Raw genomic sequence first — 56226 nt, 5'->3', positions numbered from 1 at the left:
GAAGGCGAGCTTGACGGCGCTGGCGAGGGCCCCGGCCAGACCGAGGGCGCTCCCGTCGATCCGGCAGAAGCTGCCGGCGCGATGGGCTCCGAACAGCCTGTTTCGGAAGACACGACAGTGGTGAACACCGGCGATTGATCAAATCGCCGGTCGCCGGGTGACGCGTCTGCGCGTTACTCGCTGCGCCCCTTGAAATCCTGAGCCACGACGTACCACTCGCTGGAGCCCTTGCGGCTGGCGGGTGGCTTGGCGTGTTTGACAGTCTTGAAGTGCTTCTTCAGCAGGTCCAGCAGGTCCTTGTCGGTGCCCCCGGCAAACCCCTTGGCGACAAATGCGCCGCCCTTGTCCAGCACCTCCACCGCGAACCACGCCGCTGCCTCCACCAGCGCCATGGTGCGCAGATGGTCGGTCTGCTTGTGTCCCACGGTATTGGCCGCCATGTCCGACATGACGAGATCGGGCGCGCCGTCGAGCGCCTCCGTCAGCGCGGCGGGGGCGGCATCATCCATGAAGTCCATCTGGAAGATCGTCACGCCATCGATCGGTTCGGTTTCCAGCAGGTCGATACCGACAATGGCGGCCTTGGGCGCACGGCGGCGCACGACTTGCGCCCAGCCACCCGGCGCAATGCCCAGGTCGACCACGCGCCGGGCGCCCTTCACCAAGCCAAACCTGTCGTCCAGTTCGGTCAGCTTGAAGGCCGCGCGGCTGCGGTAATCCTCTTCCTTCGCGCGCTTCACATAAGGGTCGTTCAATTGCCGCTCCAGCCAGCGCTGCGAGCTGGCCTTGCGCTTCTTCCCGCTTTTGAGCCGTCGCTGCGAATCCTGCTGTCCTGCGCGTGCCATCAGTTTGCCGATCCTGCCTGCTTGAGACGGCGCAGTGCGGCCTGCGCTTCCATTCCTTCCGCATCGGCTGCCATCAGGCTGCGCAAGATGCCCTCGCGAATGCCGCGATCCGCAACGCCGAGCCGTTCTGCCGGCCAAATTTCCAGGATCGCTTCCAGAATGGCGCAGCCGGCCACCACCAGATCGGCCCGGTCCGAACCGATGCAGTCGAGCTGGCTGCGTTCTTGCGGGGACATGCCCGAGAGACGCTGCGAGATATCGCGCATCGAATCCGATGGGACGATCAGCCCGTCCACGGCCTTGCGATCGTATTGCGGCAGGCCAAGATGGACACTGGCCAGCGTCGTCACCGTGCCACTGGTGCCCAGCAGGCGTTGGTCGGGCGCCTTGTGCGCTTCGATACGTTCGGCAAACTCGGCGAAACTGTCGAGAACGAGCTGCTTCATCCTGGTATAGCGCGCCAGGCGGCCTTCGTCGTCGTCCGGTTCGTCTCCCACCGTCTCCGACAGGGAGACGACGCCCCAAGGCACACTCTGCCAGTCGAGAATGCGCGGTACCGGCGCGCCCGGCTCTATCAGCACCAGTTCGGTGGAGCCGCCGCCGATATCGAAAATGACTGCCGGGCCGATGCCGTCTTCCAGCAGGATATGGCAACCCAGCACGGCGAGGCGCGCTTCTTCCTGCGCGCTGATGATATCGAGCACGATGCCGGTTTCTTCGCGCACCCGGTCTATGAAGGCCTCTCCATTGGTGGCGCGGCGGCATGCCTCGGTCGCGACCGAGCGGGCCAGGTGGACGTTGCGACGGCGCAGCTTCTCCGCGCAGACCTTCAGCGCACCCAGCGCCCTGTCCATGGCCCGATCGGACAACTCTCCGGTCTGTGCCAGCCCTTCGCCCAGCCGCACCACGCGGCTGAACGCGTCGATCACCACGAAGTTTTCTTCATTGGGGCGGGCGATCAGCAGGCGGCAGTTGTTGGTGCCAAGATCGATAGCGGCATAGGCCTGCTTGTAGCTCTTGTGAGGAGGGCGGCGCCATTCGCGGGATTCCCGCTGCATCCTGCCGTTATGATCGCCGGAACTGCTGTTTTGGCCATTTGCTTGTCTGCGGCGCCCTGTTTCCCCCTTTGGCGCCCTGTTCGTGGCCTTTTCGCGTCGATCCGGCGGATTGATATCCGCCATAACTCGTAATCTTTCATCTATTCTATCAACCGCCCACGCAGGCGGAACCTGGTTACAGGCTATACCAAGCGGGCAGGGGGCACAAGTCGCGCGCCCTAGGGCGTCGCGGGGTCGGTGCGATGGGTGAGGCCCGTGAAAGGCGCTTCGAGCGCAGGGAGGAGGGCAATGTCGCGCTGCGCCGCAGGATCGTCCACGCCGATGCGAATGTTGTGCTGGGGCACATCGTCGCGGAACGTGCCGTGCAGCCGGTCCCAGATGCTGATGCCGCTGCTCCAGTTCGAATCCATCTCGTCCAGCTTCTGGCTGTGATGGATGCCGTGCATGCGGGGCGTTGTTAAGAGGGTGCTGAGCGCTTCGTCCACGCCTTTGGGCAGGCGCAGGTTGGAATGGTGGAACAGTACGGAGCCGAAAAAGAAGCCGCGCCAGATATTGTGCGTTTGCGGATCGGCACCGGAAAGGCGCACCTGGAGTATCCGCATGGGAGTGGACACTAGCATGTCTGCCGCGTGGAAACGCACAGCGGTGCTGGTGTCGAGATCGGGATCGACGTGGTGCACCCGGTGAAAGCGCCACAGGAACGGCACCTTGTGCGTGGCAACGTGCCACAGGTAATAGGTGTAATCCATCAGCAGGAAGGCCGCCACGCGCCCGGGCCAGCCGCCGATCAGGTGTTGCAGCCCGCGCCCCCGGCGCTTGTTTTCCTGCGCGATAGCCTGTGTGATCGGGGCCTCGCTGGCCATGATTACTGCCTGGCACGCCGCGCCCATCGCGGCATTGCGGATGATGCGCGGCACCTGCGCGCGGGTGCGCTGGCGCAGCGGGCGGGCGCGCTCTGCCAGCAGCAGCGTGCCCACGGCGGCGCCTGCCACGGTAAGGCCGGCAAGTCTGGCGAGTCGGGAAGCCATGCCCCGCACACTGACTGTTCGCTTCCTGCGCGTCCAGCGGTTAGAGGCGGGCGTCATGACCACGCCGACAATAGCCCTTTTCGCGAAATACCCGCGCGCTGGCGAGGCCAAGACGCGGCTCTCCCCATTGCTGGGTGACGAAGGCGCAGCGCTGGTGCACCGCCAACTGGTGGAGCGCACGCTGGCAACCATGCGGCAGAGCGGCCTGCCCTTCGCCGTCCATTACACGGGCGCCCCCGCGGCAGAATTTCGCACATGGCTTGGCGACGATGTGCCGCTGGTCGAGCAGGGCGATGGCGACCTTGGCGCGCGGCTGGCGCGGGTGGAGGCCCCGGCGATCCTGCTGGGTGCCGATATTCCGGGCCTTTCGGCCAAGCACCTGCGCGCAGCGGCGCAAGCGCTGGAGGACGTGCCGGTGGTGATCGGCCCGGCCAGCGACGGGGGCTATTACCTGCTCGGCTTCACGCAGCCTGTGCCTGCCCTGTTGAACGATATGCCATGGGGCACCGATGCCGTGCTTGGCGAAACGCAGCGGCGGCTGGACGGATTTGGCATCGCCTACCGATTGCTTGAAGAACTGGGCGATTGCGACCGGCCCGAGGACCTGGAGCGGTGGCCGGAACTTTTGCCATGAGCGACACCTGCCTGCTGGTGCCCACCCTTAACGAGGAAAAGGCGCTTCCCAAGCTGATCGCCGACATTGCGCGGCTCGATCCCCGGCCTGCCGAAGTCCTGCTGGTGGACGGCGGCAGCGAAGACGATACCGCCCGATTGGCACGAGAGGCTGGCTGGCGGGTGATCGAGACCGAACGCGGTCGCGGCGCGCAGATCAACGCAGGTGTGGCGGCGGCGAGCGCGACGAATGTCTGCGTGCTGCATGCGGACACCGTGCCGCCTGTCGACATGGTGAGCGTGATCGAGGCCGTGCTGGCGGACCGGAAGACCGCGCTGGCCGGCTTTACGCCGATTATAAGGGGCGAGAAAACCCACTGGGGCACCACCGCGCACAACTGGGCCAAGACGTGGTACGCACCGCTCCTTTTCCGGCCCTCGCTCTTCTTCAGGGGAGGGCGCCTGCTGTTCGGAGATCACGCGATGTTCTTCCGCCGCGAGGACTTTCTCGCCAGCGGGGGCTGCGACCCTGCGGCCAAGGTGATGGAGGAAGCGGACCTGTGCATCCGCATGACCGAGCTGGGCCGGGTGCGTCTGGTGCCGCGCATGATCGAGACATCGGACAGGCGCATTGCCGAGTGGGGCGGCCTGAAGGCAAACTGGATCTACCTGAAAGTGGGCTTCCTCTGGGCCATGGGCGCTAGGCAGAGGCTTGAGCGGCACTACCCCGACGTTCGCTAGTCCGACCTTTGCTGGGGAGGTATCCCCTGGCCATGCCGTAAGCGATCAGGCGATCCAGCCACGCGTCGTCCGTCGCCGGGCATTCCAGATCCGTCACGGCGCGGAACCTGTCATCCAGAAACCGCGGATCGCGAACGAAATAGGCGCCGAACGTCGCCATCATCCGCTCCAGCAAGAGCCGCTCTGCCGGGCGCAGTTCTTCTGGATCGAACCCGGCAGAATCGACGATGCGCGGATCGGGAAAATGATCGACCCGCGAGACACCACGCGCCAGTTCGGCAGCGGGCAGGGGGCTATTCGTCACAAGGTGGAAATAGCCGCCCTGCGCTTCCTCGAACCGCTCCGCCAGCCGCGCGATGCCCTCTGCCACGTGGCATAGGGGGACGAGGTTGAGCGTGGAATTCTCGAGCGCCGGGAATACGCCCACCTTTCCGCGCGCCATCAGGCGGAACACATTGCAGAGCGAGGGGAAGTCGCGGATCGCGCCGCTTTCGTAATCGCCTAGCACGATGGAGGGGCGCGCCACGGCGAACGGCACCCCGCTTTGCGCCACCACCGCTTCGGCCAGCGCCTTGCTTTCCTCGTAATTGTTGGTGAACTGCGTATCGGCAGGGACCGGCCCTTCGGCAATCGGCCCCTCGCGCGTACCGCACACGTAGGCGGTACTGACGTGAATGAAGCCCGCCCCGGTCGCATTGGCGAAGTCCAATGCGTTTCGCGTACCTTCGATATTCACTGCCGCCAGCACGTCACGCGGCGCATCGAATTCGAGGCTCGCGGCGCAGTGGATGACAAGGTCGATATCGTGCGCTGCCGGGTCCAGCCCGATCATGGGCGCGGTGACATCTCCGGGCACGATCTCCAGCCCATCAACCGGCTCGCCGTCGTTGCCGCGCACCTCGCGGGTCTTGCGCACGAGGGCAGTTACCTGCGCGCCTCGATTCACAAGGCGGGCGCAGACCTCTCCGCCGATCAGGCCGGCGGCACCGGTAACCAGAACCTTTAGCAACAGGCTGCATCCGACTTGGCCGGGTTCGCGTCCGATTGCCCGAACGGAACTGCGGTGCCGCAGCCCGGAAACACGCCGTAATGACGAGAGAAATTGCCGATGAAGTCGAAATGCGGCGCGAAGCGCGTGTCGCACAGCATCATCCACGTGTTGCCGCACACGGGGAAGACGCGGCCTGCCTCTATGGCGTGGTGGGCATCGAGATCGAACACCTTGCCATGTTCGGGAATGGTGCCCTGGTAGATCACCGCCTGGCCATAATCCTCGCACTGCGGTTCCAGCGCATCCAGCTTGAACAGACGATAGGTGGCGGAGACGAAACTGATGCCTGCCAGCTTCTCTGCCGCCTCGGCATCGTTGATGCCGAGTGGGCGATCGGTGACGAGGCGGGGATCGGCGAAACCTGCGGCCTTGGCGATCCTGTCGAAATCGCCCCAGTAAAGCGCGCCAGACAGGCATTCGCCGTGCAGGACCGGATCGTCCAGCAGGTGCCGGGGCACGCGCTTGTCGGCATAGACGTCGGAGAAATAGATTTCGCCGCCGGGTTTCAGCAGCTTGTGCGCCGCGCGGAACACGGCCTCCTTGTCGGCGACCAGGTTGATGACGCAATTGGAAACGATCACGTCAAAGCTTTCCGGCTCCAGCCCCAGCTGGTCCAACTTCTCGATATCGCCTTCCACGAAATCGACATTGGCATAGCCGAAGCGTTCGGCGTGCCAGTCCTTATGCTGGTTCGCCACGGCAAGCTGTTCTGGCGTGGCGTCTACGCCGGTGACGGAGCCTTTGGGCCCGACCAGTTGCGCCAGCAGGTAGGCATCCTGTCCGCTGCCCGATCCAAGGTCGAGCACCCGGCATCCTTCCAGCGCCTGCGGCACCACGAGACCGCAGCCGTAATAGCGGGCCTTCACCTCCTCGTGGACATTGCGCAGCGCTTCACGCACGCTGGGGGATGGCATTTCGAAAGTGCAGCACGCATCGGTGCGCAGGTCGGACGAACCTTCCAGAACCTTGCCGTAATAGTTCTGCGAATTTTCGAGGTTCATGAAACTGATTCTCCTTCGGGACCGAAAGGATGCATGGACGAGTTGGTGTTCGTCGGCCATCCTGAATTGGTTACGTGAAGGGAATTTCCTTGGATTACACGCATGACGTGATCGTGATCGGTGGCGGGGCCGCCGGTCTTACCGCGGCAGGTGGTTGCGGCCTGTTCGGACTGAAGGTGGCGCTGATCGAGGGCCACAAGATGGGCGGCGAATGCCTAAACAACGGCTGCGTCCCGTCCAAGGCGCTGATCGCTGCGGCAAAACGCGCCGCCGAAGCGCGCGAGGAAAAGCGCGCCGGTGTGCAGCTGGCCGCCCCGCGCGTCGAATGGAGCGGCGTTCACAGGCACATCCACGATGCCATCGCCCATATCGAGCCGCACGATTCCCCTGAACGGTTCGAGGAAATGGGATGCGAAGTCATCCTGGACTGGGCAAAGCTGACCGGGTCGAAAAGCGTCGAGGTCGGCGGCCGCACGCTCACCGCGCCGCGCATCGTGATCGCCACCGGCTCCGGCCCGCTGGTGCCCGATGTGGAGGGGCTGGCCGATGTGCCGTACCTCACCAACGAGAATTTGTTCGACCTGACCGAGCAGCCCGAACACCTCGTCATCATCGGGGGCGGGGTGATCGGCATGGAGATGGCGCAGGCCTTCCGCCGCCTCGGCAGCGAGGTGACCGTGATCGAGTCGGGCGAACTGATGCAGCGCGACGACCGTGACAGCGTGGCCGTGGTGAAAGCCATGATGGAAGCCGAGGGCGTGCGCTTCGTCGAAGGGAAGGCCGCGAAGGTTTCGGGCGGGGAGGGCGCAATCATCCTCACCACCGACGACGGGGAAGACATTACCGGCTCCCACCTGCTGCTGGCCGTGGGGCGCAAAGCGCGCACCACTGGCTATGGGCTGGAACAGCTCGGCATCGAATTGGCACGCAACGGTATCAAGGTCGACGAGCGCCGCCGCACCAGCCTCAAGCACATTTATGCCATCGGCGATTGTCGCGACGGGCCGCGCCTCACCCATGTCTCCGGTTACGAGGGATCGAACGTGGTGCTGGAAATCGCGCTCGGTCTGCCTGCAAAGGTGGACTGGCGGGCACTGCCCTGGTGCACCTACACAGAGCCTGAAGTGGCGCAGATCGGCATGACCGAAAGCGAGGCACGCGAGAAATTCGGCGACAAGCTGACCGTGGTGACCGAACATTTCGACCACAACGAACGCGCCATTGCGGAAGGGCTCGATAAGGGCCACCTCAAGGTGATGCTCAAAGGCAAGAAAGTGGTGGGCGCCTCCATCTGCGGGATTAATGCGGGCGAACTGCTGCTGCCGTTCACACAGATGATTACCGGCAAGAGCGGCACTTTCGACGTGGGCGGCGCGATCATCTCCTACCCCACCCGTGCAGAGATTGTGAAAGCGGCTGCATTCAAGGCGTGGGAGCCGACCGTGTTCGGCAAGTGGCCTAAGAAATGGGTTTCCCTGCTGGCAAGGCTGAGGCGCGCATTCTGATGGCATCGCGAGCGAAAACGAGAAACGCGCCAGCGGGCGCATCGCCCTTCACCGTGGCGGGAGAGCGCCTGCCGCCCGCCAAGTTCACCGATCCGCAGGTGACCGCCAAGGGAGAGCCGCGCGCCAGCGTTGGCCTGACGCAGCTCGATACCCTGTGGTTCGCCACCGGCACGCTGTGCAACCTCGCCTGCGCCAACTGTTATATTGAGAGCAGCCCGACCAACGATGCACTGATCTACATGGCGGCTGACCATGTCGCGCGCTTCCTCGACGAGGTTGCCGAGCGCGGCGTGCGCGAAATCGGCTTCACGGGCGGCGAGCCGTTCATGAACCCGGAGATCATCGCCATGATCGAACGCGCCCTGTCGCGCCGGCACGAGGTGCTGGTGCTGTCGAACGCGATGAAGCCCATGCGCCGTCACGAGGCGGAACTGCTGCGATTGCGCGAAACCTACGGCGACAAGCTGACCATCCGCGTCTCCATCGACCATCACACGAAGGCCGTTCACCAGGCGGAGCGCGGACCCGGCAGCTGGGCGCCGATGCTGGACGGGATGCGCTGGCTTTCCGACAATGGTTTCTCTCTCGCCGCTGCCGGGCGCAGCATGGCGGGCGAAACGCAGGAGCAGGCCCGCAACGCCTATCGCCTGCTGTTCGAGCGTGAAGGGATAGCCATCGACAGCCTCGATCCCTCGCGTCTGGTGCTGTTTCCCGAGATGGACGACGAGGCCGACATCGCCGAGATCACCACCGGCTGCTGGGACATTCTGGGCAAGTCGCCCGACGATGTGATGTGCGCCACGCAGCGCATGGTGGTGCATCGCAAGGGGGAGCCTGCCCCGCGCGTGGTTGCCTGCACCCTGCTGCCCTACGATCGCGGTTTCGACCTGGGAGATACGGTGGCAGAGGCGGACCGGGACGTGCCGCTGAACCATCCCCACTGCGCGCGCTTCTGCGTGCTGGGCGGGGCCAGCTGTTCGGCCTGAATTACACGGGACTCATGAGCCATTCACGCCGTTCGTGCGTATTGGTAAGCATGACCTTGAAAAAACTCGCTCCCTTCGCCGCCCCATTCGCCGCCATCGCGCTGTTCGCCACCCCCGCCGCCGCGCAGAGCAATATCGATGGCACCTACGTCGATTCGGGTGGCTATACGGAGATTACCGTTGGCCCCTGCGGCAGTGCGCGCTGCGGAGAGATCACCCGGATCATCAAGAACAAGCCGGGCGAATCGAACCGCGACAGGCATAACGACGATCCGGCCCTGCGGGACCGCCCCATCCTCGGCATCACGATCCTGCAGAACCTGCGCTGGGATGATGGCGCATGGCGCGGCGAGGTATACAATCCCGAAGACGGTGACACCTACCGCACCGAAGTGCGCCGCCGCGCCAACGGATCGCTGGAGGTAAAGGGTTGCGTCACCCTGTTCTGCCGCACCCGCGTCTGGCCTGAAGCCAACTAGATGAGCCGATACTTGAGCCGATACTGGGGTTGACCGAATCCGGAGGCAGCGTTAATGGCGCGCCTCTCTGATGCCCCGTCCTCTAACGGTAAGAGAGCGGACTCTGACTCCGTCAATCAAGGTTCGAATCCTTGCGGGGCATCCATTCCTTCCACATCGACTCGAACTGTGCGGCTGGCTGCCGAGGGCATGCCCACGGCCGCGTAGAGATCGACGAACGAGGCGGCCAGTGCCGCTTCGCTGTCGATCAGCGCCTGGCGGCTGCTGATGAGCTGGCGCTGCGAATCGAGGACATCGAACAGGCTTGCCAGCCCCTCGCGGTAAAGCGCGTTGGACTGTTCGAACGCGCGCTCGCTTTCGGTGATTGCCTGCTCCAGATCGGCGTTGCGGTTGGAATAGGCCTCGATCGCGACCAGCGCATTCTCCACCTCCCCCATCACGCCCAGCACACCCTGCCGGTATTCGAGGAAGCGGGCCTGCAATTCGTACTGCGCGGCATTAATCTCTGCGCGCCTACGCCCGCCATCGAACATCGGCAGATCCAGCGCCGCGCCCAGGCTGCCGAGAAAGTCGGACACGATCCCGCCGAAGCTGCCGTCTCCCAGCAGCACTTGGCCAGAGATAGTGAGGGAAGGCCGCAGGTCCGCGCGCTCTATGCCGACGTTCGCGGCCGCCTCCATCAGGTCGGCTTCCGCCACCAGCAGGTCGGGGCGACGACGCAGCAGGTCTGCGGGCACGCCGAGGGCGGGGCCGGCAGTAAAGGCGGGAACGCTGCCCGATTCCTGATCCACCGGCGGAGCCTGGCGCGGCACATCGCCGGTCAGCACCGCCAAGGCATGCGCGGCGCGCGCCCGTTGCAGTTCCAGCAGCCCGCTCTGCGCGCGCGTCTGCGCCAGGTCGGCGGCGGCGCGGCGCACGTCGAGATTGGCAGAAAGGCCTGCCTCGAATCGCAAGGTGACGATGCGCAGCGTCTGTTCCTGCAGCCGCGTGGATTCGCGCAGCAGCAGCAGGCGCTCTCCCGTGCGGCGCAGTTCGATATATTGCTGGGCAACTTCCGCTGCGACCAGTCGCTCGCGGTCTGCCACCAGGTATTCGGCGGCGGCAACACGCGCTGCTGCCGCCTCTATCTGCGCCGAAAGCCGTCCGGAGATATCCGGATCGAACAGCGCCACCGCGCCCGGTGAGAGCGTGACCCCGATATCGTTTGACGTAGCGTCGATACCGACATCGGCCACACCGTCGACAGAGGGCAGGCGATCACCGCGTGCTGCCCTCAGCAGCGCCCGGGAAGAGGCCAGACGTTCCCGGGTCGTGGCGATATCGAGATTGGCGGCAAGGGCCCGTTCCACCAGTTCGTCGAGCCGCGGGTCTCCGAAGCCTTCCCACCAGTTGCCATCGGTGTCGAGCGGCGGACGGTAATCTGCGGCAAATTGCCCCGGCATGGCGACATCGGCGGGGCCCGGCGCCTGGGGCACGGTGGTGGTGGCGCAGGCGGACAGTGCCAGCGCGCCGGAGATCGGGATCAGCACACGACGCATCATGACACCGACAGAGCCTCTGCTTCGTCCGCGCTGTCGATTTCCTCGCGCACCCGCTGCAGGTCGACGCTGCGCGGATTACCGAAACGGGCCAGCCCCATGTACAGCACCGGCGTCAGGAACAGGGTGAACACCGCTGCTATGCCCAGGCCGCCGAAAATCACCCAGCCGATCGACTGGCGCGCTTCCGCACCCGCGCCGCTCGCCAGGATCAGCGGCAACGCGCCGACCACCGTGGAAACCAGCGTCATGGCAATCGGGCGCAGGCGAATGGTCGCAGCTTCTTCTATCGCTTCGCGCAGGTCACGCCCCTGTTGTCGCAGCTGGTCGGCAAATTCCACGATCAGGATGCCGTTCTTCGCCATCAGGCCGATCAGCATGACGAGGCCGATCTGCGAATAGATGTTGAGCGAGGTGCCAGACACGAACAGCGCGAACACGGCGGCGGCAAGGGCGAAGGGCACGGTCAGCATCACCACCAGCGCACTGGTGATGCTCTCGAACTGGGCGACCAGCACCAGCAGAACGATGACCAGCGCGAACAGGTAGGTCAGCAGCAGGTCGTTGCCGGTCTCCTCCAGCGATTGCGCCTCGCCCTGCAGCAGCAGGTCGACATCGTCGGCAACGGTCTCGCTGGCGAGGCGCTCCATTTCCGCCACTGCGTCGGCCAGGGGCACGCCGGGAGCGATGGATGCCTCCACCTCTATGGCGCGGCGCTGCTCGGTGCGATCGAGCTCGGCGGCGATCCCCTGCTCCACGATGGTGGTGACGCTGGACAGGGGCACCAGCCCGTCTCTGCCTCGCACATACAGGTTACGCAGGTCTTCCGGGTTGTTGATCGAGACCGTTTCGGCGGTGAGGTAGATCGGGATCGACTGGTCCCCCACGTTGAGATCGGCCACCTCGTCCCCTGCCACCATGGCGCGCAGGGTTAGCGAGAGATCATCGAGATCGACGCCTACATCTGCCGCGCTGCGGCGGTCGATCTGCAAGGATATCTGCGGCTGGGTGGGTTGATAGGAAATCTCGGGGTTCGACAGGATATCCGACTGCGCATCGATCGCGTCTGCCAGCGCGCGGGCGGACACGTAGATGCCATCGTATTCCGCGCCGGTGAGTGCCACCTCCACCGCATCGTTGCCGCCTCCGCCAAAGCTTAAGGTGCCGCGCCCGCTGGGGTTCACGCGCGATCCCGGGATCTTAGACAGCGGTTCGCGCAGTTCCTCGACCACCTCGGTCTGGGTCTGGTCGCGTTCGCCCCAGTCGGAAAGCTCGGCGCTCACCTCGATAAGATTGGGATCGTAACGTCCGACGATGGAGAGCGTGGACGTGATCACCCCGTCCTCCACAAGCGGATCGAGCACGGCCTCGATCTCGTCCAGCTCGCGGTCCATGAAATCCAGCCCCACCCCGTCAGGGCCGCTCGCCCAGATGCGCAGGGAGCCGCGATCCTCGTCGGGCACCAGCTCGTTCTCCAGCCCGGTATAGAGCAGCCCTGCACCCACGGCAGCCACCACGGACAGGCCCAGTGTCAGCCACGGGCGGCCAAGGCAACGATGCAGGCCGCGCGAATAGCGGTCGCGCAGACGCCCGCCCAAGGCGTTTGTCCGTTCGCGGAAAGCGTGGAGACGCCCCTCCTCGCCATCGTCCTTTCCGGTCAGGTCAATGCGTGCGGCAAGCGCGGGGACCAAAGACAGCGCGACGAAAGAAGACAGAATTACCGCCAGCGCCAGCACGAAACCGAATTCGCGGAACAGCCGTCCGGCCTGAGAGGGGAGGAAAGATATCGGCACGAAAACCGATACCAGCACCGCAGTGGTCGCCACCACCGCGAAGAACACCTGCCGCGTGCCCAGTACCGCCGCAGCGCGCTTGCCAAAGCCCTTGTTCTGCAACCGCTGGGCATTTTCCAGCACCACGATGGCATCGTCCACGATCAGGCCCGTCGCCAGCACCAGCGCCAGCAGGGTGAGCAGGTTGACGGAGAAACCCATCAGCCAGATGCCCGCGATCACCCCCATCAGCGCGACGGGGATGGTCGTGCTGGGAATGATGGTCGGGCCAAGCGCGCCGAAGAACAGCAACATCGTCAGCACGACCACGAGAATGGTGAACCCCAGCGTGATGAGCACTTCGGTGACCGAGGTCTGGATGAACTCCGCCTCGTCGGTGATCACCCGGATATCGATATCGGCGAACCTCTGGTTCACTTCCCGCACAGAAGCATTCACTGCGTCGGAAATCTCGATGGTGTTGGAACCCGCTTGCCTGATCACGCCGAGGCCCACGACTTCCTCGCCGTTCAGGCGCACGAAGTTGGTGGCATCGGCAGGGGCGAAATAGGCTTCGGCGACATCGCCCACGCGGGTGTTACCGCTGATTACGACGTCCTTCACCTGCTCGGGATTGGCGGCATTCGCCTCTGCCCGCACGATCAATTCCTGCGCATCGCTGCGGAAACTGCCCACGGGCACATCGAACGGCGCCCGCTCCAGCGCGGCGGCAACATCCGAAATCGTCAGGCCGAAACGGTTGAGGCGCTGCGGATCGATGGCCACGCGCAGTTGCCGCTCGCGCGAACCGAATTCCTCGATACTGGCGACGCCTTCCGCCGTCAGGAGTTCGGGGATGATATCGTTCTGCACGATCTGGGTCAGTTCGGAGGAATCGTGAGCGCGGCTGGATACCGCCAGCGTCAGGATCGACTGGGCATCGCTGTCGGCCTTCACTACCCGCACCTGCTCCACCCGGTCGGGCAGTTCGCGCGACACGCGCGAAACCGCCTCGCGCACGTCGGCGGAGACGGAATCGAGCTCGGTACCGGGATTGAACTCAACGCGGATGCGGGTGTTGTTCTCCTCGCTGGACGAACGGATCTCGCGCACGCCGCTGACGCGCGCCACGGCGTTTTCCAGGATGCTGGTGACTTCCGCGTCCATCGTTTCGGGCGCGGCGCCGGGCAGGGTGGCGGACACGGTAACGATAGGCCGGTCGACATCGGGCAGCTCGCGCACCTCGACCCCGAAATAGGCGGCCACGCCAGCCAGCACGATCAGCAGGTTGAGCACGCCAATCAGCAAAGGTCGCTTTACCGCCAGCAGGGGCAGGTCGTTGACGTCGGCCTTCATTCGTCAATCTTCATTCGCTGGCCGCATCTTCGCGAAGTTCTACTGCCTGCGCGTCTTCGACCAGCGGCTGCACCAACTCGACGGCCTGGCCTTCGCGTACTTTCTGCACGCCCTCAACGATCACCACGTCATCTTCATCGATGGCCGCATCGACCAGCGCCATGCCATCGCGGCGCGACGCGATGGTGAGCGGCACGCGGCGCGCCTCGCGGTTCACGACCTGCCACAGGTACGAACCCTCTCCGCCCCAGACGATGGCTTCTTCCGGCACGGCGGGTCGCACCACGCCGGAGCCCGAAAAGCGCACCCGGAAGCTCATGCCGGGACGCAGGCTGTCGTCCGAATTGTCGATGGCCGTGCGAACCGTGAAGGTGCGCTGGTCGCTGGCAATGGTGCTGTCGACGGTAACGATGCGCGCCTCGACCGTGCGGCTCTGGTCTGAGAACGGGGTGAGTTCCACCACCGTGCCCGGCGTCAGGCGCGAGAAGGCCGCTTCGGGCGCAGGGAAATCGACATAGAGCGTGCTGCGCTGGTCAAGCTGGGCGATCAGCGTGTCAGGGCCGACCCGGTCGCCGATGTCGATCTCGGTCAGGCCGATGTGCCCGCTGAAGGGTGCGCGCACCGTGCGGTCGGCCAGGGATTCCTGCGCCTGCTGCAATCCTACCCGGGCAGAGGCGAGGGCGGTCTCGCCCGCCTCGATCTGACTGTCGGATATGGCGCCGGTATCCTCGATCCGGCGATAGCGGGCGAGCAGTTGCGAGGCTTCCTGCACCTGCACTTGCGCCAGTTCCACCGCGAGGCGCTGCTGACGGCTGTCGAGCACCAGCAGCGGCTGGCCGCGTCGCACATAATCGCCGGCGGAAAAGCGAACCGCTTCCACACGGCCTGCGGTTTCCGGATAGAGATCGGCAGATGTCGCGGCGCGCGCGGAACCGACCGCTTCCACCTGCAACTGTTCGGCCAGCATCACGGGATTGTCGGCAACAACAGTCACTGGCTCGTCGTCGGGGCGCTCCTCTTCCCCGGAACAGGCCGATAGAAGCGCGAGTGCCGCCAACAAACAGGTTTTGCGAAAGGTCATTGGCGCAGGTTCTAGACGATATCTCCGCCAGTTAAAGCCATGCTTTGGGCCCTGTTACGCTCGCGGCGCTTTAGAACTTCAGGGCTGGCTTGCGCAGGTATCGATGGCGGATGCCATGACTTGTTCCACTGTGTCGATATCGGCTTGGGAGATCGAATACGGCGGCATGGCGTAGACCGTGTTGCCCAGCGGGCGGATCAGCACATCGTTGGCAAAGAAGTGTGCGCGCATTCTGGGGCCGATTTCGGCGAGGTAGCCGGTGTCAACGCCCACATCGACGTCGAAGGCGATCATGGTGCCGCACTGGCGCGGGTTCACAACGTCGGGCCGTGAAGAGAGGTTCTCCAGCACGGCGCCCAGCCTCTCTGCCAAGGTGGCGATGCGTTTCAGAACGGGCTCGTCCTGCCACATCTGCACGTTGGCGACAGCGGCAGCGCAGGCGATGGGGTTTGCCGTGAAGCTGGAGGAGTGGAAGAACAGTTTCGAACGGTCCGCCGAATAATGGGCATCGAATATCGGCGCTGTCGCCATGGTAACGGCAAGCGGCATGGACCCGCCTGTCAGCCCCTTGGCAAGGCACAGGATATCCGGCGTGACGCCCGCCTGTTCGCAGGCCAGCAGCGTGCCGGTACGGCCCCAGCCGGTCATCACTTCGTCGGCGATGAACAGCACGCCGTGGCGCGCGCAGATGGCGCGCATTTCGGTCAGCACGTCGGGCGGATAGGTGAGCATCCCGCCCGCGCCCAGTAGCAGCGGCTCGACGATAAAGGCGGCAACGTCGCTCGCCCTGCAGGCCGATTCCAGCGCTTCGAGGCTGAGCTGCGGTTCGGCGGCGGGAAACGGAACCGTGCCCACGTCGAACAGCAGCGGGGCGTAGGCGCAGTTGAACACGCCGCGTGCGCCCACGCTCATCGCTCCGATGGTATCGCCGTGATAGCTGTGTTCCAGCACCAGAATGCGGTGCCTTGGCTCCCCCCGGTTGTGCCAGTAGCCCAGCGCCATCTTCAGCGCGACTTCGACGGCGGTAGAGCCGCTGTCGGAGTAGAAAACGTGGTCCAAACCGTCCGGCATCAGGTCCACCAGCGCGCGGGCCAGTGTTTCGGCAGGCTCGTGCGTCCAGCCGGCAAAGATCAGCTGGTCCAGCTTCTCCGTCTGCTCCCGAACCGCAGCCATGATGCGCGGGTGGTTGTGGCCGTGCGTCGTCACCCACCAGCTGGAAATGGCGTCGATCACCCGCCTGCCATCGGCCGTGTGCAGCACGGCCCCGTCGGCATGGGTGACGAGCGGGATGTCCTCGTGCAGGCCGTGCTGATGGAACGGGTGCCAGACAGGACTTCTGCTCATGCCAGCAGGTCCATTCGGATGTTCGCGGCAAAGGCGGCGGCCAGCGTGCCTGCGTCGAGCGGATCGAGGCGCGGCAGGCGGCCGAGGTGCGCGACCTGACCAATGCGAGTGATGGCCCCTTCCGCCACGGGTTCCGCGTCACCCATGAAGGCGACGCCCGTAACTGCGATATCGCGTGCCCGCAGGGCTTCTATGGAAAGCAATGTGTGGCTGATGGTCCCCAGCGCCGTGCGGGCAACGACGATGGCGGGCAGGTTCCACTTCGCGAAGAGGTCTGCCGCCAGCAGGTCCTCACGGTAAGGCACCAGCACACCGCCTGCCCCTTCCACCACCAGCGGACCATCGACCTGCGGCAGCGACAATGCCGCGTCGTCGATCGCCACCCCGTCCACCCGCGCCGCCTCGTGCGGAGAGCAGGGCGTGTTCAGGCGATAGGCCTCGGGCAGAACCCGCGCTTCGGGCGCTAGGCGGGCAACGGCCTGGCTGTCCGTCTCGCCATCCAGCCCGGCCTGCGCGGGCTTCCAGTAACTTGCCTTCAACGCCTGCGAGAGACCGGCAGCGAACACGGTCTTGCCAACATCGGTATCGGTGCCGGTAACGATGGTGCGGATCATGCCTTTGTCCATGAGGAGACTGCTTCCAGAACCTGCGCTATATGGTCTTCGCCCAGCGTGGAGCGGAGGGCGAAACGGATGCGGCTGGTGCCCTTGGGCACGGTTGGCGGGCGAATGGGCAGGGCGGCTATGCCGCGATCCAGCAGGTGCTCGCCCAGCGCCAGCGCGTCGGCTTCCGCGCCCACCACGAGGGGTATGATCTGCGTCGTCGAGCCGAGCGTATCGTAGCCCAAATCCTGCAAGCCCTCGCGCAGCCGCTCACCCATCGCCGCCAGGTGCGCGCGCTCTGCGTCCATGTCCCGCACCAGGTCCAGCGCGGCGTCCATCGCGCCCAGCATGGCGGGGGGCGGCGCGGTGGTGAAGATCAGCCCGGCACACATGTTGACGAGGTATTCGCGCACTACCGCGGGGCAGGCGATGTAGGCGCCAAAGCCGCCCAGCGCCTTGCTGAAGGTGCCCATCACGATCTGCGCTCCCGGTGCATCAGCCGTCAGGCCCGCACCGCGCCTGCCCAGAACGCCCGTGGCGTGGGCCTCGTCGACGTAGAGCATCGCATCATGCTGGGTGGCGAGCGCATTCAGGCGCGGCAGGTCTGCCCTGTCGCCGTCCATGCTGAACACGCTTTCGGTGATGATCATGCGCGCGGGCGCGTTGCCGTGCTCCTGCAGCAGCGCATGCAGATGGTCGTAATCGTTGTGATCGTAGAACAGCACCGTGGCATTCGAGCTGCGCAAACCGGCGTGGATAGAATTGTGCACCAGCTTGTCCGCGAAGATCACGGTGCCTCTTGCCGCTTTCGCCAGGGCCGGAATGGCGGCGGCATTGGCCTGCCAGCCGGTGGCGAAAAGCAGCGCAGTTTCGGTGCCTTTGAAAGCGGCCACTTTCTCTTCGACGGCCAGATGCAGCGCGCTGGTGCCGGTAATCAGCCGCGATGCGCCCGCGCCCGCGCCGTGCTGGCGCACGTAGTTGGCAGACCGCTCCACCAGCAGCGGGTGCTGCGACAGGCCGAGGTAATCGTTGCTGGAAAAGTCGAGCAGTTCGCGCCCATCGCGTACCAGTCGGCCCTGCCCACGCATCTCCACCGCGCGCAGCACCCGCGTGCGGTGCTTCGCTGCGATCACCTCGAGCGAATGGCGGATATGGTCGAGCATTGCCGGCTGGCTCAGGTGAGTTCGGCCTGGACCTCTTGGGGTGCCTCTGCTTTCGTGGCGCAGCCGGCCGAACAGCCGCCGACGGCTCGCATCGGTTCCTCGCCCTGCATTGGCGTGAGGCCGAGCCGGGCGAACAGCGCGGCATCGCTATCGTCGCCCGCATTGGGAGCTGTGAGCAGCTTCTCGCCGGTGAAGATGGAGTTCGCACCGGCCATGAAGGCCAGCGCCTGCGTGGCGTCCGACATGGATTCGCGGCCTGCGGACAGGCGTACCATGCTCATCGGCATCGCAATCCGCGCGACGGCCACGGTGCGCACGAATTCGATATCGTCGATCTTGGCCATCGGGGTGTCGGCCAGCATGTCACCCAGCGGCGTGCCCTTGACCGGCACCAGCGCGTTCACCGGCACGCTCTCGGGATGCCGCTCCAGCGTGGCCAGTGTGTGGACGAAGCCGACGCGGTCCTCCCGCGTTTCGCCCATGCCCACGATGCCGCCGCTGCACACGTTGATGCCTGCGGCCCGCACGTTCTCCAGCGTGGTCAGCCGGTCCTCGTACTTGCGCGTGGTGATCACGCGCTCGTAATACTCGGGCCCTGTGTCGATGTTGTGGTTGTAGTAATCGAGGCCTGCGTCCTTCAGCTGCTCTGCCTGAGAGGGGGACAGCATGCCCAGCGTCATGCAGGTTTCCATGCCCATCTCGCGCACGCCTTTCACGATCTCCACGATCTTGGGCATGTCGCGTTCTTTGGGGTTGCGCCATGCCGCGCCCATGCAGAAGCGCTGGCTGCCGGCATCCTTCGCCTGCGCGGCCGATTGCAGCACCTGGCGCACGTCCATCAGCTTGGTCGCTTCAACTCCACTGTCGGCGTGGGCGCTTTGCGAGCAGTAGCCGCAATCTTCGGGGCAGCCGCCGGTCTTGATCGAGAGCAGGGTGCACAATTGCACTTGATCGGCACTGTGGTGTTCGCGGTGGACCGTCGCGGCACGGAACAACAGTTCGGTAAAGGGCAGGTCGAAGAGCTGGGCGATCTCTTCGCGGGTCCAGTCGGTGCGGATCATGGTATCGTTCGTCCTGTTCTGCGCGGGAAGCGCGTTGCGCCACCCCTTGGCAAAAAAGGACGCCCACGTGAAGCGCTCCCGCAATCGCGAGGGAGATAATGGAGGCGATCAGATGTGGAGGCGGGCGAAATTGGCCACGCCCGCAGCGGGCCTGCGCGCACCGGATTCGGTATCGGGCAGGGCGCTTGCAGGGGCAAATGCGGCGATTGCGCGGGCGACATTGCCGATCGCTTCGGCATGGAGCGAATAGTAAACCAGTTTGGCCTGTCGCCGGGTCTCTACCAATCCGGCCTTGCGCAGGATGGCCAGCTGCTGGGACAGCGTGGGCTGACCGATCTGCGTCGCTTCCTCGATCTCGCCTACGTTGGTTTCACCGCTCGCAAGGGCCTGGAGGATTTTCAGGCGCGAGGGGTGGGCGATAGCCTTCAATGCCCCAAGCAGGGGTTCGTCATCCATCACTTGCGCTCCTGCCAGAACCAGTCCCCGGGATTTTCGGCAGCGAAGACAGCATCCAGCGCTTCGCCGGGCGGGCTGAGCAGGGCATCGCCCTTTTTCCAGTCGGCCGGGGTGAGGGCCGCATTCCTGTCGGCAGCCTGCAATGCATCAAGCAGGCGGAGCATTTCCGGGATCGATCGGCCCACGTTGGGCGGATAGCAGGTGATCGCCCGGATTACCCCGTCAGGATCGATAAAATAGGTGTTGCGCACCCCCCACGTGTCCGGGTCGCCGGGACTGGCCATGCCATAAGCGGCGGCGATCACCATCGTCGGGTCCTCTATGACGGGGAAGCGCACCTCCACGCCGAAACGGTCTCTGATCAGGCGCAGCCATGCGAAGTGCGAGAACAGGGTGTCGATGGACAGCGCCATAAGCGCGCAGTCGCGCCTGGCAAAATCATCGGCCTTGCGCGCCAGCGCGACGAACTCCGACGTGCAGACCGGCGTGAAATCCGCCGGGTGCGAGAAGAGGACCAGCCATTTCCCGCGAAAATCGGTGAGGTTCACATGCCCGGTGGTGGCGCGTGCCGAAAAGGCAGGTGCCTTGTCGCCGATGCGTGGTGGGCGGCTCTTTGGATGATCAATTTCAAATTCCATGCAAGTGACCTACTCCTTGACGTAATTACGTGCAATACATATTATCATTTTACGAAATCGAATAAAGGAATTGCCTCATGCAAAACGATGAAGCCCTCTCTCGGGCAGCGGCGCAGATCGAGCGCGCGCGGGCTGATACGGCCAAGCGTCCGACCATCGCCGGTTTCTTCGACGAGGCGACGAACACGATCAGTTACGTCGTACACGATCCCGCTACCAGCGAGGCGGCGATCATCGATTCTGTCCTAGACTACGCGCCCAATTCGGGCCGCACCTCGTTCGGGTCGGCGGACCTGATTATCGAATATGTCGAAACCAATGACCTGAAAGTGACGTGGCTGATCGAAACCCACGCTCACGCGGACCATATCTCCGCTGCACCCTATTTGCAGGAAAAACTGGGCGGCAAGCTGTCGATCGGCAGGGATATCATTCGCGTGCAGGAAGTGTTCGGCAAGCTGTTCAATGCAGGCACGGATTTCGAGCGGGACGGATCGCAGTTCGATCACCTCTTCACCGATGGCGAGGAATTCGCACTGGGCGAACTGAAGGGGATTGCCCTGCACGTACCCGGCCATACGCCAGCTGACATGGCTTTCATCATCGGCGACGCGGCCTTCGTGGGCGACACGATCTTCATGCCCGATTTCGGTACCGCACGGGCGGACTTTCCCGGCGGCGATGCGCGGCAGTTGTTCCAGTCGATCCGCCGCCTTCTCTCATTGCCGGGAGAAACGCGCCTGTTCCTGTGCCACGATTACAAGGCGCCCGGCCGCGATGAATATGCGTGGGAAACCACCGTCAAGCGGCAGCGCGAGGAGAACGTCCACGTGAAGGACGGCGTGACCGAAGAGGAATTCGTGGAGATGCGCACGAGCCGCGACAGGACGCTGGACATGCCCACGCTCATCATGCCGTCCGTGCAGGTGAACATTCGCGGCGGTCGCCTGCCGGAGCCCGAGGATAACGGGGTCTCCTACATCAAGATACCCGTGAACGCGGTATGACGATCCCCGGTTTTCCCGATGCCGCGCCGGTCGATGGCCTGATCGGCGGCGCGCTGATCGGCGTGGCGGCGGCGGTCATGCTGCTGATGCTGGGCCGCATCGCGGGTGTATCCGGAATTGCGGCCAAGGCTGCGGGACTGGGTGGCAGCGGCATAGACCGTATCGGCGCGTGGGCTTTCGTGATCGGCCTGCCGCTAGGCGCGCTGGCGGTGATGCTGGCACAGGGCGGTCTTGAGCCAAGCTTTGCCGGGCCTGTCCCCCTAATCATTGCCGGTCTGCTGGTCGGCTTCGGCACCAGGCTGGGTAGCGGTTGCACCAGCGGCCACGGGGTGTGCGGCATCAGCCGCCTTTCGGGCCGCTCCATCGTGGCCACGATCACTTTCATGGCCGCCGGCATCGCCACGGTGGCAGTGATGAACGCCGCAGGCATGGATGTGCTGAAGTGAAAACGCTCTTCTCCCTTATCTCCGGTGTGCTGTTCGGCGCTGGCCTGACTATCGGCGGCATGACCGATCCTGCGCGCGTGCGTGGCTTCCTCGACCTGTTCGGCGACTGGGACCCGACGCTGGCTTTCGTGATGGGCGGCGCACTTGTGGTGATGGCGATCGCCTGGCGCGTGGTGCCCGGCATGGCGCGCCCGATCCTTGCTGACGGTTTCCACGTCCCCACCAAGAACGAACTCACCCCGAAACTGATCGGCGGCGCGGTGCTGTTCGGCGTGGGCTGGGGCATCGCGGGCCTGTGCCCCGGTCCGGGCATTGCCGCGCTGGCGATTCAGCCCGCGGCGGCTGCGATCTTCGTCGTCTCCATGCTGGTTGGCATGGCCCTGTTGCGACTTATCGAAGGAAAAAGCTGATGGAACCCACGAAACTTTCCGAAACACTCTCCGTCGCTGGGCAGGTTACTGCGGAAGAGGTGGAGCAACTGGCGGAGGCCGGGTTCAAGTCCATCATCTGCAATCGGCCCGATGACGAAGAACCGGGCCAGCCCGATTTCGCCGATATCGCCGCCGCGGCGCAGGCGCAGGGGATGGAGGTTCGTCACATCCCCGTCGACGCCATGCACCCGGTCGAGATGCAGAAGGACGAATTCGCCCGCGCGCTGGCCGAGATGCCCGCGCCCGTGCTCGCCTATTGCCGCACCGGCAACCGCTGCACGATGCTGCACCACGCCGTAAGCGGCTGAAACGGAGAATATCATGACTGCCCATCACAGCCACCACACCGTCCTCATTGCTGGCGGGGGATCGGCAGGGATCGCCACTGCGGCCTCCATGCTGAACCGTCACCCCGGCCTCGACATCGCGATCATCGAACCGAGTGACGAGCATTACTACCAGCCCGGCTGGACCATGGTGGGCGGCGGCGTGTTCGAGAAGGACGAGACCGTCCGGCCCGAGGCCGCGGTGATGCCCAAAGAGGTGACGTGGCTGAAGGCCGCAGTCACCGGCTTCGATCCCGAAAGCCGTATCGTAGAATATTCCGAAGGCGGGCGCGTATCCTACGATGTGCTGGTGGTGGCCATGGGCAACCGCCTTGCATGGGAAGAGATCGAAGGGCTCGAAGAGACGCTGGGCGAGAACGGCGTCACGTCGAACTACCGCTACGACCTTGCGCCCTACACTTGGCAACTGGTGCAGCAGACGCGCAAGGGCCGCGCGCTGTTCACCCAGCCGGCCATGCCGATCAAGTGCGCAGGCGCACCGCAGAAGGCGATGTACCTCTCCTGCTCCGATTGGGAAAAGCGCGGAATCCTCGGCGATATCGACGTCGAATTCCACAACAACGGTGGCGTGCTGTTCGGCGTGGCGGACTATGTGCCCGCGCTGATGGAATACGTGGAGCGGTACGGGATCGATCTGAACTTCGGCTCCACGCTCACCCGTGTCGATGGCCCCGCGAAGAAGGCATGGTTCGCCACCGAAAATGGCGAAGTGGAGCGAAGCTTCGACATGCTGCACGTCTGCCCTCCGCAGAAGGGCAACCCGGTTGTCGCCGCCAGCACGCTGGCGAACGAAGCTGGCTATGCCGAAGTGGACCAGCACACGCTGCAACACGTGAACCATCCGGAGGTCTTCGCGCTGGGCGATTGCAGCAGCACGCCCAACGCCAAGACGATGGCGGCCGCGCGCAAGCAGGCACCCGTCGCCGCCGTGAATGCTCTGGCGCAGCTTGCAGGAAATCCGCTCAGCGGCAGTTATGACGGGTACGGCAGTTGCCCACTTACGGTGGAGCGTGGCAAGATCGTGCTGGCCGAGTTCGGTTACGGCGGCACCTTGCTGCCGACCTTCCCCAAATGGGTGCTGGACGGGACGAAACCGTCGCGCGCCGCGTGGAAGCTGAAGGCGGAGGTGCTTCCCCAAATCTATTGGCACGCCATGCTGAAAGGGCGTGAATGGATGGCAAAGCCAATCGGCGGGGCCTGATCGCGCGTCATGCTCAAACGCTATTTCCCCATCCTCGACTGGGGCCGGACCTATAATGGCGAGGCGCTGAGCAACGACATGGTCGCAGCGGTGATCGTCACCATCATGCTGATCCCGCAAAGCCTCGCCTACGCGCTGCTGGCGGGTCTGCCGCCGGTGGTGGGCCTGTATGCCTCGATCCTGCCGTTGGTCGCTTATGCCGTGTTCGGTACCAGCCGCACATTGGCGGTCGGGCCGGTAGCAGTCGTTTCGCTGATGACGGCGAGCGCGGTAGGCGCCGTGGCGGCTCAGGGCACGGCGGAATATCTCGAGGCAGCGATCACGCTGGCCGCGCTTTCGGGCGTGATGCTGTTCGTTCTGGGCGTGCTGCGCATGGGCTTCCTTGCGAACCTGCTGTCACACCCCGTTATAAGCGGCTTCATCACCGCCAGCGGCGTGCTGATCGCGACCAGCCAATTGCGCCATGTGCTGGGCATTCAAGGCGGCGGCGATACCTGGCCCGACATGCTCGGCTCGCTCGCCGCCAACATCGGCAACGCGAACCCGTGGACACTGGCCGTTGGCGTGCCCGCGGTCGTGTTCCTGTTCTGGGTGCGCAAGGGGCTGAAGCCGCTGCTGGTGCGCCTCGGTGCGACGCCGAAGGCTGCCGAAATTGCTGCCAAGGCAGGGCCGGTGCTGGCCGTGGCTGTCAGTATCGTTGCCGTGATCGCCCTCGACCTTGAGGGTAAGGGCGTGAACATCACCGGCGAAATACCCTCCGGACTGCCGCCTTTCGCGGTGCCGAGCACCGATGTTTCGCTGATCCGGCAACTGTTCGTGCCCGCGCTGCTCATCTCTATCATCGGCTTTGTCGAAAGCGTCAGCGTGGCGCAGACACTGGCCGCCAAGCGTCGCCAGCGCATTTCGCCCGACCAGGAGCTGATCGGCCTTGGCGCATCCAACATCGCGAGCGCCTTTTCCGGCGGCTACCCGGTGACCGGCGGCTTTGCCCGGTCTGTCGTGAACTTCGATGCAGGCGCGCAGACGCCCGCCGCAGGTGCCTTCACCGCCGTAGGCATCGCGCTTGCCAGCCTTTTCCTCACCCCGCTGCTGTTTAGCCTGCCGATCGCCGTGCTGGCGGCGACCATAATCGTCGCGGTGCTGGCACTGGTGGACCTGAAGACACCGAAGCAGCTGTGGACCTATTCGAAGGCGGACTTTGCCGCACATGTCGCCACGATTGCCATCACGCTGCTGGCGGGCGTGGAGATGGGCGTGATCGCCGGTGTTTCCGTTGGCCTGCTGCTTTACCTCTGGCGGGCCAGCCGTCCGCATGCCGCCATCGTGGGCCGCGTGCCGGAAACAGAGCATTTCCGCAATGTGGACAGGCACAAGGTCTTCACCGCGGACCACGTGCTCTCCATCCGCATCGACGAGGCGCTGACCTTTCTCAACGCCCGCTGGCTGGAGGAATACGTGCTCGAACAGGTGGCAGACCGCCCGAAAGTGCGCCACGTCATCCTGATGTGCAGCGCGGTGAACGAGATCGACGCATCGGGCCTCGAAAGCTTGGAGGCGATCAACCACCGGCTGGATGATGCCGGTATCCGGCTGCACTTGTCCGAGGTGAAAGGCCCGGTGATGGACCGGCTGGCGCGCACGGCCTTCCCCGAAGAGCTGAGCGGCAAGGTCTACCTCTCGCAGGCTCGCGCCTTTGCCGAGGCGCTGCGCGACGATGGCAACTACCCTGGCAAACCCGCCGACATGGCTAGGGGTATGATCTGAGTTGTTATTTCTGCACCATATGGTGCGCAATCGCGATTCGTTGCAACTGCCGCAACAGTCTATGGCGGCGGCAACGCGCTAAGGAAGAACCATGTTCGACGGCCTAGACGCCCTGTTACTCGCCCGTATCCAGTTTGCCTTCACGGTGAGCTTCCACTTCTTCTTCCCCGCTTTCTCAATCGGCCTCGCCAGTTACCTGGCGGTGCTGGAAGGTTTGTGGCTGAAGACCGGCAAGCAGATTTACCTCGACCTGTTCAAATACTGGATCAAGATTTTCGCCATCGCCTTTGCCATGGGCGTCGTCTCGGGCATCGTGATGAGCTACCAGTTCGGCACCAACTGGTCGGTCTTTTCCGATCTGGCTGGCCCGGTGATCGGGCCGTTGATGGCATACGAGGTTCTGACCGCCTTCTTCCTGGAGGCAGGTTTCCTCGGCGTGATGCTGTTCGGCATGAACAAGGTCGGCAAGAAACTGCACTTCGCCGCCACCTTGATGGTGGCTGTGGGCACCTTCATCTCGGCCTTCTGGATTCTGTCGGTGAACAGCTGGATGCAGACCCCGGTTGGCTTTGAAATGGGCGCGAACGGCCAATTCATGCCGGGAGACAGCTGGGCGGCTATCGTATTCAACCCCAGCTTCCCCTATCGCCTCGTCCATACCGTGCTGGCGGCATACCTCACCACCGCCTTCGTGGTGGGCGGCGTCGGTGCCTGGCACCTGCTGAAGGACAGGGCGAACCTTCACGCGCGCAAGATGTTCTCAATGGCGATGTGGATGGCCGCGATCGTCGCGCCGATCCAGATCGTGGCGGGCGACATGCACGGCCTCAACACGATGGAGCACCAGCCGCAGAAGGTCATGGCGATGGAGGGGCACTACAAGAGCTATCCCGACGGCGCGCCGCTCTACGTGTTCGGTATTCCCAATGACGATGAGCAGCGGCTCGACTACGCCGTAGGTATCCCAAAGCTTTCCAGCCTGATCCTCAAGCACCACTGGGATGCGCCGATCGAGGGGCTGGATACCATTCCCGATGACGAGCAGCCGCCGGTGTTCCTAGTGTTCTGGGCGTTCCGCATCATGATTGCCATCGGCATGGCCATGATGGCGGTGGGCGTGTGGAGTCTCTTCGCGCGCTGGCGCGGCAAGCTGTACGAGTGGTCCTGGCTGCACCGGGCCGCGCTGGTCATGGGACCATCCGGCTTCCTGGCCGTGCTGTGCGGCTGGATCACCACCGAAGTCGGCCGACAGCCTTACGTGGTCTACGGCCTGCTGCGAACCGCCGACGCTGCCAGTCCGCTGGCCGCGCCCGCCGTGGCAACATCGCTGCTGGCTTTCGTGATCGTCTACTTCGCCGTGTTCGGCGCGGGCGTGTGGTATATCCTGCACCTGATGCACAAGCCGCCGCACACCGGCGAACTGGGTGCAAAGCGCGGAGACAAGGGGCCGATCCGCACCGCCGGCATCACCCCTGGCCTTACCCAGGACCCGACCGATGCGACCACGCACGACCTCTCTGGCACCAGGCACGAACCGGAGGAAGCGCCATGAGCATCGATTTGACGACGATCTGGGCCTTCATCATCGCTTTCGCCGTGTTCGCCTACGTGGTGATGGACGGGTTCGACCTTGGGATCGGCATCCTCTTTCCCACCTTCGATCCGGGGCGCGAGCGCGACCGGGCGATGAACTCCATCGCGCCTGTCTGGGACGGTAACGAGACCTGGCTGGTGCTGGGCGGCGGCGGGCTGTTTGCCGCGTTCCCGCTAGCCTATGCGGTGATCCTGCCTGCCACCTACCCCCTCATCATAGCCATGCTGCTGGGCCTGGTGTTCCGGGGCGTCGCCTTCGAATACCGCTGGCGTGACCCTGGCCACCGGCGCCTTTGGGACTTCGCTTTCACCGGCGGATCGTTCGTGGCGGCGATGGCGCAAGGGATGACACTGGGCGCCTTGCTTCAAGGCATCGAGGTGTCGGGCCGCGCATACGCCGGAAGTTGGTTCGACTGGCTGACGCCCTACACCTTGCTCACGGGTCTTGGCACCGTGGCAGGTTACGCCCTGCTGGGCGCCACCTGGCTAATCTGGAAGCTGGACGGCGAGGGACAGGCCCATGCGCGCAAGCTGGCAATGCGCGCGGGCATTGCCACGCTGGCATTGATGGGTGCGGTCAGCGTCTACAACGTATTGCTGAACGCCGAATACGCCGCCCGCTGGCTGACCGCGCCGGAAATCTACTTTGCCGCGCCGGTGCCTATCCTCACTGCGATCGTGGCAATCTCGCTGCTGCGGGCGGTGACGAAGGAGCGCAATTCCAAGCCGTTCTGGCTGGCGCTGCTGCTGTTCTTCCTTGGTATGGCGGGGCTGGGCGTGACGATATGGCCATTCGTGGTGCCGCCCGATGTCACTATCTGGGATGCCGCCGCGCCGGAACGCAGCCAGGTGTTCATGCTGATCGGCGTTGCCATCACCATGCCGCTGATCATCGGCTACACTGCATGGGCCTACTGGGTGTTCCGCGGGAAGGTGGACGATGAAGGATACCACTAGGCCCGGAGAGACAGAGGCGCCGCTGTGGAAGCGGCTGGCGTGGATGGCGGGGATCTGGCTTGCCAGCATCAGTGTGCTGGGAGCGGTTGCCATGGTCATCCGCTGGTGGCTCGCCCCTTGAACCTGCGATCGATATCGCGCCTTTAAATTTGTCCGCCAAGGCCCTACCTCCCGATGCTGTTTGATATCGAGAGGAATACCGCGTGGCAGATAGCCCGGACACCGCCGACCACGATCTGAAGGACCACAAGTTCTACCACGCCGACATGGAAGCCGGCTTTGCCGATTCCGTCGACAACTCTACTCCGCAAACGCGCCACCCGGCCTATCGCCTTGCCTTCCGCGACGAGGACTTCCTGCTGCGCGAGGAACTGCGCCCGGTCCGCTTCCAGCTCGAGCTGCTGAAGCCCACCATGGTGCTGGACGAGGCGCGGGTCGGTTCGACGCTGGTGATGTACGGCTCCGCCCGTATCCCCCCGCCCGAAGCTACCGAGGACGCGCTGAAGCAGGCGGAAAACCTGCCCGAGGAAGAGGCGCTGGTAGTGCACAACCTCGCCAAGAAGGCGAAGTACTACGCCGAGGCCTACCGCCTGGCCCGCATGGTTACGGAGAAATCCATCGTCGAGGATGGTAAGCGGCAGTTCGTGGTCACATCGGGCGGGGGCCCCTCGATCATGGAAGCCGCCAACCGCGGCGCCAGCGATGCGGGCGGCGAGTCCATCGGCCTGAACATCATCCTGCCGCACGAGCAGGCGCCCAATCCCTACGTGACGCCGTACCTGTCGCTGAACTTCCATTACTTCGCGCTGCGCAAGATGCACTTCCTCATCCGCGCGCGGGCCGTGGCGGTGTTCCCCGGCGGTTTCGGGACCTTCGACGAGATGTTCGAACTGCTCACGCTGATCCAGACCGGCAAGATGAAGCGCATTCCCGTCCTGCTGTTCGGCAAGGACTTCTGGAACCGGGTGGTGAATTTCGAGGCGATTGCCGAGGAAGGCACAGTCTCGAAAAAGGACCTCGACCTGATCACATGGTGCGAAACCGCCGAGGAAGGCTGGGACGCGATCCGTGAATTCTACTGCCTGAACGACGACGGCGCAGCCGGGATGGATTGCGAGATCTGAAGCACGGCCGGTGGAAGGGCAGTCAGCCCATCCAGGCCTGCAAGCCTGCCCCCGCAATCCAGAGCGCGAGGACCAGCAGGGATTCCCATCCTATCCCGCCTGGCCCCTGCCTCTCGCGTTTCAGCAAGCCCATGAGCAGGATCGCCATCATCAGCACGACCAGCGCAATCCAGAATAGCGAGCGCTCCGAGATCGCGTGATAGATGCTGCCGTCGCGGTAGGCGACATCGCTGGCCGCGATGAAAAGGGCATCGAACATGTTGCCCCCGATGATCCCTCCGACCGCAAGCTGGAGAGCGCCCTTGCGCACGGCGGCGACCGTCGTCACCAGTTCGGGCAGCGAGGTAATGACAGCGGTCAGCAAGGCGCCGACGACGCCCTGCGAGAGGTCGTAACGCTCCGACAGCTCTATCCCTGCCTGGCCTACCGCCCATCCGCAGATACCCACGACGCCCACCAGGGCAAGGAATACGAAGGCAAGGAAACGGGTCGAGTGCGGATCGTTCTCCTCGTCATCCTCCTCATCGCGCGTAGCGTCGGTCTGGCGAGGAAGCCACATCGGCTCGCGCTTGATCGAGTGCGCGTTGTGGAGGCCGATGAGGTAGACGAGGACAAGCACGGGGCTCAACGGATTGACGCCCATGATTGCGAACGGAGGAACCGTCACTGCAAGGATCGGCAGGGACGTGAGAATGATCAGCGTAATCGCCTGGCCCAGATTGACCGCGCTGGCGGCGGCATGTTCGAGGTTCACCTTGCGATAGGCGATGTCGGCCAGCGCCAGGAACATCGTCTGTGCCGCTATTCCGCCATAGGCATTGGCCACGCTCAGTTCGGGCGCCCCGTCTGCAGCGCTGCTGATCGAGGCGACGATCCCCGAGATGCTGGTGCCGGCGCCGAGCAGGATCGAACCGATGAGAGCCTCGCCCCAGCCGGTGCGATCGGCCAGCGTATCGGCGATCCCCGCCATCCGGCTTCCAAGCACCGCGATAACCAGCGCAGCAACGGCGAAAAGCGCGAGAAGGACCGGCGAGGAGAACGTTGCTAGATCTGGCAAACACCTATCCCGGCGCGAGTTGGTGGAGGCGGCGATGTTGCCCGGCGAAAATTCTTCTGATCGGCTGGGAGCCTATGAAATCAGACCCCTGCTGCACAAGCAAGGATATCCATAGGTTCGGTCAGCGTTTCACATCGCCTGCGGATCAGCGCACCGCCTGATGCCCCAGCGGCCCGTTGCCCAAGCCGAAACCGGGCGCGCTCTTCAGCGCCTCGCGCACGAACAGGCGGGCCTTGGCAATCGCCTGTTCCAGGTCGAGCCCGTGCCCCAGATGCGTGGCAATCGCGCTCGACAGGGTGCAGCCGGTGCCGTGTGTGTGCTTCGTGACGATACGCGCGTCGCTCCACACCACGTCTTGCGTGCCGGGGCGCACGAGGCGGTCCTCCACCATCGGCCCGTCGGCATCGCCGCCCTTGGCGAGGTAAGTGACGCCGCGTGCTGCCATTCCGGAAGCGCCTCCCAGCGCCTCAAGCTCGGGCACGTTGGGGGTGGTGAGGGTGGCAAGATCCATCAGCCATTCGAACACCTCTATGGTGGCCTCGTCTGCCAGCACGCTGCCGCTGGTAGCGACCATGACGGGGTCGAACACGATAGGCTTGCCAAGGTCTTCCAGCCGGTCTGCCACGACTTCGGCGATGTCGGCGCTGCCCAGCATACCGATCTTGACCGCGTCCGCGCCGATATCTTCGAGGCAGGCGTCGATCTGCGCCGCAACGAAATCGGGCGACAGCGCCTCTACACCGGTAACGCCGCGCGTATTCTGCGCGGTGACGGCGGTGATGGCGGTCATGGCATAGCCGCCCAGCATGGTGACGGTCTTGATGTCCGCTTGTATCCCGGCCCCGCCCGAACTGTCGGAACCGGCAATCACGAGGATGCGGGGCGGGCGGGCGCTCACGCGATCAGACCGCGGCCTTTACCGCGTCGCAGATGGAATCCACTACGCGCTCGACCTCGCCCGCATCGTCGCCCTCGGCCATGACGCGTATCAGCGGCTCGGTACCGGACTTGCGGATCACCAGTCGGCCGCTGCCACCGAGCTCTCCCTTGGCGGTGGCAATGGCGTCCTTTACGAGGTTGTTCTCCAGCGGATCGCCGCTTTCGTAACGCACGTTTTTCAACAGTTGCGGCACAGGATCGAACAGGTGCAGCACCTCGCTCGCGGGTTTGCCGGAGCGTACCAGCGCGGCCAGCACCTGCAGCGCAGCGACGGTGCCATCGCCGGTGGTGGCATGGTCCAGCAGGATCATGTGGCCCGATTGCTCGCCCCCCACGTTGTACCCGCCCGATTTCATCGCGCCCAGTACATAACGGTCGCCAACCTTGGTGCGCACGAGCTCCAGGCCCTTGCCCTGCAGGAACCGCTCCAGCCCGAGGTTCGACATGACCGTGGCCACCACGCCGCCGCCTTTCAGCCGCCCGTCCTTTGCCCAGCGGCTGCCGATCAGCGCCATGATCTGGTCCCCGTCGACCGCGCGGCCCTTCTCGTCGATGACGATCAGGCGGTCGGCATCGCCGTCCAGCGCGATACCCAGGTCAGCGCCCTCATCCACCACACGCTTCTGGATGGCCTCCAAGTGCGTGGAGCCGACCCCGTCATTGATGTTGAGGCCATTGGGAGCAACGCCCATGGCAATCACCTCGGCTCCCAGCTCCCAGATTGCGGTCGGGGCCACCTGGTATGCCGCGCCGTGGGCGCAATCGACCACGATCCTGAGGCCATCGAGCCGCACGTCTTCGGGCAGTGACTGTTTCACCGCGTGGATATAACGCCCGCGCGCATCCTCGATCCGCCGCGCACGGCCGATATGATCGCCCTCGGCCAGCGTCTGCTCTTCGCGCATGGCGGCCTCGATCGCTTCCTCGTCCGCGTCCGACAGCTTGAAGCCGTCGGGGCCGAAGAGCTTGATGCCGTTGTCGTCGTAGGGGTTGTGACTGGCGGAGATCATCACCCCGATATCGGCCCGCATCTCGCGCGTCAGCAGGGCGACGGCGGGGGTGGGCAGCGGCCCGGTCATGATCACGTCCATCCCTACGCTGGTGAAACCTGCCACCAGCGCGTTCTCCATCATGTAGCCCGACAGGCGCGTGTCCTTGCCGATCACCACGCGGTGCTTGTGATCGCCGCGCAGGAAATGGCGGCCCGCCGCCTGGCCTACCTTCATCGCCGTGGAGGCATTCAATTTCCTGCCGTTGGCGCGGCCCCGGATGCCGTCGGTGCCGAAAAACTCGCGTCCCATATTCGTCCTTCTTTGCGTGTGTCGCTTTGCTGCAGAGCCATGCCGCCATTCGGCCCTCTTGTCACGGGGTCAGCGTGAGACCAGATAGGCGCGGAATTCTCGTGCGGGATATGCAACAACACGCCGTCTCGCGCATTGGTTAGACGACAACCGATTCAACAGGAGACAGATCGAATGGCTTTTTCACTGATGCCGCTTCCCTTTGACAAGGAAGCCATTGCCCCGGCAATCACCGCCGAAACGTTCAACTATCACCATGGCAAGCACCATCAGGCCTATGTCGACAAGACCAACTCCGCCATCGAAGGCACCGCCCATGCGGACAAGTCGCTGGAAGAAGTGATCGCGGCATCGCGCGGCAGCGACGGCGGCCTGTTCAACAATTCCGCACAGGTATGGAACCACGGGTTCTACTGGCATTCGCTGACGCCTTCGACCAGCGGTCCCTCGGGCGACCTCGCATCGAAGATCGACGAAGCCTTCGGCTCGCTCGACAAGCTGAAGGACGAACTGAAGTCCAAGGGCGCAGGCCACTTCGCCAGCGGTTGGGTCTGGCTGGCCGAAAAGGGCGGTAAGCTGGAAGTCGTCGACACGCACGACGCCGACACGCTGGCCGACCAGGATTACAACCCGCTGCTGGTGATCGACCTGTGGGAGCACGCCTACTATCTCGACCACCAGAACGCCCGTCCGAGCTATCTCTCGGCAGTGGTCGACGGACACCTCAACTGGGACTTCGCCGCCGACAACCTGGCGCGCGGCAGCACCTGGATCTACTCCGCCTGATAACAGGCGCCGCGTTTACGCGACACGGAAAAGGGGCCGCTTCCGACATGGAGGCGGCCCCTTTCTTATGCCCGCTACGGGGTAGTTAGTCCTGTTCGCCCAGTTCGAGGACGTTGGTCTGGAACAGCGGCTCTCCAAATATGAAGCCGATGAAATTGGGCCTGCCCAGGTGATCGACCAGCGCGGTCAGCGTCAGCAGGATAGGCACCGAAAGCAGCGCGCCCGCCACGCCCCAGATCCAGCCGAAATAGGATAGCGCCAGCAGGATCAGCACCGGATTCATCGTAAAGCGCGCGCCCAGCACGGCAGGGGTTATCACGTTAGCCTCGACAGTGTGCAGGCCAAGATAGGCTGCCGCAGGGATCAGGCCGACGAACACGGATTCCGCCGATCCGATGCCGAACAGTCCCAACAGGACCACCATCAGCAACGGGCCGACATAGGGAATGAAGTTGAGCAGCGCCGCGAGCCCGCCCCACATGATCGGCGCGTCCAGCCCCATCACCCAGGCGCCCAGAGCCACCACCACGCCGACGCAGGTGTTTATGAGGCCGACAGTGAGAATGTAGGCGGCCACCCTGTCCTGCACCTCGCGAATAGCACGCGCGGCCTTGAGGCTGGCACCCACTTGCTGGCGTTCCAGCAACAGGCGGCGACGCAGGCGAATGCGCGCCTCGATCATGAAGAACGCCAGCATGAAGGTGAGCAGCGTTTCGAGCAGCACGGTAGGAGTGGCAAAAGCGAGCTGTTCCAGCATGCTGGGGCTGGCAAGCACTACCTGCTGCCCTTCCGCTGCTCCCGTAAGAGAAGTTAGCTGGTCGTTCAGTTCGCCTACCCAGGCAAAGGTTGTTTGCAAATCGCTGAAATGCTCGCCCACCTGCCGGGTCATGCGCGGGACCTGGTCGTAGAGCGTGATGGCGGGGGCAAACACCGCCGTAAAGGCAAGCGCCAGCACGGAAAAGAACACCAGCAATGCCAGGATCGAGGCGAGGAAGTTGGGCAGCCACATCGCCAGCTTGTCCGCCAGCGGGGACAGGATGATGGTGAGGATCAGGGCCGCCACCAGTGGCAGGAACACCACCGAACCGATGGAGAGCACGAACGGCAGAGCCAGGAACAGGCCTATCGCCAGCAGGACCACGAGGGCTGAAATCAGCCGCAGTTCCTGCGCCGCAAAGGTCATCGCCCTGCGACGACCGGGATTGCGATCTGCCGCGTTGCCTGGACTGTCACCCTCGGGGCTCATCGGCGTATTTCTGTCTTTCCCTGCCTGCCTGGCCGCAGCATGTCGCTTTGCAGTGGCGCGATCAAGCGGCGACTACTTGGAGGCAGCCGCTTCACCGCGACCCGCGGCTACTTCGTCCAGTTCCTCCAGGATGGCCCGGTGCGCGGCAGGATCGGTCAGCGCACGGTCCGGAATGTCGCCGTCTTCCATCATGCTGGAAAGCGCGGCGCGGGCACGGCCCACGCGGCTCTTGATCGTGCCGACCGCGCACCCGCAGATATTGGCCGCTTCCTCGTAGGAGAAGCCGCCGGCACCCACCAGCAGCAGCGCCTCGCGCCGTTCTGGCGGAAGTGTCAGCAATGCGCGGTGCAGGTCGGACAGGTGAAGCGGTTCTTCCTGTCCGGCAGGGGCCGTCAGGATACGTTCGGCAACCGTCTCGTCATATTCGCCGCGGAAACGGTTGCGGCGCATGTCGGTGAGGTAGGCATTGCGCAGGATCACGAAGGTCCATGCCCGCATGGACGTGCCGGGCTCGAAACGTTCCTGGGCGGCCCAGGCTTTCAGCAGGGCCTCCTGCACGAGGTCATCTGCCATGTCGGGACGACCGCAAAGGCCGCGGGCGAACGCGCGCAGGTGCGGAACGACTTCTGTCAGCTCCCGTTTGAAGGCGCGCTTGTCGTCCGCGCTGCGTTCAGGCAGCTCGCGCTTTGGCTTGGCGTTGCTCATTTGCGCCCGTCTTCATCCAGCTTCGAAAGCAGGCTCTTGAAGGAATCGGGCAGTGGTTCGTCCACCACTGACTTGTAAAGTTTTTTCAGGCTGTTTGCCCATTCCGGATCACGCGCCTTGCTGGCTGCGTCGTCCTTTAGGCCCTTGGCAGCCTTTTCTCCGTCTTTAGACGATGACATGAGTGCAAAATTTCCCGTCGCCATGCATTTTTCCGCTCTGTTGGTGAACGATAGAGATCGTGCGTTCACCAATGCGTAGTTGCCTTAAGTGTGTTTGCGGAACGAAACGGGGCGCATCCGGTTCCCCAAAGAGTTAATCCGCCCTTCCGGCTGTTTGCATTTTTGCGATCCGGGCGGCACGGTCAATCTGCGGGGTCGAGATAACCCCTTTGGGTCGAGGGAATATTTTGCAGCAGCAGGTCAGCAGGCGTAGCAGGACGAAGCGGTGGCTGATGCGCTATCCGCGCGGCATGCCGCTGGGCATCTTCCTGCTGATCGCGGCTATCACGATTCTTTCCATATTCGCAATCGAGCGGGGCGAGCACGAGCGGCAGCAGGCCCAGCTCAACGCCCGCGCGACGGCCATCGCATCGGCATTGGAACGCCGGGCCAACGCCAGCAGTGCTTACCTGCGGGCGGGGGCGGCGCTGCTATCCACGATGGACGAAGTGCCGGCAGACGATTTTCGCCGCTTCGTTTCCGAACTGCGCCTGGATGCCGACTATCGCGGCGCCGAAGGTATCGGCTGGGCGATGGTAGTGCGCCCCTCGCAGATCGAGGAGTTCGAGAGCCGGATGGCCGAGGAAGTAACCTCCAAGGCAGAGATCCATCCCCGCTTCAGCGGCGACCAGCCGTTCGCCATCCCTGTTACCTACTTGCAGCCCGATACCGAACGCAATCGCCGGGCGCTCGGCTACGACATGTATTCCGAGCCGATCCGGCGTGCCGCCATGACGGAGGCGGAGCGGACATCGCGCCCTACCGCCACCGATGCGATCGTACTGCAGCAGGAAGGGGAAGGGATCTCGCCAGGTTTCCTGATCTACATGCCGGTGTTCGAACCGGGAGCGGGCGGACGTACGCTGAAGGGTTTCATCTATTCCCCGTTCAATGCCGGGGATTTCCTGCAAAGCGCGCTGGAACTCGAAGATGCCGGTTCCTACGGCGTACGCCTCTACGATAGCGAGGCTGCGGGCGGTGAAGATACCCTGCTGGCCAGCACGTTCGATGGCGATCTCGACAATCGCAACGATGTTACCAAGACTGTGACGATTGCCAACAACCCTTGGCGACTGGCCGTCAGTACGGTTCGGGACAGGGGGCTGTCGGGCCTCTCGATGGCGACGCTCATTTTCGGCTTGCTGGTCGCCAGTCTGCTGATGTTGCTGGTGCGCATGCTCACGCAGCAGGCGCAGGAAGACGAGAGCGCGCTGGCATGGTTCGAGGAACAGGCCTCTATCCGCAATTCGCTGACCCGGGAGCTTAACCACCGCGTTAAGAACACGCTTGCCAACGTGCTGTCGATTATCGCACTCACCCGCCGCCGGGCCACCGACGTGGACGAATTCGCCACAGGCTTGGATGGCCGCATCCGCGCGTTGTCAGCGACGCACGATCTTCTCACGCAGTCGGATTGGGGCTCCACCCCGATCAAGGCGGTGATCGACGCCGAACTGCTTCCCTATGCCGATGACAGTGAACACGCGGTCGAGATGGTCGGGCCGCAGGTCGAACTGGCACCGAACGACGCCCTGTCGCTTGGCCTCGCGGTGCACGAACTCGCGACGAATGCTGCAAAATATGGCGCGCTCAGCCAGCCGGGCGGCAAGGTAAGCGTGCACTGGCGGCTGGTCTCGGAAAGCCTTGTGCGCGTGGAGTGGCTGGAGCGCGGCGGACCGCCGGTCAAGCAGGAGCGGTCGCGCGGTTTCGGCACCGACCTGATCGAACGGATCGTCGCCCACGAACTGCGCCATCCAGTCGAACTGGATTTCGATCCCGAGGGTGTGCGCTGCGTATTGCTCATCCCGGTACGGCGACCCAGCGAATTCATGATTCGTGCGCAGCGCGCGGAGGAAGCGCGCACCGACGCCTGATGTGGACGGGCATCGCTGCCCGGATTACAGCGAGGCCGATGACCTTTTCCGTCAAGTTACTGCAATGGCTGTTTGCCCTGTTTGCCGCTTCTCTCGTTGCCGCTTGCGGAGATGCTCCGGCGCGCGGGCCGGTCGTGCTGGCCCCGGCAAGCATGCAGGAAGCTCTCGGTGAAGTGGCTGGCGCGTGGGCCGCGCAAGGCAATGCCCCGCCGGTGCTGTCATTCGCCGGCACTCAGGTGCAGGCGCGGCAACTGGCGCAGGGTGCGCCGGCCGACGTGATCGTTACGGCTGACGAGGAATGGATGGACTGGCTCGAAACGCGCGCTCTCATCGAGCCAGCCTCGCGGCGGACCGTGGCCGCGAATGGCCTTGCGCTGGTCTCAGTCAAGGCTTTCGGCCCCGACGACACGATCGCAAGTCGACTGCTCGCGCTGGGTGACGGACGACTGGCACTTGCCGATCCGCAAAGCGTGCCCGCAGGCCGATATGCGCGTGCGGCGCTCGAGAACATGGGGTTGTGGGACGCGGTCGCTGCGCGCGTGGTCCCGGCGGAGAATGTGCGGGCGGCTCTGGCACTGGTCGAATCCGGAGAGGCGGCCCTTGGCATCGTCTATCGGACCGACGCGGAGGCATCACCCCGCGTGGCCAGCATGACTTTCGACTTTCGCGACGTGCCGGAGATTTACTATCCTGCCGCACTGGTAGCGGGCGCAGCCCATCCCCGGCGGCAGGCGTTTCTGGATTTCCTGTCCACGCCCGCCGCGCAGGAAATCTTGGCGACCTATCGCTTCGTCCCGGTTGAGCAGGCCCCGTGAGCCTGACTGCCGCCGAATGGACCATCGTCGCGCTTTCGCTGAAGGTGAGCGTCGTTGCCGTCCTTGTCACCCTGCCGGTTTCATACGGTCTCGCGTGGCTCATCGCCCGCCGCCGTTTCCCTGGGCGCATGCTGCTGGATGCGCTGGTTCACCTGCCGCTGGTGCTGCCACCGGTCGTCACCGGCTGGCTCCTGCTGATCCTGCTGGGCAGGGGCGGTGCCATCGGCGGCTGGCTGTACGATACCTTCGGCATCACGCTGGTGTTCAACTGGACAGGCGCGGCAGTGGCCGCCGGGGTCATGGCACTGCCCCTGATGGTGCGCGCCATGCGCCTTTCCATCGAAGCGGTGGACCGGCGGCTGGTAGGCGCGGCCCGCACCCTGGGGGCAACGCCGCTGCGCGCTTTCCTCACCATCACGCTGCCGCTGAGCCTGCCGGGTATCGCAGCAGGCGCCATGCTGGGATTTGCCCGCAGCCTTGGGGAATTCGGCGCGACCATCACCTTTGCCGCCAATATCGAAGGCGAAACCCGCACGTTGCCGCTGGCGATCTATTCGCAGTTGCAGGTGCCGGGTTCGGAAGACGCGGTGGCGCGTCTCGCGGTCATTGCTATCGTGCTTTCGCTGGGGGCATTGCTGGCATCCGAATGGCTGGTCCGCCGGTCACAGGGGGCGCGGGCGCATGTTCTTTGAAATAGCGATCGACATGGCGGTGGACGACCACGCCTTCACGTTGGATTTTTCCAGCGACGCGAAGCTGACCGCTCTGGTTGGGCCATCCGGCGTCGGCAAGACCAGCAGTCTCAACGCAATTGCAGGACTGTTGCGCCCGCGCTCCGGACGCATCGTTGTGGACGGACAAGTGCTGTTCGATTCAGCGGGCGGCGTGGACCTGCCGCCGGAAAAGCGCCGGGCGGGCTACGTGTTTCAGGACGCGCGCCTGTTCCCGCACAAGCGGGTGGCCGCCAATCTCGCCTATGGTGAAAGGCTTGCTCCGGCCGGCGCCAGCATCGTAACGCGCGACGAGGTGGCGCGCCTGCTCGAGATTTCGCATTTGCTCGACCGTTTGCCCGCCACGCTTTCCGGAGGGGAGGCGCGCCGCGTTGCGATCGGTCGTGCGCTGCTTTGCGCGCCGCGCTTTCTCTTGCTGGACGAGCCGCTGGCCTCGCTGGACGAAGACCGTGCAGAGACCCTGCTGACATTGATGGAGCGGCTGCGCGACGAACTGTCGTTGCCGATGCTGCTCGTCAGCCATTCGAGCGCAGAAGTGCATCGCCTGGCCGGACGGGTCGTGAAGCTGGCCTAGGCGGACCGCGCTTTCCGTCCCGCACATGGGCCTGAGGGGACGGGACGTGAGCGACCTGCCTGTGCCGAGACATTTTGCTGGTGTCCCTTGGTGCTTGAAGATGGGCACTAGAATGGGAAGATGCTGATCGAACTACCGTGAACCTAGCGTTCGAAAAATGGCCCATCCTGCTCGACACCGACTGTAAGCACAGAACCTTCGATCCATCCATGCTGACAGCGTAGCAGGTTCGTTTCACTGGCGGTGTGCCATACGCAGTGAGCGCGCTGACCTCCGCTGGCTTTTATCGTTGGCTCGACCATTCAAGTGAAAGAGATTCGCAACGATGGCATCATCGTCGGAAGGGGAGTTCTCCTCCTCGCTTGCTCCTCGCCAGGATCTTTGGAGCGGGCTTGGTTCGTGATCGAAACGCGCAAATCTTGCACTCTGTAACGCTTCCGTAACCCGGCGCCGAAAACCTGCTGCATCGTGCGCGTCGAGGCTCTTTTCCCAATTGTGGAAGCCAGCGCGTCGGCCTTCTCTCCGCTCGTCAAAACAAAAATACGAGGGAGAGAATTATGAAAAAGCTTTATGCCGCGACAGCGGCTGTGACCTGCGGCGTGGCCTTTGTCTGCGCGGCTCCGGCAGCGGCAGCGCAACAAGCCGATGCCGTCGTCGCTTCGCAGTTGCCCGCAGACGCTGACACGCAGCAGAACCCTTCTGCGGGCACCGATGTTTCGCAGACGCTGGAGGAGGTGGCCAGCCCCTCCGTGCCGCTGGACGATGCATTTGTGGTCGACATCTACGGTTCGCTCCGCATCGGTCTCGACTATGTCGATGCTGGCACCGGCGACGACGCGATCAACGGCCGCGACTATCTCAGCCGCGTGGGCATCAACGCCAAGAAGCGAATTGGCGAAGGCCTGGCGCTGGTCGGCACGGTCGAATACGGCCTGCGTTCCGACAATCTGGTCGACTTGCAGCAGAACGGCGATCCGACGCTCAGACTAGCCTATGTCGGCGGGCAGTCGGACGATTACGGCAGCCTCTATTACGGGTCGCAGACGATAGTCTTCCACCGCTTCGTTCGCAGCTCGTATTTTGGCGACGGGCTGGACTCCGTCCGGCTGGGCTCCATCCGCGACGATGACATGCTGCAATACTATTACACCACCGGCAATCTGACCGTGGGTGCTGCGACGCAAACAGAACGACAGGACGGAGACAGCTTCGACCAGTTCCAGATCGGCGCCGAATACAAGACCGACATCGCGAGCTTGCAGGTGGCCGCTATCAAGGACAACCAGGGCATCAACAATGGAACGCTTTGGGGCGTTCGCGGCTGGGTCTATCCGGTTAATGGCCTTACGCTGTCGGCGTATCATCACCAGCAAACCGACGATTTCGACCTCTACGCCGGATCGACAGGCACCATCCGTCTGCGCGATGCGGCAAGCGAAGGCCGGGTTGACGCCATCCCGAACTGTTCGGGCGAAGCGCGCAGCAACACCGGTATCTATGCCAGCTACCGCACCGGCGGCAACCAGTTCCACGGCCGCTACGCAGTAGATTCGTGCGACCTGTCGGGCGACATCAATTCCTACAAGATCGAATATGTGCGCCATTTCTCGAAGGATGCGCAGATGTGGGTCAGCTACGAAGCGCTTGATAACGATCCGCTGCGTGCTCCCCTTTCTTCCAGTGGCGAAAGCATGTCGCAGTTACAGATTGGCGTACGTTACGACTTCTGATGTAATGGCGGAGGGACACCTGGCTGGACCATGCCGATGCCGGCAGCCGATCGGACAAGGTTGTCGAACCCGAACGGCCAATTCCCTCCGCCATCCCGCCGCGCGGCGCAGAATCGACAGTCGGCTTCTTTGGGAGCTATATCCCCAGCAAGGGGCCGAGCCGTCCATTGGCAGGGGATCGTCATTGTTACGCAAGTGGCTGGTGGGGTTTATACAAGGCCGATGGTTGCCGCGGCTTGCATTGCTCGCGGGCCTTGTCGCTCTCGTAACCTTCATCGCGGTGCAACTGGCCAGGATCGATGCCGAGGAAGAACTCGACTTCGAACTGGCGCGTGCGACCGAAACTTACGCCGCCTCGCTGGAGGCATGGCAGCAGCAATACTGGGCCCTGGCCGCGATTTATGCGGAGGACCCGGCCTTGCGCTATGCGAACCTCCGCAACGGCGAAGGCGCGCAGGCTATCTTGCCGCGTCTTACCCGCTGGAACAGCGCGACCGCTTCGCAGGCGACTATGATCGTGCGCCCGGATGGTGCCCTTGTGGCGGGTGCTTTCTCCTCGACCGTTCCGGAAGGAGAGACCCGGATACTTGGCGCGCAGATGCTGCGCACCGCGGCCAATGGCGGGCTCGGACGGTCCTTCGTAACGTGGAGCAACGGGCAACGTGGTTACGCCTTTGCCTTCGAGGTGGCAGACGGCGCGCAGGCCGAGGGCGAGATCGTGGTGGTCGTCGCACCGCTTTCGGAGCTCGAGCAATATCTGCAACTGCAGAGCGATACCGTTCTGGTGGCAGACAGGAACGGCATCGTCGCGGTCGCCAATCGCCGCGATGCGATCGGTCGCCCGATCGAGGATTTCGCGACCACGCCTGAAGAGGCGCGCAAACTTGCCTTCGCGCCGCGGCAATCGCGTCTGATCAATTCCCGCAACGGCTGGACACTCAGCGTTTTCCGTTCGTCGCAGGACGCGGCGCAATATGTCTCGCTTGTCGGCTGGCTGGCGGCTAGCGGCACATTCGCGATTGCACTGTTTGCCCTGCTTCTTCTTTCCCGCCGTGCTGCCGATAAGGAGCGCCTGGCCCTCCAACGCAGCATGCGCATCGAGCTGGAGGAAACTGTTGAAAGGCGCACCGCCGAAATGCGCGAAGCAAACCGCCATCTGCATGAGGAAATCGAACGCCGGCAAAAGATCGAGCAGGATCTGCGCAATACTCACCTTGAACTGACGCAGGCGGCCAAGCTTGCTTCCGTCGGGCAGATGTCGGCGGTGGTCAGCCACGAATTGAACCAGCCGCTCACCGCGATCCGGTCCAATGCCGAAATGGCGCGCGAATATCTGGACCGGCATGACGAGGACAAGGCGATCGCCAAAATCTCGACCATCCTCGACATGTCCGACCGTATTGCGCGCCTGACCAAGCGCCTGCTCAATTTCTCGCGCCAGCCGCGCAGCGATTCCTACGTGATCGCGCTGTCCTTACCGCTGGAGGACGCCTTCGGCATCATGGAGCCGCGAATGCAGAAAGAAGATGCGACCTACGCGGTCAACATCGATGCGGACTTGTTAGTCATGGGTGGCCGCAACCGCCTGTCGCAGGTCTTCATCAACCTCGTTGCCAACGCTCTCGATGCTTGTGCATCGCATGACATACCCTGTCACGTCGATGTCCGATCGCAGCGGGTGGAGAACAGGATAGAAGTGCTGGTTTCCGACAACGGGCCGGGCATCTCGCAGGAACAGGAGGGGCGTATATTCGAAGCGTTCTTTTCGACCAAGCCGCGCGGCAAGGGGCTGGGCCTGGGCTTGTCTGTATCGGCCAAGATCATCTCGGAATTTGGCGGAGAATTGCTTTATCGGCGGGGCCAGAACGGGGGCTCCGTATTCGTAGTCGCGATGCCTGCGCTGACGCAGAAGGAACGGGTTTCATGAGCACACAGGCCGATGTGATCTTCGTCGATGACGACAAGGACGTGCGCGAGACGACGATCGAGAGCCTCTCGCTGGCCGGTCACGAGGTGACGGCATTTGCAAAGGCGGAACGCGCACTGGAGCGTATCTCTCGCGATTTCCGGGGTGTCATCGTGTCAGATATCCGCATGCCCGGCATGGATGGCATCCAATTTCTGCAGGCCATTCAGGAGATCGACGAGGCACTGCCCGTCATCCTCGTCACCGGGCATGGTGACGTTCCGCTTGCGGTTGCGGCCATGCAAAAGGGCGCGTTCGACTTTCTCGAGAAGCCGTTTTCCAACCAGGCCCTGCGAGAGCGCGTTTCGCGCGCGCTGCAATTTCGCAAGCTGCGGCTCGAAAATCGCGAACTGCGCGGTACGCTGAACGGAAGCGGGGACGCGATCGACCGGATGATGGTCGGCTCTTCGGACGTGATGCAACAGGCACGCGAACGGCTTCGCATGCTCGCGGCAACCGACCTCGATGTATTGTTGACCGGTGAAAGCGGGACCGGCAAGGATCTTGCCGCGCGGCTGCTCCACGACATGTCGGCGCGGGCAGGCCAGCCCTTCGTGGCTATCAATCTGGCAGTCCTGCCAGAGGAGAACATCGAACATCTGCTGTTCGGTCACGAGGCCGACGCTTTTCCAGGGGCCAGCCGGGCGCGTTACGGCAAGCTGGAACATGCGCGCGGCGGAACGCTGTACCTGGACGAGGTCGGATCGCTTTCCCCCGCCTTGCAGACGAAGCTGCTGAGACTGGTGGATACCCGCCGGTTCGAGCGGGTGGGCTCGAACGAGCCGATCGATCTTAATGCCCGCATCATAACTTCGACCAATCGCTCGCTTGCTGCCCTGGCGCAAGCCGGCGAATTTCGCGCCGACTTGATGTACCGCTTCGCCGTGGCGACGGTAGAGATGCCTGCCTTGCGGGACCATGCGGAAGACGTTCCTATCCTGTTCCAGCATCTGCTGCGTATCACTTCAGCCCGGCACGGCATGGACGATTATCGTCGACCCTCGGCCGACTATCTCGGCGCTTTGGCCAAGCGGGATTGGCCCGGCAACGTGCGCGAACTTCGTAATCTGGCGGAGCTTTATCTGGTTGGCATCGAAGAACCAAACGACAGCGAAGGTGCCAGCGCGCCACGCGAAAGCCTGCATGCGCGCATGGAAGCGGCGGAACGCGACGCGATTGTCGATACCTTGATCCGTCATCGCGGGAACCTGAAGGCAAGCTACGAAGAGCTCGGCATCTCCCGCAAGACGCTTTACGAGAAAATGATTCGTCACAAGCTTAACCGCGTCGATTTCACGGACGAGACCGAGTGACTGCATGCCGTAAGTGCGGGCGTTACGCTTTCCGCCCTCGTCAACACACAGCTTGGGAAGCTGGCGTTACACAGAGACGAAAAACCAGGAAAAATTGCGAGTAAGGGTCTTCGTGCCGATTGCTCGTAAGCGTTTTCGCCTCTTCATGGGGAGCACGCATTGCGATGCGAAAGAAAAAAGCGATTGGGAGAATCTGAATGCGCAAATTCTACACCACGCCGATGGTCGGCCTCGCCGCACTCGCGCTTACCGCCTGCGGCGTTTCCTCGAACGGCGATGCCAACTCGCCCTCCGGCAGTGCAGAAGGCGAGCAGGTTGCCAACAATGACGGTTGCGATCCGGGCGAGCAGGTTATCAAGTTCAGCCACGTCACCAACTCCGACAAGCACCCCAAGGGTATTGCCGCCAGCTTGCTGCAGGAGCGGGTCAACACCGAGATGGACGGTCGGATGTGCATGGAAGTCTTCCCGAACTCCATGCTGTATGACGACGACAAGGTGCTGGAGGCGATGCTGCTGGGCGACGTGCAGATGGCCGCGCCTTCCCTGTCCAAGTTCGAGAATTACACCACCAGGCTTCGCATCTTCAATTTTCCCTTCCTCTTCGACGATATCGATGCGGTCGACCGTTTCCAGGCTTCTTCCGCCGGGCAATCACTGCTGGATTCGATGAAGGACAAGGGATTGCAGGGCCTGTCGTTCTGGCATTCCGGCATGAAGCAGCTTTCCGCCGATCGCCCCCTGCTGGAGCCAGCCGACGCACGCGGCCTCAAATTCCGGGTCGAAAATTCTGACGTGCTCGTCGCAGTGTTCGATCAGCTTGGAGCCAATCCGCAGAAGATGTCCTTCAGCGAGGTCTATGGCGCGCTGCAGACCGGTGTTGTCGACGGGCAGGAAAACAGCTGGTCCAACATCTACGGCCAGAAATTCTACGAGGTTCAGGACGGGATCACCAACACCGATCACGGCGTGCTCGATTACATGGTCGTCACCAGCTCTCGCTGGTGGAATGGCCTTGAAGAAGAGAACCGCCGCGATCTAGCGCGGATCGTGGGCGAGGTCACTACCGAGCGTAACGATGCCGTGACCCAGCTTGAAGAAGAAGCCCGGCAGGCTGTTGCGGATGCGGGTACCGAAATCCGCGAACTGACGCCGGAACAGCGCGAGCAATGGGTGAATGCGCTGCGTCCCGTTTGGCAGCGTTTCACCCCCGATGTCGGGGCAGACACGCTTCGCGCAGCGCAGGCTGCGAACCAGAGCTGATCGGTCCGCCGGTCCCTTGCAGAAATCGGGAACAGCCGGGGCGAGCAATATCTTCGCCGCCCCGGCCCCACGCAAGGCCCGTTTCCCGACGAGAGGATGATGTCCGATGTTTTATGAAATGGGTGAATCGCCAAGCCTGATCGGCCGCATCGAGCGTCTGTTCATCGCGGTGGTCCTGGGTCTGATGACGATGATCACCTTTGCCAACGTGATCGCCAGGTACGTGTTCAACTCCAATGTGCTGTGGGCCGTGGAGGCCACCGTCTATCTGTTCGCCTGGCTGGTGCTGATCGGGGCTGCGCACTGCGTTGCCATCACAGCCCACCTGGGTGTGGATGCCGCGGTCAATCTGCTGGGCAATACCGGCAAACGCATCGCCGCCCTGTTCGCGGTTGCCGCCTGCCTTGCATACACGATCCTGCTCCTGATCGGTTCGTGGAATTACTGGTATCCCTTCGTGACCGATCTGTCGTTCCTTACGACAGAAGACGTTCCGATGATGCCCGGCTTCGGCTGGCTTGCCTTCATGAACGGCGGCGAACCTTACGAGAAGCTGCCGCGCTTCATCCCGTATTTCGTGCTTCCCCTGTCGATGGTGCTGCTCACCATCCGGTGGACGATCTCGGCCATCGAGATCCTCCAGGGCAAGCGCACTTCGGTAATCGCCAGCCACGAAGTCGTCGAAGAACTCGAAGACCGTGATGCGCATGTCGAAGACACCGCAGTCTCGGCCAAGGAGACTACCAATGGCTGAAGTCCTTATCCTGTTCGCCATGGTCATCGCCCTGCTGGTGCTGGGTGCGCCGGTGGGCATCTCGATCGGCCTGAGCTCGATCGTCTTCCTGCTGATCTATTCCGATGGTTCGCTTACCTCTGTTGCCAACACGCTGTTCGATGCGTTTCACGGGCATTACACTTTGCTGGCCATCCCGTTCTTCATCCTCGCCGCGGCCTTCATGTCGACAGGCGGTGTGGCGCAGCGCATCATCCGCTTTGCTGTCGCCTGCGTCGGTCATTTGCCTGGTGGCCTTGCTATTGCGGGCGTGTTTGCCTGCATGCTGTTTGCTGCCCTCTCCGGCTCATCCCCTGCCACAGTGGTTGCCGTTGGCTCCATCGTGATCGCGGGCATGACGCAGGTTGGCTACCCCAAGGAATTCGGGGCCGGCGTGGTGTGTAACGCCGGCACGCTCGGTATCTTGCTGCCGCCGTCTATCGTGATGGTGGTCTATGCCGCCACAGTCGATGTGTCGGTGGGCCGCATGTTCCTGGCGGGTGTCATCCCCGGCATCATCGCTGGCGGCATGCTGATGGTCGCGATTTACGCCTATGCCCGCTGGAAGAAGCTGGCGCGGGGTCAATGGGCCGGCTGGCGCGAGATCGGCAAATCGGGCGCGGATGCGTTCTGGGGCCTGATGCTGGTTGTGGTGGTGCTGGGCGGCATCTGGGGCGGCGTGTTCACCCCGACAGAGGCCGCTGCGATGGCCGCCGTCTACGCCTTCGTGGTCGCCAACTTCATTTACCGGGACATGGGGCCGCTGAAAGCGCAGAGCCGTGAAGGACAGCCGGTGATGCTGACGGAGAAGTCTGTCGATACCGGTATCCTTGCCATGAGCGGCGGAGCCGCGGTGCTTGGCGGCAACGACCCTGCCACGGGAAGGGGCGCAGCCCGCGCCGATGATCCGTCGCGCCCGGTCTCCCTTCTTCGCAAGCCGCAAGCGCTTTTCACCGCGTGGTTCCACAAGGACACGCAGGAAGTGCTCTATGATGCGGGCAAGATTACGATCACGCTGATGTTTATCATCGCCAATGCGCTGATCCTGAAGCACGTGCTGACCGAAGAACAGCTGCCGCAGCACATCACGCAGGCCATGCTGGCCTGGGGTCTCGGGCCGGTGATGTTCCTGGTGGTGGTGAACCTGATCCTGCTTATCGGCGGCCAGTTCATGGAGCCATCCGGCCTGATCGTTATCGTCGCGCCGCTCGTGTTTCCGATTGCCATGCAGCTGGGTATCGATCCCATCCACCTGGGCATCATCATGGTGGTGAACATGGAGATCGGAATGATCACACCACCTGTCGGGCTGAACCTGTTCGTCACCTCCGGAGTCGCGAATATGTCGATGCTGGCCGTGGTGAAGGCCGCGTTGCCGTGGCTGGGCGTGCTGGTGATCTTCCTGATTATGGTTACTTACATCCCGAGCATCTCGACCTGGCTGCCGACCATGATGATGGGTCCGGAAACCGTCATACGCTAACTCGGCCGCAAGTTCGGCCAGCGGACCGGGGGCGTCCCTCCCCTTTCTCCCGCCCCCGGTCCGCTTTTTGTACAATGGATAACAGGTCGATGTACCAACCAAGGCAGAACCCGACCCGATTGGACGCCAAGGCGATCCTGTCCGATCCCCTGCGGAACAAGGGCACGGCCTTTACCGACGAAGAACGCGACCGGCTGGGACTACACGGCCTGCTGCCGAGCCATGTGTCGACAATGGACGGCCAGATCGAACGGCGCATCGCCGTCCTTCGCGCGTTTTCGACCCCGTTCGAGAAATACGCTTTCCTGCGCGACCTGCAGGATACCAACGAAACGCTCTTCTATGCGCTGCTGGCGCGCCACCGCTCCGAACTGCTGCCGCTCGTCTACACGCCCACCGTGGGTGAGGCATGCGTGCGTTTCAGCGAGATATATCGCAGGGCCCGCGGCCTGTTCCTCTCGTATCCGCTGAAAGGACGCCTGAAGCAAATTCTGGCCGATCTGCCGTTCGACGAGGTCCAGGTGATCTGCGCGACGGATGGAGAGCGCATCCTCGGCCTTGGCGATCAGGGTGCAGGCGGCATGGGCATTCCGATCGGGAAACTGTCGCTCTACACCGATTGCGCAGGCATCGATCCCGCGCGTACCATGCCGATCCTGCTGGATACCGGCACGGATAATGAAGCGCTGCTCGGTAATCCGCTTTACGTCGGATGGCGGCACCGCCGCGTGCGCGGATCCGAATACGATGACTTCATCGAGGAGTTCGTGGAGGCTGTTCGCGAACGCTGGCCGCATGCCATGCTGCAGTGGGAGGACTTTGCCGGCCCTAACGCGGTTTCGCTGCTAGACCGCTATCGGCACCGCCTGCCTTCCTTCAACGATGACATACAGGGCACTGCCGCCACGGCTCTCGCTGCAATTTTAGCCGCGGAGCGGCTGGCCGGGATTGATCTTGCCGAGCGTAATATTTTGCTGTTCGGCGCAGGTGCCGCAGGGTGCGGCATAGCCGGACTGATACTCGGCGAGCTGGAGCGCCGGGGCCTGTCTCGCGAAGGTGCCCTGGATCGCCTCTATGCTGTCGACCGCGATGGCCTCCTGATCGAAAACGTCAACGTGACCACCTTGAACCAGGCTTTGTTTGCCAGGCCGCAATCGGAAGCAGACGACTGGTTGGCTTCAGGCCAGGCACCATCCCTGATCGAGGCGATCCAGCGCGCGCAGCCTGCCGTGCTTATCGGTACTTCCGGTCAGTTCGCAGCTTTCGACAGGCCTGTTGTCGAGGCCATGGCGAAGCATAATGACCGCCCCATTATCCTGCCTCTTTCCAACCCGGCGATCCGCGCCGAAGCGAGCGCGGCTGACGTACAGGCTTGGTCGGACGGACGCGCCATCATCGGCACCGGCAGTCCCTCGCAGGGGCGCGATGGCACCGTCACGCAGGTCAACAACGTCTATATCTTCCCCGGGATCGGGCTGGGGGCGCTGGTATCGGGCGCGCAAACCATCACCGATGCCATGTTCGCCGAAGCGGCCGAGTGCCTGGCTTCGCTATCCCTGCACGATGATGGAGGCGCCCTTTTCCCACCGACGGACCGCCTGGCCGAAGTCGCCGACACCATAGCGCTCGCCGTATGCCACGTCGCAGAGCGCGATCTTGGAGCACTTGCGCCTTTGGACGGTTGGGAAAAAGCTATCGCCAGGCACCGCTGGGCTCCGGCTTATCGCGATTTGTTACCTGGCTGACATATCGAAAAGGAAAGACTGTTCCGCTGGTAATGGTAGTTTCGGCTGCGGCGCGGCGCAGTACATGACCGGCAAGCTTTGAATATGTTGCGGCCAACGCGTCAAACGATGCTAATCACATGGTTGCGTCTTCATTGGCACGCCATCGTCTTGGCGCAGCGGCGCATGGGTACTCCCGGCACAACGGTGAACGCCCCCACGCGGCAACCGGGCCATAGCGCCCCAGCCTAATTGCTATTGCTGTGAAAAAGTGCGGCGAGGGCACTCATCCATGGACGAGCTGCCCATCTTTGATCGGAAGTGGTGCCGCTTACAGGACTCGAACCTGTGACCCCATCATTACGAATGATGTGCTCTACCAACTGAGCTAAAGCGGCCTTCCAGCGCCCCTTAGTGCCACGATTGCCATCGGGCAACGCGGAAATGCAGGGAAGTGGAGGCCCGAGCCGGAATCGAACCGGCGTGCAAGGATTTGCAGTCCTCTGCGTAACCACTCCGCCATCGGGCCGGAGCGCGGGCAAGTAGCGAACCGGATGCGCAAGTGCAATGCTTTCTTGGGGCTTTCTTGGGGCTTTCTTGGGCGAATTGGGCGCGGATACTTTTTTGCGCGAATACCCCGGTCACGGCCAACTTGGTAACTTTCTGCTAAACAGCTCTCGCCTAGGGTAGGGGCTCAGGCGAAAGGGCAGCTTCCAGATGAAAGCAGGATTGATGGACCGCGACAATGCCGATGTCGTGCGCGTGAAGGTTCGCGCGAAGACGGGGGGCTCCATCGACTTGCAGGTTCTGGATATTTCCGCGGGCGGTTGCATGGTCGATTTCCACGGATCGGCCGCTCGTCCCGGGGAACGCGTGCTGGTCACTCTGCCAGGCCTTTCTGCCCTGCCGGGCGAACTGGTCTGGGCCGAAGATGGCCGCGCGGGGATCGCTTTCGAGGCGCCGCTTCATGAAACCGTTCTCGACCGGTTCAAGAGCATGCTGAACTGCTAGCCCGGCAGCGGTGGTTCAGGCGTCCTGTTTGGCCCAGCCGGGTTCGTAGAGGTAGCGATCAAGCTTGCCAGGCTGCGCTGCCTTACCCTTCAGCATCAAGGATCCTGGATCGGCCAGTCGGTAGCCGCCTTCCGGCGCCGTTGCCACCAGCGCCTCGCAGCCTGCGAGTGCCAGCTTTGCCCGTAAGCGCGAGACATGCACTTCCACGCTGTTCGTTTCCGGCTCATGGAGCATGCGCCAGACATCTTCGATAAGCTGCTTTGGGGTGACGCGTTCGCCCGGCGTTTCGGTCAGCCGCCAGAGAAGAGCGAACTCGGGCGGATGCAGTCCGAGCCAGCGCGTGCCATGCCGTGCATCGCGGTGAAGCAGGTCCAGCGAAAGCGGCTCGATGTGGCAGCGGCGGCGCATCATGTCGAACACCTGGGTCATACGCTGCGCGCGGGCTTCCAGTTCGTGCAGTCCCGTGGTGGCCGGCAACGCGTCGGCGCAGCCCAGCGAGAGCAATTTTGCCTGTTCGGAGGATCCTTCCACACCCAGCATCATGACACACCGCACAAGCAGGTCGTCTGTGGCCAGTGCCCGACGCACCGACGGTGCAAGTGCGCGCCCGACGTAAAGCAGCACGTGGCGACACCCTGTCCTGCCGTCATCGTTACCGTGGCACAGGGTCCAGCCACGCCGGCGCAGGTCCAATTCTGCAGGAGGCACCCGGTTGCGGGCTATCCAGCCGAAAATAGCCATTGTCGCTCCGTGTCAGCTTCCGCCAAGGCGACGCAGCAGCATCTTTCCGTCGGCGCAACTACGCAATCGGTCTTAGGAGACGCGTTTATCGCCGGACGTTGATGACGACTTAGGAGCCGGAGGTGTTGACGCCCATTTCCTGGAAGTAGCGCTTCACGTTGCGGGCAGCCTGCCGCAGCCGCTGTTCATTCTCGACCATGGCGATGCGCACGTAGCCTTCGCCGTCCTCGCCATAGCCCACGCCCGGCGCCACGGCCACTTCGGCCTTTGTGAGCAGTTGCTTGGAAAATTCCAGGCTGCCCATCTCCTTCAGGGCCGGTGGCAGCGGTGCCCAGGCGAACATGCTGGCGGGCGGCGGCGGAATTTCCCATCCGGCGCGGCCGAAGGCTTCCACCATCACGTCGCGCCGCTTGTGATACATCTCGCGGTTTGTCTCGACGAAGTCCTGCGGCCCGTTCAGCGCGGCACAGGCAGCGGCCTGGATGGGGGTGAAGGCACCGTAGTCGATATAGCTCTTCACGCGGGCGAGGGCGGAGATCAGCGTCTGGTTGCCCACGGCAAAGCCGATCCGCCAGCCAGCCATGCCGAATGTCTTCGATAGGCTGGTGAATTCCACTGCCACGTCCTTCGCGCCGGGAACCTGCAAGATGGAGGGGGTCGGCTTACCGTCGTAATAGAGTTCCGAATAGGCGAGGTCGGAGAGGATCCAAACCTTGTGGAACTTGGCCCAGTCGACCAGCTTCTTGTAGAAATCGAGGTCCACTACCTCCGCCGTCGGGTTGGAGGGGAAGTTGACCACGAGTATGGTCGGGCGCGGTACGGTGAAGTTCACCGCTGCTTCCAGCGCTTCCCAGTATTTTTCATCCGGCGTGGTCGGCACCGAGCGGATCGAGGCGCCCGCGATGATGAAACCGAAGGTGTGGATCGGGTAGCTGGGATTGGGCGCCAGGATCGTATCGCCGGGCGCGGTAATCGCGGTGGCCAGGCTAGCAAGGCCTTCCTTGGAGCCGAGCGTCACGACCACCTCGTTGTCGGGATCGAGATCGACGCCGAACCGGCGTTCGTAATAATTTGCCTGCGCCTTGCGCAGACCGGGAATACCCTTGGACTGGGAATAGCCGTGCGCATCGGGGTTCTGCGCCACTTCACACAGCTTGTCGATCACGTGCTTGGGCGGCGGCTGGTCCGGGTTGCCCATGCCTAGGTCGATGATGTCGCGCCCCTCCGCACGCGCGGCCGCTCGCATCGCATTGACTTCAGCGATGACATAGGGCGGGAGGCGCTTCATGCGGTAGAATTGCTGGTCCATCGTATCCTTCTCTTCGGGGCCGTTGTGCGGCCTATCTGGCGTAAAGGGGGGGCGAGCGCAACGCAGCAAAGCGCCTTGCATTGCAATAGGGGCCGGTTTGCCTCCCATTTGCAGTATTTGCATCTATAAGAGCTTTGTCATGACCAAAGATCCCCAAAACGGCACCGAAGCCGCCGACATCTTCACCGAAATGCTGCGAATGCAGGGCGAAGCGGCCCGCCAGATGATGCAGACGTTTGCTCCCGGTGCAGCCGAATCACTGCCGGATGACACCGCGATCGACGCGATGGGGCGGGCGATGATGGAATTTCAGGAAACGTGGCTGCAGTTCTGCCTGCCAAAGGAAGAGCGCGCTGCGCCCCTGCTGACCGAACCGGCGAGCTGGATGGACGCGCTGCGCAAATGGTCTGCCGCCAACCCGCTGCTGGATGCCGAGGCGCAGCAGAAGCTGTGGTCCGACGGGCTGCAACTGTGGCACGATGTCCTTTCTCAATACTCCGGTGGCGGGGAAATTGGCGAGGGCGCCCAGCTGCCATACAGGGATCGCCGGTTTGCCGACCCTGCCTGGCGCGAACAGCCCGTCTTCGCCCTGATACATCAGACTTACCTGCTGTTTGCCGAACGGCTTTCACAGGGCGTGGATTCAGCCGAGGGCCTTTCTGCCGAAGACCGGGAGAACCTGCGTTTTGCCACCAAGGGCGTGCTGGATGCGATGAGCCCGGCCAACTACCCGCTGATGAACCCCGTCGTGCTGGAACGCACGATGGAAACCAACGGGGAGAACCTGGTGCGCGGGCTGGAGCGGCTGACGCACGATCTGGAAAAGGGTCAGCTGACCCACACCGATACCAGCAAGTTCGTCCTGGGCGAGAATATCGCCAATACGCCGGGCAAGGTGATCTACGAGAGCGAACTATTCCAGATCATCCACTACACGCCGACCACAGACGAGGTGCTTGAAACCCCGCTGCTGATCTTCCCGCCCTGGATCAACCGGTTTTACATCCTGGATCTGAGCGAGAAGAAGAGCTTCGTGCGCTGGGCGCTGGACCAGGGGATCTCCGTGCTGATGGTAAGCTGGAAATCGGCCGACGACAGCCTCGCCCATATCGACTGGGACGACTACATCCTGGCGCAGATCGAAGCGATCGACTTCGTGCGGGAGCGGCTGGACGTGCCCAGCGTGCACACCATCGGCTATTGCGTGGCGGGCACTACCTTGGCGGCGACGCTCGCGGTGCTGGGGCGGCGGGGCGAAGGTGACAAAGTGAAGAGCGCCACCTTCTTCACCGCGCAGGTGGATTTCGAACACGCGGGCGAGCTCAAGCTGTTCATCGACGAGGGCAAACTGGAATTTATCCGGCAGGCCAGCAAGGGCGGTTTCCTCGACGGGCGCTACCTCGCGGCGACCTTCAACATGCTGCGTGGCAGCGACCTGATCTGGAATTACGTGGTCAATCACTACCTGCTGGGGGAGGATTATCCGGCTTTCGACCTGCTTTACTGGAACGGCGATGTCACCAACCTGCCGGCGAAGTGGCATGCGGCCTACCTGCGCGATCTCTATCGCGACAACCTGCTGGTGGAACCCGATGCGCTGGGCGCGGACGGCACCAGCATCGATCTTCGGCTGGTTGCCTGCCCCACCTATATCCAGGCCGGGCGGGAGGATCACATCGCTCCGCCCGAAAGCGTATTCCAGGCGCTGGAGCATTTCTCCGGCCCGAACCGGTTCGTGCTGGCGGGCAGCGGACACATCGCCGGCGTGGTCAATCCCCCGTCCGCGAATAAGTACCAGCATTGGACCAATGAAGGTGACTTTTCGTCGCTGGAGGAATTCGTCGCGGGAGCGACAGAGCATCCGGGCAGCTGGTGGCCAGACTGGGCGGGGTGGCTGGATGCGCTGGACGGCGCGAAGGTGAAGGCTACGGGACGGCGGAAGCCGGGCAACCGGTCCAATCCGGCACTGGAGGACGCACCGGGCAGCTATGTAAAAACGCGCTAGCCTCGATCAAGCCTTTAGGAAATCGCGGTTTTCCGCCATGGTGCAGTGCAACATTTCTCCTTGACTTCGTATCTGCGCGACCTTATTTGTGCAGTGCAACAAGAGGGCGTGAATAGTCACGGCCTCTCGCTCATACGAAGAAACGCAAGCGAGGAAACATGGCAGAGTCAACGTCCAAGACCGACGACCGTGCCGACACGGCTACCGCCGCTGCCGAACCGGCAAAGTCGGAAGTGAAAGCCGAAGAAACCAAGGTCGAGGAAAAGACCGCTCCGGCCGCCGACAAGGCGCCGGCGAAGAAGGCCTCCTCTGCCAAGAAAGCTCCGGCCGCTGCCAAGAAGGCAGCACCGAAGAAAGCAGCCGCCAAGAAGGTCGCTGCCAAGAAAGCTGCACCGGCCAAGAAGCCGGTGGCGAAAAAGACCCCCGCTCCCAAGGCAAGCAAGGCTTCGGCCCCGGCCGCCAAGAGCGCCAAGGCCGAACCCAGTGTTAACCAGCTCAAGGAAAAAATCATGGCAACCGCAAATTTTGACTACTCCAAGCAGATCACCGAATCGATGACCGAAGCGGTCAGCGAAATGCAGGCCCGCACCCAGGCGGCCTACGACAAGAGCACCGAAGCGATGGGCGAAATGACCGATTTCGCCAAGGGTAATGTCGAAGCCGTGGTCGAGACCGGCAAGGTTTTCGCCGAAAGCATGCAGGGCATGGGCAAGACCCTCGCCGATGAGGCGAAGACGGCTTACGAACTCGCCACTGCCGACATCAAGGACATGGCCAGCATCAAGAGCCCGACCGAGCTGTTCCAGCTGCAGGGCAAGATCATGCGTCGCAACTTCGACGCGATGGTATCGATGACCTCGAAGACGACCGATGCCACCATGAAGATGGCCAACGATGTCGCCGCTCCGCTGTCGGCCCGTGTGAACGTGGCCGCGGAAAAGATGACGAAGGTCGCCTAAGCGCCTTCATAGTTCTGGTCGTCCACTCTCCTCCTCTCCCAGGACGATCGGTTGACGGGCCGGACAGCTTTGGCTGTCCGGCCCGAATGCTGTCAGCCCTACAGTCCGGCAGCTGGACCAAATTCTGCAAGAGCGGTCTTGCAGCCAGCCCATTCGATACGATATTCGCCTTCGAAATGATGCAATCCGATCCCTTCTCGGCCCCCCAAGGTTGGACCGTCGTCGCTGCCGATGAGGGCGGCGACGATGCCGACGCGGGCGATGGCCAGGGGCAGGTCGGCATTGCTACCAAGACCCGCGCCAAGCCGAAAAAGCCCAGCCAGTACAAGGTGCTGATGCTGAACGACGATTACACCCCGATGGAATTCGTGGTGATGGTGCTGAAGCGTTTCTTCCGCATGGATATGGAACAGGCCACGCGGGTGATGCTGCACGTTCACCAGCGCGGCGTGGGCGTGTGCGGCATATTCCCCTACGAAGTGGCCGAGACCAAAGTGAACCAGGTGATGGATTTCGCC

At 63.4% G+C, this 56226-nt stretch carries 54 protein-coding genes and 3 tRNA genes (2 of these 57 cut by a window edge); 33 read left to right on the top strand and 24 right to left on the bottom strand.

Annotated elements, in window-relative coordinates:
* On the top strand, positions 1 to 138 hold the end of the coding sequence (locus D2V07_RS12555) for a c-type cytochrome (RefSeq protein ID WP_119587348.1). It extends 534 nt beyond the left edge of the window; only the last 138 of its 672 coding nucleotides appear in the window; the start codon falls outside the window, past its left edge; the stop codon is at positions 136 to 138.
* 35 nt (positions 139 to 173) lie between these two features.
* On the opposite strand, the gene D2V07_RS12550 is transcribed toward D2V07_RS12555, so the two are convergent.
* The 3 genes from D2V07_RS12550 to D2V07_RS12540 form a co-directional block, all read right to left on the bottom strand.
* Positions 174 to 845: an RlmE family RNA methyltransferase gene (locus tag D2V07_RS12550; protein WP_119587347.1), complete on the bottom strand. Its 672-nt coding sequence runs from the start codon at positions 843 to 845 to the stop codon at positions 174 to 176.
* On the bottom strand, positions 845 to 1903 hold the full coding sequence (locus D2V07_RS12545) for a Ppx/GppA phosphatase family protein (protein WP_233548391.1): 1059 nt from the start codon (positions 1901 to 1903) through the stop codon (positions 845 to 847). Before D2V07_RS12545 ends, D2V07_RS12550 begins: the two co-directional genes overlap by 1 nt.
* 218 nt (positions 1904 to 2121) lie before the next feature.
* Complete coding sequence (locus D2V07_RS12540) at positions 2122 to 2931, bottom strand: sterol desaturase family protein (protein WP_119587345.1); 810 nt, start codon at positions 2929 to 2931, stop codon at positions 2122 to 2124.
* On the opposite strand from D2V07_RS12540, the gene D2V07_RS12535 reads away from it, so the two are divergent.
* Together D2V07_RS12535 and D2V07_RS12530 are read left to right on the top strand one after the other, a co-directional pair.
* On the top strand, positions 2930 to 3565 hold the full coding sequence (locus D2V07_RS12535; protein WP_233548390.1) for a TIGR04282 family arsenosugar biosynthesis glycosyltransferase: 636 nt from the start codon (positions 2930 to 2932) through the stop codon (positions 3563 to 3565). The two genes, D2V07_RS12540 and D2V07_RS12535, sit on opposite strands and share 2 nt — an antisense overlap.
* Positions 3562 to 4284 (top strand): glycosyltransferase, encoded by a 723-nt coding sequence (locus tag D2V07_RS12530; RefSeq protein ID WP_119587342.1) that lies wholly within the window; start codon positions 3562 to 3564, stop codon positions 4282 to 4284. Before D2V07_RS12535 ends, D2V07_RS12530 begins: the two co-directional genes overlap by 4 nt.
* Here D2V07_RS12530 and D2V07_RS12525 read toward each other — a convergent pair.
* Both D2V07_RS12525 and D2V07_RS12520 read right to left on the bottom strand, forming a co-directional pair.
* Positions 4244 to 5293, bottom strand: coding sequence for an SDR family oxidoreductase (locus D2V07_RS12525; protein ID WP_119587340.1), 1050 nt, complete (start codon positions 5291 to 5293; stop codon positions 4244 to 4246). The genes D2V07_RS12530 and D2V07_RS12525 overlap by 41 nt on opposite strands.
* Positions 5287 to 6336: a methyltransferase domain-containing protein gene (locus tag D2V07_RS12520; protein WP_119587339.1), complete on the bottom strand. Its 1050-nt coding sequence runs from the start codon at positions 6334 to 6336 to the stop codon at positions 5287 to 5289. The genes D2V07_RS12525 and D2V07_RS12520 overlap by 7 nt, the downstream gene beginning before the upstream one ends.
* Before the next feature lie 89 nt (positions 6337 to 6425).
* Here D2V07_RS12520 and D2V07_RS12515 point away from each other — a divergent pair, with 89 nt between their 5' ends.
* From D2V07_RS12515 to D2V07_RS12500, 4 genes are all read left to right on the top strand, one after another.
* Complete coding sequence (locus D2V07_RS12515; RefSeq protein ID WP_119587338.1) at positions 6426 to 7841, top strand: dihydrolipoyl dehydrogenase family protein; 1416 nt, start codon at positions 6426 to 6428, stop codon at positions 7839 to 7841.
* Positions 7841 to 8827, top strand: coding sequence for a radical SAM protein (locus D2V07_RS12510; protein WP_119587337.1), 987 nt, complete (start codon positions 7841 to 7843; stop codon positions 8825 to 8827). The genes D2V07_RS12515 and D2V07_RS12510 overlap by 1 nt, the downstream gene beginning before the upstream one ends.
* 50 nt (positions 8828 to 8877) lie before the next feature.
* Positions 8878 to 9306 carry a DUF2147 domain-containing protein gene (locus D2V07_RS12505; RefSeq protein ID WP_158586831.1) on the top strand — a complete coding sequence of 143 codons (429 nt, stop codon included), beginning with the start codon at positions 8878 to 8880 and terminating at the stop codon, positions 9304 to 9306.
* A gap of 71 nt (positions 9307 to 9377) precedes the next feature.
* Positions 9378 to 9451, top strand: a tRNA-Gln gene (locus D2V07_RS12500).
* Here D2V07_RS12500 and D2V07_RS12495 read toward each other — a convergent pair.
* From D2V07_RS12495 to D2V07_RS12455, 9 genes are all read right to left on the bottom strand, one after another.
* Positions 9423 to 10847: an efflux transporter outer membrane subunit gene (locus D2V07_RS12495; protein WP_119587335.1), complete on the bottom strand. Its 1425-nt coding sequence runs from the start codon at positions 10845 to 10847 to the stop codon at positions 9423 to 9425. The genes D2V07_RS12500 and D2V07_RS12495 overlap by 29 nt on opposite strands.
* Entirely contained in the window at positions 10844 to 13972 is a 3129-nt protein-coding gene (locus D2V07_RS12490) for an efflux RND transporter permease subunit (RefSeq protein WP_119587333.1), read from the bottom strand. Before D2V07_RS12490 ends, D2V07_RS12495 begins: the two co-directional genes overlap by 4 nt.
* Positions 13973 to 13982: 10 nt before the next feature.
* Complete coding sequence (locus D2V07_RS12485; RefSeq protein WP_119587332.1) at positions 13983 to 15053, bottom strand: efflux RND transporter periplasmic adaptor subunit; 1071 nt, start codon at positions 15051 to 15053, stop codon at positions 13983 to 13985.
* A gap of 78 nt (positions 15054 to 15131) precedes the next feature.
* The gene (locus tag D2V07_RS12480; RefSeq protein WP_119587330.1) at positions 15132 to 16397 is read right to left on the bottom strand and encodes an adenosylmethionine--8-amino-7-oxononanoate transaminase; all 1266 of its coding nucleotides are present in this window, start codon (positions 16395 to 16397) and stop codon (positions 15132 to 15134) included.
* The gene (gene bioD / locus D2V07_RS12475) at positions 16394 to 17011 is read right to left on the bottom strand and encodes a dethiobiotin synthase (RefSeq protein WP_119587452.1); all 618 of its coding nucleotides are present in this window, start codon (positions 17009 to 17011) and stop codon (positions 16394 to 16396) included. Before bioD ends, D2V07_RS12480 begins: the two co-directional genes overlap by 4 nt.
* Complete coding sequence (locus D2V07_RS12470; protein WP_119587329.1) at positions 17008 to 18162, bottom strand: aminotransferase class I/II-fold pyridoxal phosphate-dependent enzyme; 1155 nt, start codon at positions 18160 to 18162, stop codon at positions 17008 to 17010. Before D2V07_RS12470 ends, bioD begins: the two co-directional genes overlap by 4 nt.
* An 11-nt stretch (positions 18163 to 18173) precedes the next feature.
* Positions 18174 to 19223, bottom strand: coding sequence for a biotin synthase BioB (bioB, locus tag D2V07_RS12465; RefSeq protein ID WP_119587451.1), 1050 nt, complete (start codon positions 19221 to 19223; stop codon positions 18174 to 18176).
* A 108-nt stretch (positions 19224 to 19331) separates the two neighbouring features.
* Complete coding sequence (locus tag D2V07_RS12460) at positions 19332 to 19679, bottom strand: ArsR/SmtB family transcription factor (RefSeq protein WP_119587328.1); 348 nt, start codon at positions 19677 to 19679, stop codon at positions 19332 to 19334.
* Entirely contained in the window at positions 19679 to 20317 is a 639-nt protein-coding gene (locus D2V07_RS12455) for a peroxiredoxin (protein ID WP_119587327.1), read from the bottom strand. The genes D2V07_RS12460 and D2V07_RS12455 overlap by 1 nt, the downstream gene beginning before the upstream one ends.
* 77 nt (positions 20318 to 20394) lie before the next feature.
* Between D2V07_RS12455 and D2V07_RS12450 the strand changes: the two genes are divergently transcribed.
* From D2V07_RS12450 to D2V07_RS12405, 10 genes are all read left to right on the top strand, one after another.
* Positions 20395 to 21324 carry an MBL fold metallo-hydrolase gene (locus D2V07_RS12450; protein ID WP_119587325.1) on the top strand — a complete coding sequence of 310 codons (930 nt, stop codon included), beginning with the start codon at positions 20395 to 20397 and terminating at the stop codon, positions 21322 to 21324.
* Positions 21321 to 21770 carry a YeeE/YedE family protein gene (locus D2V07_RS12445; RefSeq protein ID WP_119587324.1) on the top strand — a complete coding sequence of 150 codons (450 nt, stop codon included), beginning with the start codon at positions 21321 to 21323 and terminating at the stop codon, positions 21768 to 21770. Before D2V07_RS12450 ends, D2V07_RS12445 begins: the two co-directional genes overlap by 4 nt.
* The gene (locus D2V07_RS12440; RefSeq protein ID WP_119587323.1) at positions 21767 to 22180 is read left to right on the top strand and encodes a DUF6691 family protein; all 414 of its coding nucleotides are present in this window, start codon (positions 21767 to 21769) and stop codon (positions 22178 to 22180) included. Before D2V07_RS12445 ends, D2V07_RS12440 begins: the two co-directional genes overlap by 4 nt.
* Positions 22180 to 22509: a TIGR01244 family sulfur transferase gene (locus D2V07_RS18865; protein ID WP_119587322.1), complete on the top strand. Its 330-nt coding sequence runs from the start codon at positions 22180 to 22182 to the stop codon at positions 22507 to 22509. Before D2V07_RS12440 ends, D2V07_RS18865 begins: the two co-directional genes overlap by 1 nt.
* A gap of 13 nt (positions 22510 to 22522) precedes the next feature.
* Positions 22523 to 23749, top strand: a complete 1227-nt coding sequence (locus D2V07_RS12430; protein WP_119587321.1) for an NAD(P)/FAD-dependent oxidoreductase — start codon at positions 22523 to 22525, stop codon at positions 23747 to 23749.
* A gap of 9 nt (positions 23750 to 23758) precedes the next feature.
* Positions 23759 to 25513, top strand: a complete 1755-nt coding sequence (locus D2V07_RS12425) for a SulP family inorganic anion transporter (protein ID WP_119587320.1) — start codon at positions 23759 to 23761, stop codon at positions 25511 to 25513.
* A 91-nt stretch (positions 25514 to 25604) separates the two neighbouring features.
* Entirely contained in the window at positions 25605 to 27065 is a 1461-nt protein-coding gene (locus D2V07_RS12420) for a cytochrome ubiquinol oxidase subunit I (protein WP_119587319.1), read from the top strand.
* Positions 27062 to 28063 (top strand): cytochrome d ubiquinol oxidase subunit II, encoded by a 1002-nt coding sequence (gene cydB / locus D2V07_RS12415; protein ID WP_119587317.1) that lies wholly within the window; start codon positions 27062 to 27064, stop codon positions 28061 to 28063. The genes D2V07_RS12420 and cydB overlap by 4 nt, the downstream gene beginning before the upstream one ends.
* Entirely contained in the window at positions 28047 to 28184 is a 138-nt protein-coding gene (locus D2V07_RS12410; protein ID WP_119587316.1) for a DUF2474 domain-containing protein, read from the top strand. The genes cydB and D2V07_RS12410 overlap by 17 nt, the downstream gene beginning before the upstream one ends.
* A gap of 145 nt (positions 28185 to 28329) precedes the next feature.
* Complete coding sequence (locus D2V07_RS12405; RefSeq protein ID WP_119587450.1) at positions 28330 to 29187, top strand: LOG family protein; 858 nt, start codon at positions 28330 to 28332, stop codon at positions 29185 to 29187.
* A gap of 22 nt (positions 29188 to 29209) precedes the next feature.
* On the opposite strand, the gene D2V07_RS12400 is transcribed toward D2V07_RS12405, so the two are convergent.
* From D2V07_RS12400 to glmM, 3 genes are all read right to left on the bottom strand, one after another.
* Positions 29210 to 30244, bottom strand: a complete 1035-nt coding sequence (locus tag D2V07_RS12400; protein WP_119587315.1) for a sodium:calcium antiporter — start codon at positions 30242 to 30244, stop codon at positions 29210 to 29212.
* A 145-nt stretch (positions 30245 to 30389) separates the two neighbouring features.
* A complete protein-coding gene (gene thiD / locus D2V07_RS12395) occupies positions 30390 to 31142 on the bottom strand; it encodes a bifunctional hydroxymethylpyrimidine kinase/phosphomethylpyrimidine kinase (protein WP_119587313.1) in 753 nt (250 codons plus the stop codon).
* Between the two features lie 4 nt (positions 31143 to 31146).
* Positions 31147 to 32484, bottom strand: coding sequence for a phosphoglucosamine mutase (gene glmM / locus D2V07_RS12390; RefSeq protein ID WP_119587312.1), 1338 nt, complete (start codon positions 32482 to 32484; stop codon positions 31147 to 31149).
* 174 nt (positions 32485 to 32658) lie between these two features.
* On the opposite strand from glmM, the gene D2V07_RS12385 reads away from it, so the two are divergent.
* Complete coding sequence (locus D2V07_RS12385) at positions 32659 to 33270, top strand: superoxide dismutase (protein WP_119587311.1); 612 nt, start codon at positions 32659 to 32661, stop codon at positions 33268 to 33270.
* 85 nt (positions 33271 to 33355) lie between these two features.
* Here the strand turns inward: D2V07_RS12385 and D2V07_RS12380 are convergent, their stop codons facing one another.
* The 3 genes from D2V07_RS12380 to D2V07_RS12370 all read right to left on the bottom strand — a co-directional run bounded on the left by D2V07_RS12380 (position 33356) and on the right by D2V07_RS12370 (position 35400).
* Positions 33356 to 34516, bottom strand: coding sequence for an AI-2E family transporter (locus D2V07_RS12380; protein ID WP_119587310.1), 1161 nt, complete (start codon positions 34514 to 34516; stop codon positions 33356 to 33358).
* Positions 34517 to 34588: 72 nt separating this feature from the next.
* Positions 34589 to 35221: a sigma-70 family RNA polymerase sigma factor gene (locus D2V07_RS12375; RefSeq protein ID WP_119587309.1), complete on the bottom strand. Its 633-nt coding sequence runs from the start codon at positions 35219 to 35221 to the stop codon at positions 34589 to 34591.
* Positions 35218 to 35400, bottom strand: coding sequence for a NepR family anti-sigma factor (locus D2V07_RS12370; RefSeq protein WP_119587308.1), 183 nt, complete (start codon positions 35398 to 35400; stop codon positions 35218 to 35220). The genes D2V07_RS12375 and D2V07_RS12370 overlap by 4 nt, the downstream gene beginning before the upstream one ends.
* A 272-nt stretch (positions 35401 to 35672) precedes the next feature.
* On the opposite strand from D2V07_RS12370, the gene D2V07_RS12365 reads away from it, so the two are divergent.
* From D2V07_RS12365 to D2V07_RS12320, 11 genes are all read left to right on the top strand, one after another.
* On the top strand, positions 35673 to 37313 hold the full coding sequence (locus D2V07_RS12365) for a CHASE domain-containing protein (protein ID WP_325049018.1): 1641 nt from the start codon (positions 35673 to 35675) through the stop codon (positions 37311 to 37313).
* Positions 37314 to 37351: 38 nt separating this feature from the next.
* The gene (gene modA, locus D2V07_RS12360) at positions 37352 to 38128 is read left to right on the top strand and encodes a molybdate ABC transporter substrate-binding protein (protein ID WP_158586830.1); all 777 of its coding nucleotides are present in this window, start codon (positions 37352 to 37354) and stop codon (positions 38126 to 38128) included.
* Positions 38125 to 38820: a molybdate ABC transporter permease subunit gene (gene modB, locus D2V07_RS12355; protein ID WP_119587306.1), complete on the top strand. Its 696-nt coding sequence runs from the start codon at positions 38125 to 38127 to the stop codon at positions 38818 to 38820. The genes modA and modB overlap by 4 nt, the downstream gene beginning before the upstream one ends.
* The gene (locus D2V07_RS12350) at positions 38810 to 39433 is read left to right on the top strand and encodes an ATP-binding cassette domain-containing protein (RefSeq protein WP_119587304.1); all 624 of its coding nucleotides are present in this window, start codon (positions 38810 to 38812) and stop codon (positions 39431 to 39433) included. The genes modB and D2V07_RS12350 overlap by 11 nt, the downstream gene beginning before the upstream one ends.
* Positions 39434 to 39990: 557 nt before the next feature.
* Positions 39991 to 41163 carry a porin gene (locus D2V07_RS18580; protein WP_158586829.1) on the top strand — a complete coding sequence of 391 codons (1173 nt, stop codon included), beginning with the start codon at positions 39991 to 39993 and terminating at the stop codon, positions 41161 to 41163.
* Between the two features lie 241 nt (positions 41164 to 41404).
* A complete protein-coding gene (locus tag D2V07_RS12345; protein WP_233548389.1) occupies positions 41405 to 43090 on the top strand; it encodes a sensor histidine kinase in 1686 nt (561 codons plus the stop codon).
* On the top strand, positions 43087 to 44442 hold the full coding sequence (locus tag D2V07_RS12340) for a sigma-54-dependent transcriptional regulator (protein WP_119587301.1): 1356 nt from the start codon (positions 43087 to 43089) through the stop codon (positions 44440 to 44442). The genes D2V07_RS12345 and D2V07_RS12340 overlap by 4 nt, the downstream gene beginning before the upstream one ends.
* A gap of 197 nt (positions 44443 to 44639) precedes the next feature.
* Complete coding sequence (locus D2V07_RS12335) at positions 44640 to 45704, top strand: DctP family TRAP transporter solute-binding subunit (protein WP_325049017.1); 1065 nt, start codon at positions 44640 to 44642, stop codon at positions 45702 to 45704.
* 118 nt (positions 45705 to 45822) lie between these two features.
* Positions 45823 to 46458 (top strand): TRAP transporter small permease, encoded by a 636-nt coding sequence (locus D2V07_RS12330; protein ID WP_199698792.1) that lies wholly within the window; start codon positions 45823 to 45825, stop codon positions 46456 to 46458.
* On the top strand, positions 46451 to 47959 hold the full coding sequence (locus D2V07_RS18860) for a TRAP transporter large permease (RefSeq protein WP_233548388.1): 1509 nt from the start codon (positions 46451 to 46453) through the stop codon (positions 47957 to 47959). The genes D2V07_RS12330 and D2V07_RS18860 overlap by 8 nt, the downstream gene beginning before the upstream one ends.
* Before the next feature lie 89 nt (positions 47960 to 48048).
* Positions 48049 to 49704 (top strand): NAD-dependent malic enzyme, encoded by a 1656-nt coding sequence (locus tag D2V07_RS12320; RefSeq protein WP_199698791.1) that lies wholly within the window; start codon positions 48049 to 48051, stop codon positions 49702 to 49704.
* A 301-nt stretch (positions 49705 to 50005) separates the two neighbouring features.
* On the opposite strand, the gene D2V07_RS12315 is transcribed toward D2V07_RS12320, so the two are convergent.
* A tRNA-Thr gene (locus tag D2V07_RS12315) sits at positions 50006 to 50081 on the bottom strand.
* 57 nt (positions 50082 to 50138) lie between these two features.
* Positions 50139 to 50212, bottom strand: a tRNA-Cys gene (locus tag D2V07_RS12310).
* Positions 50213 to 50400: 188 nt separating this feature from the next.
* Between D2V07_RS12310 and D2V07_RS12305 the strand changes: the two genes are divergently transcribed.
* Positions 50401 to 50694 carry a PilZ domain-containing protein gene (locus D2V07_RS12305; protein ID WP_119587298.1) on the top strand — a complete coding sequence of 98 codons (294 nt, stop codon included), beginning with the start codon at positions 50401 to 50403 and terminating at the stop codon, positions 50692 to 50694.
* Positions 50695 to 50709: 15 nt separating this feature from the next.
* Here D2V07_RS12305 and D2V07_RS18855 read toward each other — a convergent pair whose 3' ends face one another.
* Positions 50710 to 51435: a winged helix-turn-helix domain-containing protein gene (locus tag D2V07_RS18855; RefSeq protein ID WP_233548387.1), complete on the bottom strand. Its 726-nt coding sequence runs from the start codon at positions 51433 to 51435 to the stop codon at positions 50710 to 50712.
* 109 nt (positions 51436 to 51544) lie between these two features.
* Positions 51545 to 52744 (bottom strand): LL-diaminopimelate aminotransferase, encoded by a 1200-nt coding sequence (locus tag D2V07_RS12295; protein WP_119587297.1) that lies wholly within the window; start codon positions 52742 to 52744, stop codon positions 51545 to 51547.
* A 139-nt stretch (positions 52745 to 52883) separates the two neighbouring features.
* Between D2V07_RS12295 and D2V07_RS12290 the strand changes: the two genes are divergently transcribed.
* The 3 genes from D2V07_RS12290 to clpS all read left to right on the top strand — a co-directional run.
* Positions 52884 to 54749, top strand: a complete 1866-nt coding sequence (locus D2V07_RS12290; RefSeq protein WP_119587296.1) for a PHA/PHB synthase family protein — start codon at positions 52884 to 52886, stop codon at positions 54747 to 54749.
* 158 nt (positions 54750 to 54907) lie between these two features.
* Positions 54908 to 55708 carry a phasin family protein gene (locus D2V07_RS12285; RefSeq protein WP_119587295.1) on the top strand — a complete coding sequence of 267 codons (801 nt, stop codon included), beginning with the start codon at positions 54908 to 54910 and terminating at the stop codon, positions 55706 to 55708.
* A 176-nt stretch (positions 55709 to 55884) separates the two neighbouring features.
* Positions 55885 to 56226, top strand: partial view of an ATP-dependent Clp protease adapter ClpS gene (gene clpS / locus D2V07_RS12280; RefSeq protein WP_233548403.1) — the 5' portion only. It continues 45 nt past the right edge of the window; 342 of the gene's 387 nt are visible here — the first part of the coding sequence; it begins with the start codon at positions 55885 to 55887; the stop codon falls past the right edge of the window.

This window comes from Aurantiacibacter zhengii (genome assembly GCF_003584125.1).
In the GTDB taxonomy this organism is placed as follows: domain Bacteria; phylum Pseudomonadota; class Alphaproteobacteria; order Sphingomonadales; family Sphingomonadaceae; genus Alteraurantiacibacter; species Alteraurantiacibacter zhengii.
This window is presented reverse-complemented; position numbering and strand designations above follow the sequence as displayed.

Bases quoted from the DNA above. Each gene is read 5' to 3' on its own strand.
- D2V07_RS12550 (WP_119587347.1), bottom strand. From the start codon at position 845: ATGGCACGCGCAGGACAGCAGGATTCGCAGCGACGGCTCAAAAGCGGG.
- D2V07_RS12545 (WP_233548391.1), bottom strand. From the start codon at position 1,903: ATGCAGCGGGAATCCCGCGAATGGCGCCGCCCTCCTCACAAGAGCTAC.
- D2V07_RS12535 (WP_233548390.1), top strand. From the start codon at position 2,930: ATGCCCCGCACACTGACTGTTCGCTTCCTGCGCGTCCAGCGGTTAGAG.
- D2V07_RS12540 (WP_119587345.1), bottom strand. From the start codon at position 2,931: ATGGCTTCCCGACTCGCCAGACTTGCCGGCCTTACCGTGGCAGGCGCC.
- D2V07_RS12530 (WP_119587342.1), top strand. From the start codon at position 3,562: ATGAGCGACACCTGCCTGCTGGTGCCCACCCTTAACGAGGAAAAGGCG.
- D2V07_RS12520 (WP_119587339.1), bottom strand. From the start codon at position 6,336: ATGAACCTCGAAAATTCGCAGAACTATTACGGCAAGGTTCTGGAAGGT.
- D2V07_RS12510 (WP_119587337.1), top strand. From the start codon at position 7,841: ATGGCATCGCGAGCGAAAACGAGAAACGCGCCAGCGGGCGCATCGCCC.
- D2V07_RS12505 (WP_158586831.1), top strand. From the start codon at position 8,878: ATGACCTTGAAAAAACTCGCTCCCTTCGCCGCCCCATTCGCCGCCATC.
- D2V07_RS12495 (WP_119587335.1), bottom strand. From the start codon at position 10,847: ATGATGCGTCGTGTGCTGATCCCGATCTCCGGCGCGCTGGCACTGTCC.
- D2V07_RS12490 (WP_119587333.1), bottom strand. From the start codon at position 13,972: ATGAAGGCCGACGTCAACGACCTGCCCCTGCTGGCGGTAAAGCGACCT.
- D2V07_RS12485 (WP_119587332.1), bottom strand. From the start codon at position 15,053: ATGACCTTTCGCAAAACCTGTTTGTTGGCGGCACTCGCGCTTCTATCG.
- D2V07_RS12480 (WP_119587330.1), bottom strand. From the start codon at position 16,397: ATGAGCAGAAGTCCTGTCTGGCACCCGTTCCATCAGCACGGCCTGCAC.
- bioD (WP_119587452.1), bottom strand. From the start codon at position 17,011: ATGATCCGCACCATCGTTACCGGCACCGATACCGATGTTGGCAAGACC.
- D2V07_RS12470 (WP_119587329.1), bottom strand. From the start codon at position 18,162: ATGCTCGACCATATCCGCCATTCGCTCGAGGTGATCGCAGCGAAGCAC.
- bioB (WP_119587451.1), bottom strand. From the start codon at position 19,223: ATGATCCGCACCGACTGGACCCGCGAAGAGATCGCCCAGCTCTTCGAC.
- D2V07_RS12460 (WP_119587328.1), bottom strand. From the start codon at position 19,679: ATGGATGACGAACCCCTGCTTGGGGCATTGAAGGCTATCGCCCACCCC.
- D2V07_RS12455 (WP_119587327.1), bottom strand. From the start codon at position 20,317: ATGGAATTTGAAATTGATCATCCAAAGAGCCGCCCACCACGCATCGGC.
- D2V07_RS12450 (WP_119587325.1), top strand. From the start codon at position 20,395: ATGCAAAACGATGAAGCCCTCTCTCGGGCAGCGGCGCAGATCGAGCGC.
- D2V07_RS12445 (WP_119587324.1), top strand. From the start codon at position 21,321: ATGACGATCCCCGGTTTTCCCGATGCCGCGCCGGTCGATGGCCTGATC.
- D2V07_RS18865 (WP_119587322.1), top strand. From the start codon at position 22,180: ATGGAACCCACGAAACTTTCCGAAACACTCTCCGTCGCTGGGCAGGTT.
- D2V07_RS12430 (WP_119587321.1), top strand. From the start codon at position 22,523: ATGACTGCCCATCACAGCCACCACACCGTCCTCATTGCTGGCGGGGGA.
- D2V07_RS12425 (WP_119587320.1), top strand. From the start codon at position 23,759: ATGCTCAAACGCTATTTCCCCATCCTCGACTGGGGCCGGACCTATAAT.
- D2V07_RS12420 (WP_119587319.1), top strand. From the start codon at position 25,605: ATGTTCGACGGCCTAGACGCCCTGTTACTCGCCCGTATCCAGTTTGCC.
- cydB (WP_119587317.1), top strand. From the start codon at position 27,062: ATGAGCATCGATTTGACGACGATCTGGGCCTTCATCATCGCTTTCGCC.
- D2V07_RS12410 (WP_119587316.1), top strand. From the start codon at position 28,047: ATGAAGGATACCACTAGGCCCGGAGAGACAGAGGCGCCGCTGTGGAAG.
- D2V07_RS12405 (WP_119587450.1), top strand. From the start codon at position 28,330: ATGGAAGCCGGCTTTGCCGATTCCGTCGACAACTCTACTCCGCAAACG.
- glmM (WP_119587312.1), bottom strand. From the start codon at position 32,484: ATGGGACGCGAGTTTTTCGGCACCGACGGCATCCGGGGCCGCGCCAAC.
- D2V07_RS12385 (WP_119587311.1), top strand. From the start codon at position 32,659: ATGGCTTTTTCACTGATGCCGCTTCCCTTTGACAAGGAAGCCATTGCC.
- D2V07_RS12380 (WP_119587310.1), bottom strand. From the start codon at position 34,516: ATGAGCCCCGAGGGTGACAGTCCAGGCAACGCGGCAGATCGCAATCCC.
- D2V07_RS12375 (WP_119587309.1), bottom strand. From the start codon at position 35,221: ATGAGCAACGCCAAGCCAAAGCGCGAGCTGCCTGAACGCAGCGCGGAC.
- D2V07_RS12370 (WP_119587308.1), bottom strand. From the start codon at position 35,400: ATGTCATCGTCTAAAGACGGAGAAAAGGCTGCCAAGGGCCTAAAGGAC.
- D2V07_RS12365 (WP_325049018.1), top strand. From the start codon at position 35,673: ATGCGCTATCCGCGCGGCATGCCGCTGGGCATCTTCCTGCTGATCGCG.
- modA (WP_158586830.1), top strand. From the start codon at position 37,352: ATGACCTTTTCCGTCAAGTTACTGCAATGGCTGTTTGCCCTGTTTGCC.
- D2V07_RS12350 (WP_119587304.1), top strand. From the start codon at position 38,810: ATGTTCTTTGAAATAGCGATCGACATGGCGGTGGACGACCACGCCTTC.
- D2V07_RS18580 (WP_158586829.1), top strand. From the start codon at position 39,991: ATGAAAAAGCTTTATGCCGCGACAGCGGCTGTGACCTGCGGCGTGGCC.
- D2V07_RS12340 (WP_119587301.1), top strand. From the start codon at position 43,087: ATGAGCACACAGGCCGATGTGATCTTCGTCGATGACGACAAGGACGTG.
- D2V07_RS12335 (WP_325049017.1), top strand. From the start codon at position 44,640: ATGCGCAAATTCTACACCACGCCGATGGTCGGCCTCGCCGCACTCGCG.
- D2V07_RS12330 (WP_199698792.1), top strand. From the start codon at position 45,823: ATGGGTGAATCGCCAAGCCTGATCGGCCGCATCGAGCGTCTGTTCATC.
- D2V07_RS18860 (WP_233548388.1), top strand. From the start codon at position 46,451: ATGGCTGAAGTCCTTATCCTGTTCGCCATGGTCATCGCCCTGCTGGTG.
- D2V07_RS12320 (WP_199698791.1), top strand. From the start codon at position 48,049: ATGTACCAACCAAGGCAGAACCCGACCCGATTGGACGCCAAGGCGATC.
- D2V07_RS12305 (WP_119587298.1), top strand. From the start codon at position 50,401: ATGAAAGCAGGATTGATGGACCGCGACAATGCCGATGTCGTGCGCGTG.
- D2V07_RS18855 (WP_233548387.1), bottom strand. From the start codon at position 51,435: ATGGCTATTTTCGGCTGGATAGCCCGCAACCGGGTGCCTCCTGCAGAA.
- D2V07_RS12295 (WP_119587297.1), bottom strand. From the start codon at position 52,744: ATGGACCAGCAATTCTACCGCATGAAGCGCCTCCCGCCCTATGTCATC.
- D2V07_RS12290 (WP_119587296.1), top strand. From the start codon at position 52,884: ATGACCAAAGATCCCCAAAACGGCACCGAAGCCGCCGACATCTTCACC.
- D2V07_RS12285 (WP_119587295.1), top strand. From the start codon at position 54,908: ATGGCAGAGTCAACGTCCAAGACCGACGACCGTGCCGACACGGCTACC.